Annotated in this window: 52 protein-coding genes, 1 other RNA gene and 1 riboswitch (1 of these 54 running past the window's edge); of the genes, 16 read left to right on the top strand and 37 right to left on the bottom strand. The window is 41.6% G+C overall.

Going from position 1 to position 57,671, the window contains the following annotated elements:
* Nucleotides 1-195, top strand: the 3' end of a protein-coding gene (gene sseA / locus PR761_RS04430) for a 3-mercaptopyruvate sulfurtransferase (RefSeq protein WP_112836409.1). It extends 645 nt beyond the left edge of the window; 195 of the gene's 840 nt are visible here — the last part of the coding sequence; its start codon lies beyond the left edge, outside the window; the stop codon is at nt 193-195.
* 1,052 nt (nt 196-1,247) lie between these two features.
* On the opposite strand, the gene PR761_RS04425 is transcribed toward sseA, so the two are convergent.
* The 3 genes from PR761_RS04425 to rhlE all read right to left on the bottom strand — a co-directional run bounded on the left by PR761_RS04425 (nt 1,248) and on the right by rhlE (nt 3,947).
* Nucleotides 1,248-1,496, bottom strand: coding sequence for a GlsB/YeaQ/YmgE family stress response membrane protein (locus PR761_RS04425; protein ID WP_006812704.1), 249 nt, complete (start codon nt 1,494-1,496; stop codon nt 1,248-1,250).
* A 139-nt stretch (nt 1,497-1,635) separates the two neighbouring features.
* On the bottom strand, nt 1,636-2,595 hold the full coding sequence (dusC, locus tag PR761_RS04420; RefSeq protein WP_006812705.1) for a tRNA dihydrouridine(16) synthase DusC: 960 nt from the start codon (nt 2,593-2,595) through the stop codon (nt 1,636-1,638).
* Nucleotides 2,595-3,947 (bottom strand): ATP-dependent RNA helicase RhlE, encoded by a 1,353-nt coding sequence (gene rhlE, locus PR761_RS04415; protein ID WP_039853984.1) that lies wholly within the window; start codon nt 3,945-3,947, stop codon nt 2,595-2,597. Before rhlE ends, dusC begins: the two co-directional genes overlap by 1 nt.
* A 289-nt stretch (nt 3,948-4,236) precedes the next feature.
* Between rhlE and cecR the strand changes: the two genes are divergently transcribed.
* The 5 genes from cecR (at nt 4,237) to PR761_RS04390 (ending at nt 9,989) form a co-directional block, all read left to right on the top strand.
* The gene (cecR, locus tag PR761_RS04410; RefSeq protein WP_115164092.1) at nt 4,237-4,935 is read left to right on the top strand and encodes a transcriptional regulator CecR; all 699 of its coding nucleotides are present in this window, start codon (nt 4,237-4,239) and stop codon (nt 4,933-4,935) included.
* Nucleotides 4,936-5,001: 66 nt separating this feature from the next.
* A complete protein-coding gene (gene hlyD / locus PR761_RS04405) occupies nt 5,002-5,991 on the top strand; it encodes a secretion protein HlyD (protein WP_006812708.1) in 990 nt (329 codons plus the stop codon).
* A gap of 8 nt (nt 5,992-5,999) precedes the next feature.
* Nucleotides 6,000-7,739, top strand: coding sequence for an ATP-binding cassette domain-containing protein (locus PR761_RS04400; RefSeq protein ID WP_112836403.1), 1,740 nt, complete (start codon nt 6,000-6,002; stop codon nt 7,737-7,739).
* A complete protein-coding gene (locus tag PR761_RS04395) occupies nt 7,736-8,875 on the top strand; it encodes an ABC transporter permease (protein WP_006812710.1) in 1,140 nt (379 codons plus the stop codon). The genes PR761_RS04400 and PR761_RS04395 overlap by 4 nt, the downstream gene beginning before the upstream one ends.
* A 7-nt stretch (nt 8,876-8,882) precedes the next feature.
* Entirely contained in the window at nt 8,883-9,989 is a 1,107-nt protein-coding gene (locus tag PR761_RS04390) for an ABC transporter permease (protein ID WP_039853986.1), read from the top strand.
* 127 nt (nt 9,990-10,116) lie between these two features.
* On the opposite strand, the gene PR761_RS04385 is transcribed toward PR761_RS04390, so the two are convergent.
* The 5 genes from PR761_RS04385 to PR761_RS04365 are packed head-to-tail and all read right to left on the bottom strand — an operon-like array spanning nt 10,117 to nt 14,137.
* A complete protein-coding gene (locus PR761_RS04385; RefSeq protein WP_126459299.1) occupies nt 10,117-10,887 on the bottom strand; it encodes a class I SAM-dependent methyltransferase in 771 nt (256 codons plus the stop codon).
* Between the two features lie 14 nt (nt 10,888-10,901).
* On the bottom strand, nt 10,902-11,252 hold the full coding sequence (locus tag PR761_RS04380; RefSeq protein ID WP_006812713.1) for a cupin domain-containing protein: 351 nt from the start codon (nt 11,250-11,252) through the stop codon (nt 10,902-10,904).
* A gap of 47 nt (nt 11,253-11,299) precedes the next feature.
* Nucleotides 11,300-12,040, bottom strand: a complete 741-nt coding sequence (locus PR761_RS04375; protein WP_154611006.1) for an ABC transporter ATP-binding protein — start codon at nt 12,038-12,040, stop codon at nt 11,300-11,302.
* A complete protein-coding gene (locus tag PR761_RS04370; protein WP_112836401.1) occupies nt 12,037-13,056 on the bottom strand; it encodes a FecCD family ABC transporter permease in 1,020 nt (339 codons plus the stop codon). The genes PR761_RS04375 and PR761_RS04370 overlap by 4 nt, the downstream gene beginning before the upstream one ends.
* On the bottom strand, nt 13,049-14,137 hold the full coding sequence (locus PR761_RS04365) for an ABC transporter substrate-binding protein (RefSeq protein WP_112836399.1): 1,089 nt from the start codon (nt 14,135-14,137) through the stop codon (nt 13,049-13,051). Before PR761_RS04365 ends, PR761_RS04370 begins: the two co-directional genes overlap by 8 nt.
* A gap of 95 nt (nt 14,138-14,232) precedes the next feature.
* On the opposite strand from PR761_RS04365, the gene PR761_RS04360 reads away from it, so the two are divergent.
* Nucleotides 14,233-14,949, top strand: coding sequence for a Crp/Fnr family transcriptional regulator (locus PR761_RS04360; protein ID WP_154611005.1), 717 nt, complete (start codon nt 14,233-14,235; stop codon nt 14,947-14,949).
* A gap of 39 nt (nt 14,950-14,988) precedes the next feature.
* On the opposite strand, the gene PR761_RS04355 is transcribed toward PR761_RS04360, so the two are convergent.
* The 9 genes from PR761_RS04355 to PR761_RS04315 all read right to left on the bottom strand — a co-directional run bounded on the left by PR761_RS04355 (nt 14,989) and on the right by PR761_RS04315 (nt 25,236).
* Nucleotides 14,989-17,037 carry a TonB-dependent receptor family protein gene (locus tag PR761_RS04355; protein ID WP_230083583.1) on the bottom strand — a complete coding sequence of 683 codons (2,049 nt, stop codon included), beginning with the start codon at nt 17,035-17,037 and terminating at the stop codon, nt 14,989-14,991.
* A gap of 285 nt (nt 17,038-17,322) precedes the next feature.
* Complete coding sequence (locus tag PR761_RS04350; protein ID WP_006812719.1) at nt 17,323-18,030, bottom strand: Bax inhibitor-1/YccA family protein; 708 nt, start codon at nt 18,028-18,030, stop codon at nt 17,323-17,325.
* Nucleotides 18,031-18,182: 152 nt separating this feature from the next.
* Entirely contained in the window at nt 18,183-18,635 is a 453-nt protein-coding gene (gene moaE, locus PR761_RS04345) for a molybdopterin synthase catalytic subunit MoaE (protein WP_006812721.1), read from the bottom strand.
* A gap of 2 nt (nt 18,636-18,637) precedes the next feature.
* Nucleotides 18,638-18,883 (bottom strand): molybdopterin synthase sulfur carrier subunit, encoded by a 246-nt coding sequence (moaD, locus tag PR761_RS04340; RefSeq protein WP_006812722.1) that lies wholly within the window; start codon nt 18,881-18,883, stop codon nt 18,638-18,640.
* Nucleotides 18,883-19,359 carry a cyclic pyranopterin monophosphate synthase MoaC gene (gene moaC, locus PR761_RS04335; RefSeq protein ID WP_039853987.1) on the bottom strand — a complete coding sequence of 159 codons (477 nt, stop codon included), beginning with the start codon at nt 19,357-19,359 and terminating at the stop codon, nt 18,883-18,885. Before moaC ends, moaD begins: the two co-directional genes overlap by 1 nt.
* A gap of 26 nt (nt 19,360-19,385) precedes the next feature.
* Nucleotides 19,386-20,366, bottom strand: a complete 981-nt coding sequence (gene moaA / locus PR761_RS04330) for a GTP 3',8-cyclase MoaA (protein WP_006812724.1) — start codon at nt 20,364-20,366, stop codon at nt 19,386-19,388.
* A riboswitch (molybdenum cofactor riboswitch) is annotated at nt 20,356-20,495 on the bottom strand. It overlaps the preceding gene by 11 nt.
* A gap of 517 nt (nt 20,496-21,012) precedes the next feature.
* On the bottom strand, nt 21,013-23,670 hold the full coding sequence (locus tag PR761_RS04325) for a TonB-dependent hemoglobin/transferrin/lactoferrin family receptor (RefSeq protein WP_154611003.1): 2,658 nt from the start codon (nt 23,668-23,670) through the stop codon (nt 21,013-21,015).
* A 124-nt stretch (nt 23,671-23,794) separates the two neighbouring features.
* Entirely contained in the window at nt 23,795-24,739 is a 945-nt protein-coding gene (locus tag PR761_RS04320) for a FecR family protein (protein WP_039853988.1), read from the bottom strand.
* A complete protein-coding gene (locus tag PR761_RS04315; protein ID WP_039853989.1) occupies nt 24,739-25,236 on the bottom strand; it encodes an RNA polymerase sigma factor in 498 nt (165 codons plus the stop codon). Before PR761_RS04315 ends, PR761_RS04320 begins: the two co-directional genes overlap by 1 nt.
* A gap of 234 nt (nt 25,237-25,470) precedes the next feature.
* On the opposite strand from PR761_RS04315, the gene yvcK reads away from it, so the two are divergent.
* A complete protein-coding gene (yvcK, locus tag PR761_RS04310) occupies nt 25,471-26,379 on the top strand; it encodes a uridine diphosphate-N-acetylglucosamine-binding protein YvcK (protein ID WP_006812729.1) in 909 nt (302 codons plus the stop codon).
* A gap of 56 nt (nt 26,380-26,435) precedes the next feature.
* Here the strand turns inward: yvcK and pgtA are convergent, their stop codons facing one another.
* Genes pgtA through PR761_RS04295 form a run of 3 tightly spaced genes read right to left on the bottom strand, consistent with a single transcriptional unit; the run spans nt 26,436 to nt 30,926 of the window.
* On the bottom strand, nt 26,436-27,683 hold the full coding sequence (gene pgtA, locus PR761_RS04305) for a two-component system response regulator PgtA (RefSeq protein ID WP_006812730.1): 1,248 nt from the start codon (nt 27,681-27,683) through the stop codon (nt 26,436-26,438).
* Nucleotides 27,676-29,682, bottom strand: a complete 2,007-nt coding sequence (pgtB, locus tag PR761_RS04300; protein WP_126436497.1) for a two-component system sensor histidine kinase PgtB — start codon at nt 29,680-29,682, stop codon at nt 27,676-27,678. Before pgtB ends, pgtA begins: the two co-directional genes overlap by 8 nt.
* Nucleotides 29,679-30,926 carry an ABC transporter substrate-binding protein gene (locus PR761_RS04295; RefSeq protein WP_039853990.1) on the bottom strand — a complete coding sequence of 416 codons (1,248 nt, stop codon included), beginning with the start codon at nt 30,924-30,926 and terminating at the stop codon, nt 29,679-29,681. The genes pgtB and PR761_RS04295 overlap by 4 nt, the downstream gene beginning before the upstream one ends.
* A 370-nt stretch (nt 30,927-31,296) precedes the next feature.
* On the opposite strand from PR761_RS04295, the gene pgtP reads away from it, so the two are divergent.
* Nucleotides 31,297-32,676 carry a phosphoglycerate transporter PgtP gene (gene pgtP, locus PR761_RS04290; protein WP_126436495.1) on the top strand — a complete coding sequence of 460 codons (1,380 nt, stop codon included), beginning with the start codon at nt 31,297-31,299 and terminating at the stop codon, nt 32,674-32,676.
* A gap of 149 nt (nt 32,677-32,825) precedes the next feature.
* Here pgtP and PR761_RS04285 read toward each other — a convergent pair whose 3' ends face one another.
* The 6 genes from PR761_RS04285 to bioB all read right to left on the bottom strand — a co-directional run bounded on the left by PR761_RS04285 (nt 32,826) and on the right by bioB (nt 40,275).
* Nucleotides 32,826-33,749 carry an Rpn family recombination-promoting nuclease/putative transposase gene (locus PR761_RS04285; protein ID WP_006812734.1) on the bottom strand — a complete coding sequence of 308 codons (924 nt, stop codon included), beginning with the start codon at nt 33,747-33,749 and terminating at the stop codon, nt 32,826-32,828.
* A 222-nt stretch (nt 33,750-33,971) separates the two neighbouring features.
* On the bottom strand, nt 33,972-35,990 hold the full coding sequence (uvrB, locus tag PR761_RS04280) for an excinuclease ABC subunit UvrB (protein WP_006812735.1): 2,019 nt from the start codon (nt 35,988-35,990) through the stop codon (nt 33,972-33,974).
* Nucleotides 35,991-36,602: 612 nt separating this feature from the next.
* Nucleotides 36,603-37,277 (bottom strand): dethiobiotin synthase, encoded by a 675-nt coding sequence (gene bioD / locus PR761_RS04275; RefSeq protein ID WP_272519335.1) that lies wholly within the window; start codon nt 37,275-37,277, stop codon nt 36,603-36,605.
* On the bottom strand, nt 37,270-38,103 hold the full coding sequence (gene bioC, locus PR761_RS04270; protein ID WP_006812737.1) for a malonyl-ACP O-methyltransferase BioC: 834 nt from the start codon (nt 38,101-38,103) through the stop codon (nt 37,270-37,272). The genes bioD and bioC overlap by 8 nt, the downstream gene beginning before the upstream one ends.
* A complete protein-coding gene (bioF, locus tag PR761_RS04265; protein WP_154611001.1) occupies nt 38,081-39,238 on the bottom strand; it encodes an 8-amino-7-oxononanoate synthase in 1,158 nt (385 codons plus the stop codon). The genes bioC and bioF overlap by 23 nt, the downstream gene beginning before the upstream one ends.
* A complete protein-coding gene (gene bioB, locus PR761_RS04260) occupies nt 39,238-40,275 on the bottom strand; it encodes a biotin synthase BioB (protein ID WP_006812739.1) in 1,038 nt (345 codons plus the stop codon). Before bioB ends, bioF begins: the two co-directional genes overlap by 1 nt.
* Nucleotides 40,276-40,368: 93 nt before the next feature.
* Between bioB and bioA the strand changes: the two genes are divergently transcribed.
* Nucleotides 40,369-41,640: an adenosylmethionine--8-amino-7-oxononanoate transaminase gene (gene bioA, locus PR761_RS04255; protein WP_154611000.1), complete on the top strand. Its 1,272-nt coding sequence runs from the start codon at nt 40,369-40,371 to the stop codon at nt 41,638-41,640.
* Between the two features lie 45 nt (nt 41,641-41,685).
* On the opposite strand, the gene pgl is transcribed toward bioA, so the two are convergent.
* Nucleotides 41,686-42,666, bottom strand: a complete 981-nt coding sequence (gene pgl, locus PR761_RS04250) for a 6-phosphogluconolactonase (RefSeq protein WP_154610999.1) — start codon at nt 42,664-42,666, stop codon at nt 41,686-41,688.
* Between the two features lie 176 nt (nt 42,667-42,842).
* Here pgl and PR761_RS04245 point away from each other — a divergent pair, with 176 nt between their 5' ends.
* Nucleotides 42,843-43,661, top strand: a complete 819-nt coding sequence (locus PR761_RS04245; RefSeq protein WP_115164080.1) for a pyridoxal phosphatase — start codon at nt 42,843-42,845, stop codon at nt 43,659-43,661.
* A 139-nt stretch (nt 43,662-43,800) separates the two neighbouring features.
* Here the strand turns inward: PR761_RS04245 and modC are convergent, their stop codons facing one another.
* From modC to PR761_RS04215, 6 genes are all read right to left on the bottom strand, one after another.
* Nucleotides 43,801-44,868, bottom strand: a complete 1,068-nt coding sequence (gene modC, locus PR761_RS04240) for a molybdenum ABC transporter ATP-binding protein ModC (RefSeq protein WP_154610998.1) — start codon at nt 44,866-44,868, stop codon at nt 43,801-43,803.
* A 1-nt stretch (nt 44,869) separates the two neighbouring features.
* Nucleotides 44,870-45,559, bottom strand: a complete 690-nt coding sequence (gene modB / locus PR761_RS04235) for a molybdate ABC transporter permease subunit (protein WP_006812744.1) — start codon at nt 45,557-45,559, stop codon at nt 44,870-44,872.
* Between the two features lie 22 nt (nt 45,560-45,581).
* The gene (gene modA / locus PR761_RS04230) at nt 45,582-46,352 is read right to left on the bottom strand and encodes a molybdate ABC transporter substrate-binding protein (protein ID WP_154610997.1); all 771 of its coding nucleotides are present in this window, start codon (nt 46,350-46,352) and stop codon (nt 45,582-45,584) included.
* A gap of 192 nt (nt 46,353-46,544) precedes the next feature.
* Nucleotides 46,545-47,330, bottom strand: coding sequence for a surface-adhesin E family protein (locus tag PR761_RS04225; RefSeq protein WP_006812746.1), 786 nt, complete (start codon nt 47,328-47,330; stop codon nt 46,545-46,547).
* The gene (locus PR761_RS04220) at nt 47,327-47,935 is read right to left on the bottom strand and encodes a hypothetical protein (RefSeq protein WP_154610996.1); all 609 of its coding nucleotides are present in this window, start codon (nt 47,933-47,935) and stop codon (nt 47,327-47,329) included. The genes PR761_RS04225 and PR761_RS04220 overlap by 4 nt, the downstream gene beginning before the upstream one ends.
* A gap of 276 nt (nt 47,936-48,211) precedes the next feature.
* Nucleotides 48,212-48,364: an AcrZ family multidrug efflux pump-associated protein gene (locus tag PR761_RS04215; RefSeq protein WP_039854347.1), complete on the bottom strand. Its 153-nt coding sequence runs from the start codon at nt 48,362-48,364 to the stop codon at nt 48,212-48,214.
* A gap of 185 nt (nt 48,365-48,549) precedes the next feature.
* On the opposite strand from PR761_RS04215, the gene modE reads away from it, so the two are divergent.
* From modE to PR761_RS04195, 4 genes are all read left to right on the top strand, one after another.
* On the top strand, nt 48,550-49,338 hold the full coding sequence (gene modE / locus PR761_RS04210) for a molybdenum-dependent transcriptional regulator (RefSeq protein WP_115164065.1): 789 nt from the start codon (nt 48,550-48,552) through the stop codon (nt 49,336-49,338).
* A gap of 135 nt (nt 49,339-49,473) precedes the next feature.
* The gene (modF, locus tag PR761_RS04205) at nt 49,474-50,952 is read left to right on the top strand and encodes a molybdate ABC transporter ATP-binding protein ModF (protein WP_006812750.1); all 1,479 of its coding nucleotides are present in this window, start codon (nt 49,474-49,476) and stop codon (nt 50,950-50,952) included.
* Nucleotides 50,953-51,322: 370 nt separating this feature from the next.
* A complete protein-coding gene (gene gpmA / locus PR761_RS04200; RefSeq protein ID WP_006812751.1) occupies nt 51,323-52,075 on the top strand; it encodes a 2,3-diphosphoglycerate-dependent phosphoglycerate mutase in 753 nt (250 codons plus the stop codon).
* Between the two features lie 185 nt (nt 52,076-52,260).
* Nucleotides 52,261-53,001, top strand: a complete 741-nt coding sequence (locus tag PR761_RS04195) for a hypothetical protein (RefSeq protein WP_154610995.1) — start codon at nt 52,261-52,263, stop codon at nt 52,999-53,001.
* Between the two features lie 56 nt (nt 53,002-53,057).
* Here the strand turns inward: PR761_RS04195 and aroG are convergent, their stop codons facing one another.
* The 3 genes from aroG to nadA all read right to left on the bottom strand — a co-directional run bounded on the left by aroG (nt 53,058) and on the right by nadA (nt 56,282).
* On the bottom strand, nt 53,058-54,113 hold the full coding sequence (gene aroG, locus PR761_RS04190) for a 3-deoxy-7-phosphoheptulonate synthase AroG (protein WP_006812753.1): 1,056 nt from the start codon (nt 54,111-54,113) through the stop codon (nt 53,058-53,060).
* Between the two features lie 310 nt (nt 54,114-54,423).
* Nucleotides 54,424-55,146, bottom strand: coding sequence for a nicotinamide riboside transporter PnuC (pnuC, locus tag PR761_RS04185; protein ID WP_006812754.1), 723 nt, complete (start codon nt 55,144-55,146; stop codon nt 54,424-54,426).
* A 95-nt stretch (nt 55,147-55,241) separates the two neighbouring features.
* Nucleotides 55,242-56,282 (bottom strand): quinolinate synthase NadA, encoded by a 1,041-nt coding sequence (gene nadA, locus PR761_RS04180; RefSeq protein ID WP_006812755.1) that lies wholly within the window; start codon nt 56,280-56,282, stop codon nt 55,242-55,244.
* A gap of 251 nt (nt 56,283-56,533) precedes the next feature.
* Between nadA and PR761_RS04175 the strand changes: the two genes are divergently transcribed.
* A complete protein-coding gene (locus PR761_RS04175) occupies nt 56,534-57,409 on the top strand; it encodes an aminoglycoside 6-adenylyltransferase (RefSeq protein WP_006812756.1) in 876 nt (291 codons plus the stop codon).
* Nucleotides 57,410-57,555: 146 nt separating this feature from the next.
* Here the strand turns inward: PR761_RS04175 and PR761_RS04170 are convergent.
* A non-coding RNA gene (locus tag PR761_RS04170) (RtT sRNA) lies at nt 57,556-57,670 on the bottom strand.
* Between the last annotated feature and the right edge of the window lies 1 nt (nt 57,671).

The following is a 57,671-nucleotide window of genomic DNA, read 5'->3' as shown; positions in this document are numbered from 1 at the left end:
CCAGAACAGCTCGCAGCTATTTTTGCTGAACACGGTGTAGATATCCATGCTCCTTCAGTAACAACCTGTGGTTCTGGTATGACAGCCGCTGTCGTATTAATGGCACTAGTTCTGCTCGGTAATCATAATGTACGCCTTTATGATGGGTCTTGGGCTCAATGGGGGCAAGATAACGGTCTCCCAATCGAACCCTAATTATTTGGCTTCCTCATATTAAAAATTATCTATGAGGAAGCTATTTATTACTTATCCACTTTAAAATATTTTTATTATAAATATTTAATAAAATAATTAACGGCTTCAATTTAAATGGAGCACCGTATTCATGAACATACCATGGAATTTATGGGTTATAAACCTAGGTACTTTATCCACTTTTATTGGTACAACAGCAACATTATGGGTTTTATTACAAACAACAAATTTAACAGTTAAATTTAATCAAAAGGCTTCCTTTTATTTTCATAAAGATAAGTTAAACCGATTGCTAAATGATTATTTTACTATGATATCAGAATCTCAATTCAACAATGAAAACTCGCATAAAATAATGTTGCATCGAAAGATATTATCATTACATAATTACATTTCGTTCATCGACACAAAAGATAAAAAATTATCGGCATTAATAAATCAATATATTATTAATACTAAATGTATTTTATCCATAAAAAACTATGATGAAATAACTTACTTTCTTCACTTAAGATATTTAGATGAAGTTACTATATTACTGGATTACATAAATAATACTCTTAGTATTTCGGCAAGAAAGATATGAGGTCATCAAATGGACTATAATGATAATAAGATAATCTGTAATATATTAATGAACAGCTTAAAAAAAGAAATCCTATGGCAACAGACAGTTAATATGCACCTAGTGATATTTAAGAATTCAAATCGATATATTACAAGTTGCTTTAATACAATAAATTTAGAAAATATGACTTTCTATCTATATTCTTATCGAACATTAGAGTTTGACCCAGTATTAGAAAATCATATTAATGTTGGAAAAATGTCTCTTTCCCTTATTGAAAATAACTATATTACTTGGCACTACTCAAAAAATGGGTTTCTTATACAAAAGCTATTTGAACATATGTCACTAAACATTTCATCTATCCAAAAATTCGTATAATCAAGAGATTCCATGCAAAAAAATTAAAGCCACATGTTATTTAGCAAAATTCATAACATGCGGCTTTAATCATTATCTAGTTATTCAGAGAAAATACAGTGCTCTATTTGATAAACATTCCGGCTAAAAATAGCACCACTATTGCGCCAATAACTGCGACAATAAAACTACCAAAATTAAAGCCATCGACCTTACCTTTGCCAAAGAAAGTACTAATGTACCCCCCAACAACCGCACCGACGATCCCTAATACTGTCGTCATGATAAAACCCATCTGATAGGTTCCTGGCATAAGCCATTTCGCTAAAACACCGGCGATTAAACCAAACACGATCCAAGCAATAACTCCCATTTGACGCCTCCGAAATGTAAGTTGCACTAAATAAATGCTTTAGTTGGTTGCATACAGTGATGACCTATTATTCATTTAATCACCGCCATACACTTTATATTAAAGACTGTATCTCAAATTTTGGCAAATTAGTTCTTTTTTAGATGGCTGATATCGAGCCATATTCAACATGATGAGCAATAACTTCAGCAATTTGACTCGCATTTTTTAATGCTCTTACTTGAGAAAATAACGTATCCGCTTGCGGGTACTCTTTACGCAGATAACCTAACCACTGTTTGATACGTGCGGCATGATAGTGTCCAGTATCACCTAGCTTTTCTAACTCGGTGTACTTAAACAATAACTTTCCAACCTGTTCCCAAGGCATTTGAGCAACATTCTGCTTAATCACTCGACTTAAATTTGGAGTATTTAGCGCGCCACGACCAATCATAATAGAATCACATCCAGTAATTTCCATGCATCGTTTGGCACTTTCATAGTCCCAAATTTCCCCATTGGCGATCACTGGAATAGACAATCTTTGGCGAATATCACCAATTGCCTGCCAATTAATACACTCTGCTTTATAGCCATCTTCTTTGGTTCGACCATGAACTGTCAGCTCAGTTACCCCCGCTTGTTGAGCAGCATCCGCAATTTCATGCGAAAATTGGCTACTATCCCAACCAAGACGAACTTTGACAGAAACAGGAAGCTCTTTAGGCACGGCATCACGCATCGCTTTTGCAGCGCGATATATCGACTCTGGTTGCTTCAAGAGCGTCGCACCACCGCCACTTCCATTTACCGTTTTTGATGGGCAACCACAATTGAGATCTACCCCCCATGAACCCAGTTCAATAGCGCGGTTGGCATTTTCAGCCAACCATTCAGGATGCTGCCCTAACAGCTGCACCCTAACTAACGTTCCTGAAGGTGTTCGACTACCATGACGTAGCTCAGGACATAACCGATAGAAAGTTTTTTCCGGCAATAACGTATCTACGACTCGCACAAACTCAGTAATGCACAAATCATAATCATTCACTTCGCTTAATAAACTGCGAACTAAAGAGTCAAGAACCCCCTCCATCGGGGCTAATAACACACGCATTAGCTTTCACTGCGCCCCTGTTTCACTCTTTTTTGTGCGCTTTTCCATGGTGAACCGGAAGAAGCCTCAGATTTACCTTTGCCTGCATTAGCGTTACCGCGACGAGGGCGGTCATTGCCACGGCTTCCTCTATCATTGCCACCACGATTTTCTGAAGGGCGGCGATCATTACGTTGAGACGGTTTTTGAATAGGTTCAGCTTTGATTGAAGGATCTGGCTCATAACCATCAATCGCCATAACTGGAATGGATTTTTTCAGTAACTTTTCAATATCTTTAAGTAACTTAACTTCATCAATACAGACTAATGAAATTGCCTGACCAGTTGCTTCTGCACGCCCAGTACGACCGATGCGATGGACATAATCTTCAGCCACATTCGGTAGCTCAAAGTTAACAACATGTGGAAGTTGTTCAATATCCAAGCCTCGTGCTGCAATATCTGTCGCAACTAATACGCGAATATCCCCTGATTTAAAATCAGCTAAAGCGCGGGTACGTGCTCCTTGGCTTTTATTACCATGAATTGCGGCGGATTTTATTCCATCCTTATTCAAGTGCTCTGCTAAACGGTTAGCACCATGTTTAGTTCGAGTAAACACTAACACTTGCTGCCAATTCTCACGTCCAATCATGAACGAGAGTAATTCAGCTTTACGTTTTTTATCGACCAAGTGAACATACTGAGTCACTTGCTCTGATGCCGAATTACGTGGAGCCACTTCAATAGAAACTGGATTATTAAGCAATTTACTCGCCAGCTGTTTAATATCATCCGAGAAAGTTGCAGAAAACAGTAAATTTTGACGCTTTTTAGGTAATTTAGTGATCACTCGGCGAATATCGTGAATGAATCCCATATCTAACATTCGGTCAGCTTCATCCAACACTAAAATTTCTACCTGTGACAGATCCACTGCATTTTGATGTTCTAAATCCAGTAAACGACCAGGCGTAGCGATTAGTACATCCACGCCACTGCGAAGTTTCATCATTTGAGGGTTAATGCTGACACCACCAAATACGACGAACGAGCGAATATTTAAGTGGCGGCTATATTCTTTAACATTCTCTGCCACTTGAGCCGCTAATTCTCGAGTTGGTGTTAAAATTAATGCTCGAATTGGTCGACGATTATTTCCACTGCGTGGCGCATCAACGAGCTTCTGTAAAATAGGTAAAGTAAAACCTGCGGTTTTACCTGTCCCTGTTTGAGCACTGGCTAATAAGTCATTGCCAGCCAAAACTGCTGGGATAGCTTGTTGTTGAATAGGCGTAGGGCTGTCGTAGCCTAATTCATTAATGGCACGCAAGATTTCCTCGTTTAACGCGAGGTCAGAAAAACTAGTCAAGTTATTTACTCCGGGCTTCACCGCTTCAAATTTTTGGGCAGCTCTAGGGGGAAGGTTTGATATTTAAGAAAAGAAAAAGCGCAAACTGCCATGCGATATGCAAAAATTCTACCATCATTTGACTGTGATAAATATATTAATTTAGATTTATAAGTAAACTAATACAAAATCTGCTTTATATAGTATATATACGTAGACAAAACTGAGATAAATCAGTTTACGAATCTCAAAAATAGTAAGTGCCAATCAAGAGCATACTGAAAATAATTTTATTCTGTATTAAAAAGGAATGTTTATGAACACAAACTCATCGCCAACTTTGCGTGGGGAAAATGCCAAATATCAGCTTCTTCTTGCCGCAGCTGATGTTTATGGAGAACAAGGTATTGATGGCGCAACCACTCGTAAAATAGCACACGCCTCTGGGCAAAACATTGCTGCCATTTCATACTATTTTGGCTCTAAAGAAGGGCTTTACCTCGCTGTAGCGCAAGAAATTGCGAATAATATAAAAGAAAGTTTCTCTGAAACCTTATCTAAGATAGATGATTTTTTGAGCTTATCCGTTAACTCTCAAGAACCCGAAGAGGCATTAGGTCTTCTTAAAACAACCATCATCTCCTATAACTTTTTCCAACTAAAAAAAGAAAATCTCAGCTTTTCACGTATTTTAGCCCGAGAGCAACTCAACCCTACTGAAGCCTATGCCATCATCCATGAACAAGCTCTTGGTCCAATTCATTCGCGTTTAAATCGTTTAATTTCTATCTATATTGGCGCAGACCCCAATAACTTAGCGACGTTGATTCATACCCACGCCATTCTAGGAGAAACACTCTCTTTCCGAATTGCGCGAGAAACGCTGCTTAGGCAAACTGGCTGGAAACATATCAACGAGGATGAATTTAAAATTATTAATCAAGTCCTTATTGAACACATTGACATTCTATTATTGGGATTACGTCAACGCCAACAGACAGAAAAGTGATATGATGCATGGATAAAGTCAAACCCTAGTTTTAAGTTATAAACTTATCCATTATTAAGGTTAGCTATGAACAATAAACGCCGTTCCGTTATTATTCTTATTATTGTCATATTAATCGCAGCTGCAGGTGGCTACTACTACCAATCAATGCAGAGCCCATCATTAGCCCTATATGGTAATGTGGATGTGCGAACCGTTAACCTTAGTTTCCGTGTCGGCGGTAAACTAGCATCTTTAGATGTGGATGAAGGTGCTAAAGTCACCTCAGGGCAGCAATTAGGGAAACTTGATGATGCCCCCTATATCAACGCTCTCAATAAAGCTAAAGGGGTTCGTGATAGTGCAAAAGCCCAATTAGCATTAAAAGAAAGTGGATACCGTACCCAAGAAATTGCGCAAGTAGAAGCGGAAGTGGCTCAACGGCAAGCAGCTTGGCAATACGCAGACAGCTTTTTTAAACGTCAACAAGGGCTAGCAGCTCAACGATTAATTTCAGCAAATGACCTTGATAATGCAAGAAATAATCGCAATCAAACCCTTGCAGCGCTAAAAGCATCCCAAGATAAACTCAATCAATACCAAAGTGGTTTTCGCCAAGAGGAAATTGCGGCCGCACGCGGTGAATGGCTACAAGCGGAAGCCGCTGTAGCACAAGCTGAATTAGATCTTGCAGACACCATTCTTACTGCGCCATCTGATGGCACAATTTTGACGCGAGCTATTGAGCCAGGAACGATCATTGGTGCTGGCAATACTGTATTCAGTGTCACGTTAACAAATCCAGTTTGGGTCCGAGCCTACGTCAGTGAAGCACATTTAGGTGATGCAATTCCCGGTAGCAAAGTTCTCTTGTATACCGATAGCCAGCCCAATACCCCTTATCACGGCACCATTGGGTTTGTTTCCCCTACCGCAGAATTTACCCCTAAAAGTGTACAAACACCGGATCTACGGACCGATTTAGTCTATCGCTTGCGCATCATTGTTGATGACCCCAATGACAAACTACGCCAAGGAATGCCTGTAACTATCCAATTCACTGATGCTCAAAAATAGGGCAGATTATGGTTCAAGATTACAGCATCCACCTACAAGGGGTCGAAAAGACCTTTTTAGGATTAGATTCCCCCGCCGTTGAAAGCTTAACTACGGTTATCCATGGTGGCTCAGTAACAGGGTTAGTGGGTCCAGATGGGGCAGGAAAAACCACCCTAATGCGCATGCTTGCTGGGCTACTCAAACCCGATTCAGGCAACATCAGCATCATGGGATTAGATCCTATTAAAGATAGCATTGAGGTGCGTGCAAACTTGGGTTACATGCCGCAAAAGTTTGGATTGTACGAAGATTTAACGGTACAAGAAAATCTCGATTTATATGCTGATTTGCGCGGTGTGATTGGTGAAGAACGTCAACAAACTTATCAACAATTATTAGCCTTCACCAGCTTAGCACCGTTTACTGCACGTCTGGCAGGAAAGCTGTCAGGAGGAATGAAGCAAAAGCTCGGACTCGCTTGTACCTTACTCGGCAAACCCAAAGTGTTATTGCTCGATGAGCCTGGTGTCGGCGTCGACCCCATCGCTCGACGGGAGCTCTGGCAAATGGTACACACCCTTGCTGATGATGGTATGTTGATCCTCTGGAGTACCTCCTACTTGGATGAAGCACAACAGTGTAAGGAAGTACTTCTGCTAAACAAAGGTAAACTGCTGTATAGCGGAGAACCTGAAAAGTTGACACAACACATGGCTGGACGCTCCTTTTTGTTGGACGTTCCAGCCACTAAAAAACGAACAATTTTACAGGATGCCCTCGTTCTTCCTGAAACCACCGATGGTGTGATCCAAGGACGCTATATCCGTTTAATACTGAAGCCCGATGCATCCCAAGAAAATTTACTCAACGCATTAAATATGGGGCAACAAAAATTACTGCCCGCCGAACCGCGTTTTGAAGATGCATTTATTGATTTGCTCGGCGGTGGGCCATCACATCGTTCAGAATTGGCATCAATCGTTCCCCAAATTCCACCAGCACCCAACGAAACGGTGATTGAAGCCCGTAATCTAACCAAAAAATTTGGGGACTTTGCCGCAACCGATACAGTTAATTTCCAAGTTAAACGCGGGGAAATTTTTGGCTTATTAGGCCCCAATGGCGCGGGAAAATCCACGACATTTAAAATGATGTGCGGCTTAATGAAACCAACAGATGGGCAAGCATTAGTGCTTGGGATGGATTTAAAAACCAGCTCTAATAAAGCCCGCCAGCATCTGGGATATATGGCACAAAAGTTCTCTTTGTATGGCAATCTTAAAGTCGGACAAAACTTAAAATTCTTCTCAGGTGTTTACGGTTTACATCATAAAAAACAAACCAAAAAAATACAGGAGATGGTCGATGCGTTTAACTTTAATCCGATCATTAACCAAATTACCGATTCACTACCATTAGGCTATAAACAGCGTCTTGCCCTTGCCTGTTCTCTAATGCATGAGCCCGATATTCTGTTTTTAGATGAGCCAACATCCGGTGTTGACCCACTCACCCGCCGTGAGTTTTGGCTACATATTAATGGAATGGTTGATAAAGGTGTTACCGTGATGGTGACCACTCACTTTATGGATGAAGCCGAATATTGTGACCGTATAGGTCTGGTTTATCACGGTAAAATTATTGCGGCAGGAACCCCTGACGAACTTAAACAACAAGTAGCGAGCACTGAAAATTCAAATCCTTCCATGGAAGATGCTTTTATCGAACTGATTGCTAACTATGACAAGCAACAGGAGGAAAAATGAGTATTGCCACCTCCCGCTTTTCATGGCGTAGGCTAAAAGCCTTATGCTGGAAAGAGAGTAAACAAATTGTTCGCGATCCAAGCAGCGCGTTAATTGCTATTGTCATCCCCTTGATGCTGCTATTTATTTTCGGCTATGGAATCAATTTAGACTCCAGTAAATTGCGTGTGGGTATTTTAATGGATCAGCAAAGCCAAGAAGCCCGCGAATTGGTTGATACCTTCACGGGATCCCCCTTTATTGATGCGACCATTAGCAACGATCGCCATTTACTGATCAATAAAATGCAAGCCGGTGAAATTCGTGGAATTGTCGTGATCCCAGTGAACTTTTCCGAGCAACTCTTGCGCCCAGATGGACACGCCGCTATTCAGGTGATCACAGATGGTAGCGAACCCAATACCGCCAATTTTGTTCAAGCCTATACCAAAGGTGTTTGGCATACTTGGCTCGTGCAACAGGGGGAGAACAAAGGCTATCCCACTGATCCATTGATTGAATTGAATATGCGTTATTGGTTTAACGAAGCAGCGTTGAGTCAGCACTTTATTATCCCAGGGGCAATTAGCATTATCATGACAGTGGTGGGGGCGATTTTAACCTCGCTAGTGATTGCTCGAGAATGGGAACGTGGGACGATGGAAGCGCTACTCTCCACACAAATAACACGCACTGAATTATTGCTATCAAAATTATTACCTTACCAAGTACTTGGTTCTTTTGTGATGATTTTGTGTATGTTGGTGACAACCTTTGTACTCAATATTCCTTATCGGGGATCTTTATTGGTGTTATTTGTGATCACCAGTTTGTATCTCGCCACGGCCTTAGGGATGGGATTATTAATTTCTACTATTACTCGTAATCAGTTTAATGCAGCCATGGTCGCACTAAATGCGGCATTTTTACCTGCAATCATGTTATCTGGATTTATCTTCGAAATTGATAGCATGCCAGCATTCATTCAAGTAGTGACTTACTTTATCCCTGCTCGTTATTTTGTCAGTAGTCTACAAACCCTATTTTTAGCGGGTGATATTTATTTAGTTTTACTCACTGACTTTTTATTGCTAATCGCATCCGCTATTTTATTTATCGGCTTAACGGCATTAAAAACTCGCCGTCGCTTGGATTGAGGGGCCTATGTTTTATCGCCTTTACACCTTAATAATGAAAGAGCTGCAATCTTTGTTGCAAGAAAAACAGACTCGAATTATTTTGATTATGCCCGTGATTTTTCAAATGATTTTATTCCCTCTTGCGGCAACGTTGGAAGTCACCAATACTACTATCGCGATTTTTGACCAAGATAGTGGAGAGCATTCCATTGAGCTTACTCAGCGTCTCGCTAAAGCCAGTGCGTTTTCCCATGTTTTACTGTTAAAAAATGAGCATGAGATCCGTGAAACTCTTGATAACCGGAAAGCATTATTAGTCGTCAGGTTTAACCAGAACTTTAGTGCGAATATCGCCAGCCACCATACTGCGAATATGATGCTATTGTTGGATGGACGAAATTCAAATAGCTCACAAATTGCGGCCAATTATATCGAGCAAATTGTGATGCAATATCAGCAAGAGCTGAGCAAAACACAAATTCAACCGAATAATAGTGAGCTGATTGTCCGTAACTGGTACAACCCCAATTTAGACTATAAATGGTTTATCGTGCCATCACTGGTCGCCTTGATCACTACGATTGGCGTGTTAATTGTGACCTCACTGTCGATTGCCCGAGAACGGGAGCAAGGGACGCTCGACCAACTATTAGTCTCCCCACTCACCACATGGCAAATTTTTATCGGAAAAGCGGTTCCAGCCTTGGTGGTGGCGACCGCTCAAGCAACTTTGGTGCTAATCATTGGGATTTTTTGCTACCAAATTCCATTCGCCGGTTCTCTGTTACTGTTCTACGGCACAATGGTATTTTACGGATTATCGTTGGTAGGATTTGGATTATTAATTTCTGCGCTCTGCTCTACTCAGCAGCAAGCTTTTATTGGGGTGTTTGTATTTATGATGCCCGCCGTTTTGCTGTCCGGCTATATTTCTCCAGTAGAGAATATGCCTGTATGGCTGCAAGATATTACTTGGATCAACCCTATTCGTCACTTTACGGATATTACTAAACAGATTTACCTCAAAGATGCAGATTTTTCAGTGGTTTTTCACAGTTTATGGCCTTTGCTAATTATTGCATTAGTGACCAGTAATCTTGCCTATTATCTGTTTCGTAAGAAAATTGCTTAATCTTATCGGTTAGAAATTGCCTATTGAAAGCAGTTAATAGTACTCAGATTAACGTTTTAAGCTCTCTGTTCAAAGTACGGAGGCTAGATACAATTTAGCGCTTCCTTGCGCGTATTTTTGGGCTTCCTTATTTCACGCTAGCAACGGCAATATAGTTTAATTTTCCACGATTTTTTCGAAAGTGGCGGAACATCCGTAAGAATTGAGGTCGGTTTTCTTTTTTTAATGCATTTCGAATAATTTTTATCGTACCAAGTAAGCCTTCATCATAAATCAGCCCCTTTGGTGACAATAAGGTCATTGGTCCTGTACTAGACAGTACGCTCTGAAAGCCTGCTTGCTTAAATAAATCAATCCATTGAGCTTGAGGTAACGGTTGTGCTTTTACATGAATAGCTTGATGCATTTCTGCCGCAATATCTTGTGGATCCTGCGCATCTTTAAACGCAATATCATGGGTTAATAAGCAACCTCCGGGTTTTAATACACGATAGTACTCCTGCAATAATTTTGCTTTCGCTTTATCTCCGTACATTGTTAGCATGGCTTCATTGATCACCACATCAAAGCTATTATCAGCAAAGGGTAATTTTGACGCATCAGCCATTTGGAGAGTGATTAAATCCGTTAAACCATGCTGGTCTACATTTTTTTGAGCCTTCTCCAAGGCGTGTTTATCCATGTCTATACCTGTGATATGACAATGATATTGTGAAGCAATTTCAATGGCAGTCGTTCCCATGTTGCATGCAATTTCAAGTACTTGACTATCTTTATTTAAACCAGATTGGCTCAGTAACCACTGAGTAGCAATTTTTCCGCCGGGACGTAAGCGTTTTTTCCCAAGACGGGCTAAAAATTTATGCCCTGCCTCATGCGCAGTAAATGATTGTTCCATAAATAATCTCCAAACTAATGGTTACACTCATGATTCGGTTCACGCAACATCACCAACAGCATTTTGGCGGGCTCAGGCGCATCAACAGCATGAGGAATATTCGCTGGCATTCTGACTATAGTTCCCGGTTTAGCTGTCACCAATTCACCGTTAATCGTCAGCAACAAACTGCCCTCAACAACCATCACAATGGCATCAAAAGGAGCACTATGTTCAGATAATGCCTGACCTTTATCAAAGGCAAATAAAGTCATATTTCCCCCGCCATTTTTAGCTAAAACTCGGCTGGCAATCCCTTGTTCGGTATAGTTAATTAGTGTGCTGATAGTTAAGGCTTCAGCAGGCGTTATTGTGTTATCGCTCATAATTTCACATTCCTTAATGCTATTGATTGTTTATGCTCATTCAAAAATTATCTAAACAGTGGAACAACCCCTTGTATTTCTCTGCTTTGCTCATGAATGGGCATAATTGCCACCGGTAATTGGTAGAGTTGATAAAGGTTTTGTTCCGTTAAAATGTGTTGAGATTCACCAAATAAACAGTGCCCTTCGTTAAACAGTAATAACGAATGGTCAGCAATATGCAGAGCATGCTGTGGATAGTGGCTAGTAAATAAAATGGTCATTTCACGGTGTTGGGCTAAATCACGTAACGTACTAAGAACATTATCTTGATTGGCTAAATCCAATGCAGAGGTAGGCTCATCCAAAATTAAAATTTGAGGTTCGCTGGCAAGTGCCCTGGCTATCATGACCATTTGCTTTTCACCGCCACTCAATCGATTAAATTGTTGGCTGGCAAAACGACGTAGACCTAAATAATCCAAGCATTGCTCAACAATTTGATTATCGCGTTCACTGGGTGAAGCATACCAAGGTAGATGGCGAATACGCCCTAGGCTCACCATAGTACGTACAGAATAATGAAACAAAGAGCCTGTAAGTTGTGGCACATACGCAACGGGAGCATTTAGAGATACCTGACCTTGCATGCCTTTTTGTAACCCCAACAATAACCGCAATAAAGTGGTTTTCCCTCTCCCATTGGGACCCAAAATAGCCCCAATACTCCCTTTAGGCTGATTGAAACTTAAATCAGTGAATAACTGTCGCTGACCTATCGAAAAATTGAGATGTTTTACGTCAATCATAAATCAGCCACCTTTTTATTAAGCGCATGAATTAAAATCGCAAAAATAGGCGCTCCAATTAAAGCCGTGATGACGCTGAGTGGAATTTCTGCATTGGTAATACTCCGAGCAAAGGTATCTACACCAATCATATAAATCCCACCAATCACAGCACTGGCAGGCAACAAAATACGGTGATCATGCCCTACTACAATTCGCGCAATATGGGGAACAATTAACCCTACCCACCCAATAGTGCCAGATACTGCGACTGTAGCGCTGGTGATCAATGTGACACTGAGTAACACTGCCCAACGCGTTCGATTGATTTTCATGCCTAAAGCCTGTGCATTTTCTTCTCCTAGTGACAGCACATTAATACGAAAGCGCAAAGCAAAAATAATCAATATCGAAAACAAAACAACTGGCAGTACAATCATGAGCTTTAGATAAGAAGCGCTAGCAAAGCTCCCCATCAACCAAAAAACAATGGTTTGCAGCGTGTTATTAGGGTCTGCAAAATAGGTAATCAATGAAATGAGTGCAGCAAAAAAGGCATTGATAATGACGCCTGCGAGGATCAACATCAGTAGCGGGCTTCCTTGGCGATTCATACCTAATAAAAAAACCAACATAATCGCCACCAACCCACCAATAAAAGCAAATGAGATAGTTATCAATAGTGAGGAAAACAGTAAAATAGCTAAAGCTCCGCCTAACGCAGCGCCAGAAGAAACACCAATAATTTGCGGCCCGACAAGAGGATTACGGAAGATACCTTGTAAAGCGGCTCCCGCAACGGCAAGACCAGCCCCCGCAATACCGGCAATCAAAACTCGTGGTAATCGAACGCTCAGCACCACATTTTGTTCCGTACGGCTATAATTTCCCCCGCTTTCGTTCCCTAAAATTGCATCATAGAGAATATGAAATACAGAAGAAAATGAGACCGGATAACGCCCAAGACTCAACGCCAACAAAAATATAAAAAGGAAACTCATCCCAAAAGTCATCCAGAGCATATAAGGACTACGCATTTGGCTTACCCATCAGAGAAAGGTAATGCAGGCTATTTTTATTTAGCTCAATCTGTAAAACCCCATCGATTTGATCTTCCGTGACGTGATAACCATAAAGCTGCTGATAACGTTGACGAATTTCTTCGCGTAAAGGAATATTGGTGGTTTCAGGGTGAAACACCATTGATAGCCATTGCCAGTACAATGGGGTTTCTTGGTTTGGTGCATCCCAAATAAACCCGCCAATCGGCAGTTTATAAACTCGTTGATTTTTAACTGCGGTAACGTCACTCAACATTGGGTTACCATATACATCCGCAGGGGATAAACCTTCTTCAAAATTACCGAGTAAAATGATATCGGGATCCCAAAGTAGGATTTGCTCAATATTCAGTGTTCTTGGACCCGTTAAATCCCGATTTAAGCTCACCCCTCCCGCTAATGCAAAATCGGCATTGTTGTGAGATGTTGAACCAAACGTTTGAATACTTTGATTAAAGTGGGACAGATAAAGAACTTTAGGTTGCTCTGATTCAGGAATTTTCGCTGTAGTAGCGGAAAGCGTGTTCACCACTTGTTGGCGCCACAGGATCATTTCATTGGCTTTTTCGTTATGCCCTAAAGTTTGTCCCATTAATCGGATCCACTCTTGGGTATAACTTTCTTGCCCATAACCGAGTGTTGCAACAGTCAGCCCCGCATCTCGCATCGGGGAAATAATATCGTCACCTCTATGCCCCCATTGCCATACTAAATCAGGCTCAACATTGAGCAATGCTTCAATATTCGGTGTGAAATTATTACCAACAACATTCGAATTAACCTGTAACACAGGCGAAAACATCTTTCCAAGCATTCCTTCCTGAGCTGCAACTTTGGCAAAGGGATGCATACCGACTAATTTTTCACTACTTTCATCCATACCCACTAGCATTGACGCCGCAGGAATGGGGATCACAACAATACGTTTTGCAGGGGCAGATAAATGAATTTTATCACCGGACATATCCGTAAAATCAACTGCTTGAGATGCACTCGCATTAACCACTAACCCGAACATAGAAAATGTTACTGCTATTTTAAAAACATTATTTATCATATGGTTATTCAACTCCCTGCCAATAACTTAATTGATAATGTGTATGATTATCATTTATACTCAAGCTATTCTAAGGTGCCTGAAGAGGATGACCTATGACATTTGTCAAAAATGTTTTTCCCTACACTCAATCGATCGAAGCGCTTATAAAATGCCCATTATTTTCCGGTATTGAAGAGCAAAAATTAGCGTTATTACTTGAAAATTGTGGCTATATTCAATTTAAAAGTGGCGAAATTGTGAGCTATGAAGGTGATACCTTTAAGTATTGCCCTTTAATTATCAATGGGCAGATGGAAGTGTATCGACACACTTATTTAGGTGAAGAAAAAATCTTTGGTTTATTTTCAGGTGGGGAAATTGTGGCAATTGCCGCCGTTTTTATGCCACATAACCGTTATCCAATGAGCTTACGCGCAAAAACAGACGGGGACTCACTGCTACTGGATAAACGAGATATTTTGCAGCTCTGTCATGCTTGTCCACAGATTATGGAAAAATTACTTATGCGGTTTAGCACTAAACTGTATGAAAACATTAACCATATTGATTGGCTTACATCGAGCTCAGCAGAACAACGGCTTGCAGCTTACATTCTTGATTTAAAAAATAAGCAATTAACACCGAATATTATTTTACCGTTATCTCGAGGGCAACTAGCAGCAAAATTGGGGATGCGTTATGAAACCTTGAGTCGATTAGTCTCCAGCTGGCGCCAAAAAGGGTTTATTGATATCGAAAAAGATACAGTACGAATTAATAACGAAAATTACCTCACTCAACTGTCTATTTCTGCCCAGCGTCCTTTTTAGTGTTAGCGCATTATATTGAAATAATGCGCTAATTATCTGTTAGAAATTGAAAGTGACACCGCCGTTAACATTAAAACCCATACCAGGGAATAATGTGCTGTCCTTGGCTGTCACGGTTTGATTAGCCACCGATGTCGTTGCATAACGCTCATCCGTTAAGTTATCCATTGATAAGTAAACGGACCATTGTTCCGTTGGCTTATAGCTGCCTTTTAGCCCTAAGACTGCATAATGTTTTCGTTTTTGAATATCGAGGTTGTTTTGGTGATCAACAGCCATATCTGTTGGCGCCCAATGAATATTAGGACCGAAGCTCCAATCACCTAGCTCATATAACACTTCGGCGGCCACTATATTGCGAGGAATACCCGCGATGTAGTTGCCGTTATATTCCCCGCCCATAAAGCAGAAGTCATTGTAAGTCCAAGATGCGCGGTAGTTAATATCCCCAGGACCTGCGCCAATTCGTCCTGTAAGCCCAGCTTCAAATCCTTGATGACGGGTTTTAGCTGCATAATTAAACACACCAACGACAGTACCAGCACTATCATAGGTTGTAATGTATTCATCTTTAATTTGGCTACGATATAGAGCAAGATTCCATTTCAATCCTTCGGTCACCTCTCCTTCACCGCCAATTTCATAAGTAATGGCCTTTTGTGGTGACAGTTTAGTCAATTTGCCATCACTAGAATTAATAATTTCCCAAAAGGTGGCGGGTTCTTCACTCGCACTAATATTAGCAAAATAGCGTTGGCTTTCCGTTGGGCGCCAAACAATGCCTGCTTTTGGGGTCAAAAATGTCCAACTTTGGTCTAATGATATGGAACTTTGACGTTTTTCTACATCACGGCGAGCATGGGTCGCTTTCACATCAAAATTGACGGTCACTGTTGGTGTAACATGTAAATCAACGCCTACGCTGCCATATATGTTTTCAGCATACCCATCATATTTACCTATTTTTTTCTTATCCGCTGGTGTGCCTTTTCGATTTTGCATTAAATCGGTTTGTAGCGTCATTTGATCCCACGCCACAGCTGTACGATAAGTCACTGGCTCAGTTTCTATATTATAAGTGAACTGCAATCCTTCACTGTGACTATGACTAAACCGGTAGTATGCAGGCGTCGTAAAATTGTCATGAGTACGGATGTGCCATACTCCCGCGCCAATTGCTTGGTTGCCGATTTGCCAGTCAGACCGGTTGGCTACTCGAAACTGCTCTACATTACGATGAGGATCTCGCAGCCAAACCATTGGGTAAACATCTGTTGGGTTATTGTTCAGTACCTCTTCAGAAACAGGACCTGCAACATCAAAACGTAAATCCGTCCAATTTAACCATGTGCGGTTTTCAAAATTATCCGTGACATAGCCAAAATTGCTACGTAATGTTTTTCGTTGAGATGAAGAATGTTTACGGTAGCCGTCAAAGTGGTCATAAGTGAAATTCACCCGCGCATCAAGTGATCCATCATCAGAAACACCCCCAAATGCAGTTTGTAGTCCTTCTCGCCCATAAGATCCATACTCATAGCGCAGTCGCCCCTGCTCATTTCGCCCTGTATAGGACAAAACATCCAGCTCGCCACCAAGGCTATTACTTTGTGGATTTAAGCTATTCGCTCCACGACGCACACTCACCATCCTTGCATCACGCATTTCCAATGTACTGATATGGAAGCTACCATCGGCATCTGTTGCAGGTAGGCCATCTTGTAACAATAAAACGCCTCGAGCTAATGGCGCACTTTGTACCCCTGAACCGCGAATATTTAGCCGAGGTTGATCAATACCACCAAAAAAGTTTTGGATCACCAATCCAGGTTGGTAATCTAACGCATCTTGTAATGTGGCAAGACGCGCGTCTTTTTCAATCATGACTAGATTGGTCCCTCCCGCCACTTTCTCAAGTTTTTCTTTTTCCTGTTGCTCTGTGGGTGTTAAACGACTGTGTCCCATTGACGAGTTCACAATCAGCGTATCTTGTTCCGTTGGCGCTGCTATCGAGAAAGTAAACGGGCTCAACCCCAAAATCAGAGCAGTACAATGAGCTAATTTATGCTGCTTTAGTGGATAAGACATATATTCACCCCAATAATAGTAATGGTTATCATTTTCATTTAGAGGCATAAAATAGTAGAAAAGAAACCATTTCCCTATGACATTTGTCAAAAGTGAAAATAATTTGAGTCAAATCCAAAATATAAATATCTGATGAAGATTAGGGCTTGTTAATCTAAAGGGATTTATTTGAAAGTTGATGAAAAAGAAGGGAAATATAAAATAAAAACCCCTCGCTAATAAACGAGGGATTTAGGTAAAAAAGACGGCGTAATACGGATGTATTCAGCCTACTTAACTCAAAGACTAGCGACGGTCACCGAAGATACGCAGTAACATCAGGAACAGGTTGATGAAGTCTAAATACAGAGATAACGCACCCATAATTGAGTATTTACGCATATTCTCTCTGTCATCTTGGTTGATTTGCTCGCCCATTTCTTTCAGCTTTTGAGTATCATACGCAGTCAGAGCAGCAAACAGTAAAACGCCACCGTAAGTAATTACCCAGTACATCATTGAGCTTTGCAGCCAGATATTAACCAGCGAAGCGACAACTAAACCAATCAGCGCCATAAACAGGAAGTTACCCATACCTGTTAAGCTGCGTTTGGTAGTGTAGCCGTAGAAACTTAATGCACCGAACATAACCGCAGTAATAATGAAGGTTCCGACAACTGACTCACCCGTATATACCGCGAGGATCACGGAGATGGTTAAGCCAGTCAGCAACGCGTACAGCATAAACATGCCCGTTGCAATGGCACCGCTCATTTTCGGCAGTAAGAATGACAGACCCATGACTAAACCAAGTTCAGCAATGATCATTCCGAAAAATAGCACTTTGTTAGTTGCGATAGTGACAAATAAACCGCTGCTTAAAGAATACCAAGCAACAAAAGCCGTCAGCAGTAATCCGACTGTCATCCAGCCGTATACTTGCGACATAAATGCCTGAACGCCAGTACTGGCATTCTGGACAAGAGAATCATTACGCTGATCAAATTGACCCATGATGGTTACCCTTCCATTGTAAGAAAAATCGACCCAGCAAAACCACCATTAAAGTAATCCATACTGTGATCGGACAAATTTATCCAAAGTCTATCACAATATTTTGACATTACCATTCGGCTTATTCGCATTTTTCGCCTAACTCCTTGAGACTACCAGCGGTTTGCCGATTCCTCATCACTCTGTTTGGCATCAACCCAACGTTCATTATCCGGTAACGTCTCTTTTTTCCAGAACGGTGCTTTAGTCTTCAAGTAATCCATAATAAATTCAGCGGCTTGAAATGCTGCGTCACGATGGGCACTGGTCACCCCAACAAACACAATTTCGTCGCCTGGCTGTAGTGTTCCCACACGGTGGATCACACTCACCCGCTGTAACGGCCAACGGGATCTAGACTGAGCCACAATATCGGCTAATGCTTTTTCAGTCATTCCCGGATAGTGCTCCAAGGTTAATGCTGCAACGCTGTCACCCAGATTATGATTACGTACTTTTCCGGTAAAGGTGACTACCGCGCCATCACTGTCGCATTCGGCTAACCATTGATATTGCTCACCAACGCTGAAATTCTCAGTCTGTACCGCAATGTGGGTCTGTTCCATGTTTAGCCTCCGGTTACCGGCGGGAAAAATGCCACTTCATCACCCGAGGTCAATGGATGTTCGCCAGAAACAAACGATTGATTCACTGCTGACAATAATTTTCCATCTTCTAAAGCTAATGCCCAGCGGTCACCTTTTTGTGTTAATGCATGACGTAAAGCCTCGACTGTCGGGTACTCCGCTTCCAGTTCTAAACGATCCGTACCAACTAACTCACGTACTTGAGCAAAAAATAATACAGTAATCATTATTCCACCTTAAAATGTCCAGACTTACCGCCAGACTTTTCTAATAGACGTACCGGACCAATGACCATATCTTTTTGGATGGCTTTACACATGTCATAGATAGTTAATGCAGCCACTGATGCCGCCGTTAACGCTTCCATTTCGACACCAGTTTTTCCCGTTAAGCGGCAGCAAGTTTCGATGCGTACACGGTTATGTGCTTGTTCTGCCTCTAACGTCACTTCCACTTTGGTCAATAGCAGTGGATGGCACAACGGGATCAGCTGCCACGTATTTTTGGCGGCTTGGATACCTGCAATACGCGCCGTCGCAAATACATCCCCTTTATGGTGGCTACCATCGACAATCATCGCTAAGGTTTCTGGGTTCATGGTAATGTAAGCTTCTGCACGGGCTTCGCGGATAGTTTCCGCTTTAGCAGAAACATCAACCATATGCGCCTCGCCCGACGCATTAAGGTGAGTCAGTTGGGACATCATATCTCCTGAATATCAAAAAATTATTAGCCGCCGATAACGGATAAATTTGGGGTGATCCCGCTGTCGCCTTGATGAAGAAAATGCGTCTCACGTTTAGAACGCAAACCACTTTGAAGACGGGCTTTCAGTGCTTCGTTTTGATTATCATCGCCCAGTAGATCACGTAGTGGAATGCCATTTTCACCAAACAGACACAAATGTAGATTTCCCAAAGAAGAGACTCTTAATCGGTTACAACTTTGGCAAAAATCTTTTTCATACGGCATGATCAACCCAATTTCACCTTGATAGTCAGGGTGACTAAATACTTGGGCTGGACCATCACTGCGAGAACGAGGAAGCATGTACCAGCCTTCAGCAATCAGGCGGTCACGCACGGTTTCACCAGACACATGGTAACGCTGGAATAGGCTGCTGCCTTCTCCTGTTTCCATGAGCTCAATAAAACGCAATTGAATTGGACGATGCTTGATCCAATTGAGGAAGGATTTTAGGGCAACATCGTTGACATTTTTCATCAAGACTGCATTGACTTTGACTTTTTCAAAGCCAGCCTCGAAGGCCGCATCAATGCCTTGCATAACCTGAAAAAATTTATCTTGCCCAGTGATCGCTGCAAATTGACGAGGATCGAGACTGTCGACGCTGACATTCACCGCATTCAGTCCGGCATCACGCCATGTTTGTATATCACGCGCCATACGGTAGCCATTGGTGGTAACCGCAATTTTCTTAATCGATTGGTTTTCGCGAATAGCCGCAATGATATCACTGAAATCTTTCCGCATTGTCGGCTCACCACCCGTAATACGTACCTTTTCTGTGCCTAAATCGGCAAAAGCACGGCTTACTCGACGGATTTCATCCAGCGTTAAAAATTCGTGGCGGCCACTCGGTTTATAACCATCAGGTAGGCAATATGTGCAACGGAAGTTGCATACATCGGTGATAGATAAACGAAGATAGTAAAATTTTCGGTCAAATTGATCGACAAGTTGCTGCATATTCACACCTTTCCAAATACGGGAGATGCAGACATTTCTATCTTGCACCCTGGCGACTCTGAGGTCACGGCCTGAACATCATATTCAGTGGCTGAACTTAGATGCAAAGGCTAGGAGTTTTACAGGAGCCGGGTAACTAAATTGAATTTAAATGGTTAAAAACATCATAGTCACTAGGTTCACTTATTTTCTGTAAGGATTTTAGCCTATTGCAAAGTAAAAAGCGAACTCGAATACGATATATACCTTATTATACAACGATTTGCGTTTTATAAACCGGAGTCTCAGAAGTCCTTATTATTATAGATAATTTTCTATTATCTTCTCTGGAATGATAGGGAATTAAGTGTCAAATTGCTGTCAAAGCAACGTTAATTCAATGCACAATGTTTGTTGTAGATCACTTTTGTATAGAACCAAATTTCAGTCACATCAATACAATACATTGAGTATCAAAATTCCGATAGACTCCAAAAGTAAGATAAAAAATGAAGTTAAATGACAGTGAGAAAGGTACGGGATGAATTGATTTCCAGCGAGTTCAAAAATAATTAGTACCTGATAACTTTTAATTTAATAAATCATACTCACCAAATTATCATTCCTAAATCGGTATGGAGAAATTCCCCATACCTTGATATCAGCATTAAAAACGATATTCAATGCCAGCGCTAATCGTTCTTCCACGCCCTAACGTATTGGAAAGACTTTCGCCGTAGCTCACAACATAAGCCCTATTGGTTAAGTTTTCGACATTCCCCCGAATAATTAAATCATCGGTTAACGCGTAACTCGCATACAGATCCACCAATGTGTATTTAGGCCAGTCAGCCAAATAGGGCTGATTACTTTGTGCTGAATGGTCTTGGAATCCCGGTGTAAAGCGAATAATCATTCCGCCATCAAGTTTCCGATTAAAGGCGCGACCACCTAATGTGAAGGAACCTCTATCACCCGGTAAATTTGCAGCGCTACTAAACACTGCTGCGCCATCACAATTCACATGATCATTTTGTTGAACATCATCTTCTGCGTACCAATTTCCTGGGCGATTTTCTTTAGTAAATGTCTGAACACCCCCTAACCAAGCACGGCGAGCACAAAATTCATTTTTGCCGATCATATGAGTGAACGTTAAATCTGCGTAAGCAAAGCCCGCATCATAATTAACTTGGTACTCAAAGCCCCTAAAACGGGTCGCTACAAGGTTATTGCTGTACGCCGCATTACCAATACTCGGACTCACCATTCCCGGTTTTGTTCGGTTAATCGCGAGATTGATATAGTTATCAACCCGCGTATCAAAATAGGCAACTTTGGCTAATAATCGGTCCTCTTCAAGCACTAAATTTGGATAGTTAACATTGGCTCCAACCTCCCAAGAATTCGATCTTTCAGGTTTTAGATAAGGATTGGGGAATTGAGTGGATGAGCTGTGCGCACTTCCCGACGTTAATGTTTCGGTGATAGCCGGTGGACGCCAAGAGCGCCCATAGCTTGAATACAGTTCCAACCATTCGACATTAGGCCGAATCGCTAACTTGATGTTGGGTGAAAATTCCCCTTGGGCATCATCCACATCCCAGACGCGATTAACTTCAACACTTTTACAATTACGCAGGCTTGATGCTTTACATGGGTTGTCTTTCGTATAAGGAAAGACTCGATAGCGCATACTGGTCTGCCCTTTTAACTGATAATAATCATAACGCAGCCCACCTTCTAGAGTGAGCCAATCATCATGTTCATAGGTTAATGTGGCAAATAGCGAACTTAAGGAACGCTTACCGTCTGGTGTCACCCCATTTGCAGACACTTTGGTGGAATCACTGCTGGCCTTATCCTGAAAAGCTTCTAATCCATAGTGTGCTTTTAAAACATGGTTATAATTAAATTCAATTTCTGAGTGATTTTCTAACTGTAATCCTAGCGTTTTCACACGGGTATTCATTTGATAACCATTGTTAAAAACTTTACTGGTTGAGTAGGTTTGGGTGTCGTCATTGGTATCAACGAAATACACTTTTCCTTTTAATTCAACACTCCATGGGCTTTCGCTATATTGGCTATAATCCAGCGCGTAATTTTTTGTCGTCACATCACTAAACCCACTACTTTTCCAGCCCAATTTATACGGCCATGTTCCTGATAGATTGGTGAGTGTGCCTGCATTTGGTGTCGCAACTTTGGTTTCAAGGTAATTGAGTTGTAGACGCTGCGAGTCACCAAAATTCCAACCTGCTTTTGCCAAATAGGACGTCATTTGATAATTACTGTCCGTAATACGGCTATGCTTTAGGTCATGAACGAGTTGGTCATAATGCCCAGTTTCATTATTGATCCGAATATCGCCAATATCCCCATGCACACCCGGTTTATAGTCACCTAATCGACGTTCACTAGCAGCAAATAAGAGATCCGCCTGCTCATTTCCCAATGCTAACGCGGTACTGCCAATAAAATGGGTATTATTTGTTCCCGTACTCGCATGGATCTTCCCGCCAAATGTTTTATCTTTAGATAAAAAATCGGATACACTAACCGTGTTGAATGTTGCGACGCCACCTAATGTGCCCCCACTCCCCATTCCGCTGCTATTTCCCTTTTGAATCTCAACCCCAGAAAGAAGTTCTGAATCGATATACATGGTGCCATTACGCTGCCCATGACCACTTTTTTGGAAATTTTGGCGCATCCCATCAATATTCATATTGACCCGTCCATAATCTTGGATCCCACGAATATTGACAGACAGTGAGGGATCTTGCTGACTCACGCTAGAATAGACCCCAGTTGTTAACTCCAGCAAATCAGCGATATGTTTTGGAGGTTTATCTTCAATCTGTTTTTTACTGATCACACTGACGGACGATGGAGTGCTATAAACCCAATCACCTTGTTGATGAGGTGCTGCCGTGACCGTAATTTTATCCAATACAATGACCGAATTATCATCAGCTGCTTTATTAATTCGTTGAATCGAGATTCGGTTTCCATCAATTTGATACAGAATAGGATTAGCGCCAATCAATTGGTTCAGCCCTTTTTGAATTGACATATTGCCCTGTATTTTTTGACTGTTCAGTCCATTAATCTCTTGGCTATCAATAAAAATCTCCATATTAGCTTGTTGGGCAAATTGGAGCAGTGCTGAATCAAGAGGTTGAGCAGGAATAGAAAGTGAAGCTGTCTGGCTCAATTTATCTGCGTGCGCATAGTTAGAAAAAGAGATGGCGGGTAGCGCCATTAATGCAAGGTGAATCCCCAGTACTGCTTTTTTATAATCGAACTTTTTATTTGTCATTTCTCATCCTAAAAATGATAATGGTAATGAAAATCATAATCACTTAGATTAAGACGACAAATAACATAAAACCCGTAAATAAATTTTTAATAATTTGTTATCAAAATAACCAAAACATTTAATATCAATAAACTAGAGTGAAAAAAGGTAATTCAGAGACTGATAACCCTTTCGAACTGGTGACAGTTAATAACGCATTTTCGACAGAATCTATCTGGAAAACGCCACTAATCATGGCTTGGGGTGGATTGCCCAATAAAATTATAGGTTTTTCTCTATACCGGCTCAGTTCATGGATAACATGATCAACACTGCTTTGCTGGAAAATAATCAGCCCTTTTCTCCACGAAACTCCATGCTGAATGTTAGCAGGTACCATTGGTGATATATGCTGCTGATAAGATGCCTGATCCCCCGCTATGACCCGCTGAGTCTCCCCAGACAACAAGGTTATTTGTACCTGATGTTCATAGACAGCAACATTGACCTGCTTCTCTTGGGTGTCAATCTCAAATTCCGTTCCCAAGGCTTGAACTGTTCCATTGTTTGCTTTAACCCGAAAAGGTCGTGGCTCTTGAGTTGAAATAGGTGCCGCTGAAAAGTAGGCTCGACCAGAATGTAAATTAACTTGCCGATAACCCTCATTAAATTCGAGCGTTATCGCAGCTCCACTGTCTAAATCAACTTGGCTACCATCGGGTAATATAATGTGTAAAATTTCACCATTTTTAGCCTGATAATCTACAGACTCTTGGCTTAAAAATGACCAAATCGCGAATGAGAACACACTTAAAATTAAGGCTGATGCCATCGCAATCCAACGGGGAGCAAATTTTATATTGCCTGTTTTTCGGCTTGATCCCTTTTGAACGGATAATGCGATCCCAGAGGTTAATCCCCACAGTTGCCGAGCTTTAAAATAGGCGTTCCGATGTTGTTCTGATGTCGTAACCCATTGTTGAAACTCATGCTCCTCTTGGGAGGTTAAGTTTTTTTGAGTCGTTTTGATAACCCAGAAAGCGGCGACTTCCTCAATTTCAGAAGGTTTATTTGAATATTGACTCTCCATTAATCTCTCCATTTATGGATGAGCATAGCTAACGCATTGGCTAAATGTTTTTCAACGGTACTTAACGAAATATTTAACGTTTCTGCCACTTCATTTTGGGTCATTCCATCTTCGCGGTGTAGCCGGAAAATTTCCTGAGTTCGCAGGGGTAATGTCCCTATAATATTTTGTATTTGCTGAATTTGTTGCTCTCGAATTGTCTGAGCTTCAAGGCTTTTCGTTTTAGAGGGCACGGACTCCCATTGCACCTCACTGATGGCGGTGGCTGAGTGTCGTTTCTGCTGACGAAAATAGTCAATCATCAAGTTTTTAGCGGTTCTATAAAGATAGGCATCCACATCCTGAATGGGGGAATGTTTCATTAACTCCGCCATACGCACAAAGCTTTCCTGCATGATATCCATACTTAAATTATAGTCTTTCAGATAACCATTAAGATAACGACATAGTGAGGAAGAGTGACGAGCAAACAGGCATTGTAACTCTGAATCTGACATATCAAGCCATAACACCAATAATGTAAATGAGAATTATTTACATATTATAGTTATTAACATCAAATGGGAACTAGCAACCTGTATTTTTGGTGCAAACATCTGAAAAATCCAAAAGTTTCTTTTTTATTGTTTTTTATCACGGTAAGTGAACTTCAAATGCGGTTTTATGATAGATTAGCGCCAAATTTGTTTTAGATATAACTCTAGAAACATGATTACTGATATAGGAACACTATGCCGAACAGCAGTCTGACAGGTCTTAGGCATGTTGTCGCTCTTGGGGGCGGACATGGGCTGGGTCGTGTGATGTCTTCACTTTCATCTTTAGGCTCCCGTTTAACTGGAATTGTCACCACTACAGATAATGGTGGTTCAACTGGTCGTATTCGCCGCTCAGAAGGGGGAATTGCTTGGGGTGATATGCGTAACTGCCTCAACCAGTTGATCACAGAACCGTCTATTGCCTCTAAAATGTTTGAGTATCGTTTTGCAGGTACCGGGGAGTTATCCGGGCATAACCTAGGCAACCTGATGTTGAAATCATTGGATCACCTCAGTGTACGTCCTTTGGAAGCCATCAACCTCATCCGCAATATGCTCAAAGTTGATGCTCAATTGATCCCAATGTCTGAATCACCTGTAGATTTAATGGCGATTGATGATATGGGGAACGAAGTTTACGGGGAAGTAAATGTAGATGCCTTGAAGGTATTACCCCAAGAACTGCGTTTGTATCCTCCTGTAAAAGCAACAACAGAAGCCCTTGAAGCTATTCACCGCTCAGACTTAATTTTGATCGGACCCGGCAGCTTTTTTACCAGCTTGATGCCTTTATTATTACTCGATGATATTGCCGATGCCTTGAGAGAAAGTCGCGCGCCTATGGTTTATATCGGTAATCTAGGAAAAGAACTCAGCACTTCCGCAGCCAATCTTTCATTAGCAGAAAAATTGGTAATGATGGAAAAGCATATTGGGCGTAAAAAAATTGATGCACTGATTGTTGGGCCCCGCACAGATGTTAGTCAGCTTCGTCTTGAGCGTAAAATCGTGCAGCGCGTTTTGGAAGCGGACGATGTTCCCTATCGCCATGATAGAAAATTACTTCTACAAGCGATCGAAGATACCATCCCACTGCTTTAATAATTTTATTTTGGTCAGTTACAGCCTTCCTGTAACTGACTCCTTAATACCTGCCTCTAAGTCCGATAATGGTGCTTATCCAAACCATACTTTTTCATCCGTAAATAGAGCTTTTTACGTGGCATTTGCAAGTACTCAGAAACATCATTAATCCGCCCTTGGTGGATGTTTAATGCCTCTGTAATAATTTGTCGCTCATAGTTTTCAATTTGCTGATCCAGTGCCGTTGGAGCCACTGGTGCTAGCAGAGGGTTTGCCGTTTCCCCCATAGGCATAATCCCCACCGCATATAGCTCAGCGGCATTGGCTAATTCAGTTACATTCCCCGGCCAATGGCGGCGGCTGAGCTTTTTCAAAAATGAGTCATCCAGTGAAGGTAATGGCTGATTTAAGCGAGTACACGCTAGCTCAAGATAGTGATGAAACAGTGGGGAAATATCGGCCTTACGCTGAGCCAGTGGTAGGCAAGTGACCTGAGTTAACGAGAAATAATAATACAACTCGGCGATAATCTGTTGCTGCTTAGTCAATGCTATCAATGGATGATCCGAAATGCCAATAAGACGAAATCCCCGATGGTCTTGCTGCAAATGTTGAACTAAATAGCGCTGCTGAGACGTCGGTAATAACTCAATATTCTTGATCACCAAAGTACCCGCTCCCACTTCGTGAACCCACGTTTCGACGGGAACTTCCTGCTCATTTAGTAAGGTTTTTATCACCAATGGCGATTGCTGATTTGTACTAATTTGGTGAAGATAACGGGCTAAATAAGTACGCCCACTCCCTAATTCCCCTTGTAAAAAAACCGCAACCAAGGTTTCAGAAAGCCCTTGCAATTGTGTTCTTACCTGCTGGGACCACTCACTTAATCCAACAAAATTAAGCATTAATTGGTTTTTACCCCAGCGGCGCTGTAACACCCGCTGCTTACGGGCTGCCAAGGCTTTTTCAACTTGAGTCAGTAGGTATTCAGGGTTAATTGGTTTTTGTAAAAAATCCCAAGCCCCCATTTTCACGGCTTCCACCGCCATCGGGACATCCCCATGACCGGTAATTAACACCACGGGTAAATGTTTATCCTTTTCTAAGAAAAGCGCCATCAGCTCAATACCTGAACATTCCGGCATACAAACATCACTTAATACGATGCCACACCAATCTCGATGCACTAATTCTTTAGCTATTAATGGGTTATCGCATTCATATACTCGGTATCCTGCTTGAGTCAGCAATAGACAATAAGCTTCTAATACATCTTTATCATCATCAATGAGGAGTATGTCATAACTGTCATCAAGCATTTTGCGGTACCTTTTTAAAATCTAAAATCACACATCCATGACCTGCAAGCGTGGATGCAATACGCAGTTCACCACCAATTTGCTGCATGATAGATTGGCTAATCGAGAGTCCAACCCCCAACCCAATCTCTTTACTTGTTGTGAATGGCTTCATTAGCGTATCAGCCAAATGCAGTGGCCATCCCTTTCCATTATCACTGATTGTTAATTCGAGAATATTACCGTTTTCACTGTGATCAATGGTAATTTCTGCTTCTGTCGGACTTGCATCTAAAGCATTTGCCAACAAATTCACCAACACTTGCTGAATGCCTATTTCATCCCCAAAAACATTAGGTAGCACCTCTGGATAATGCAGCGCAACCTTGCGAGTTTTATGTTGCAGTAGCAATACATCCCATGCACCTTGAATACACTGTCGCAAGCAAATTGGTTGTAATTGCTCATTATTATCCCGTTTACGGGCAAATTGGCGTAAAGAGCGAACAATACCATCCATGCGCTTCACTAATTTTTCGGATTTATTTAATGCGGTTAAGGCCGTGTCACACTCATGCTCTGGTAGCGCTTTTTTCGCCATAAATAAATGCATGGAAAGTGCATTCAGTGGCTGGTTAATTTCGTGCGCTAACGTGGTCATTGTCTGGCCAACAACCGCTAATTTAGCGGTTTGAATCAACTCATTCTGCATAGTGCGTAAATTTTCTTCTATTGCCTTACGATCCGTGATTTCCTGTTCAAGCTGTCTTTTTTGCTGGTTAATCTGGTCAATACTGCGTTGTAGCAGCATCGCAATTCGTCCTAATTCATCACGCCCTTCTACTGGGATTGTCGTGGTAAGATCACCGATACTGATCCTCGCAACCGCTTGGTTTAATGCCGTAAAACGCTTAACTAGCCTTGGGCGAATAAAGAGTACATTCAATAATAATGCCAACAATAAGGCTAAACCTGCGGTAATGATAATCGTCGTCCCACTCCATGACATAATTTTGGCTAGTCGATGGTTTAAAGTCTGTAATTGCAAATGGCTACTGCCCAGCTGTAAATCGAGTTGGGAACGAAAGTCTGCAAGAATTCGGTCTTTTTCTGCCGTCACGACATTTAATTCAGCTTGCGCTGTTTGATAATTTTGCAATACGCCCAACATCTGGCTATCGGATAACCCGATATCTAATAATTCATCGATAGTTTGACGTAACGTCACCGAACTAGGATATAAATTAAATGCTGGCTCATTCGCCTGTAAATTGGATTTCAAATATTGCAGGTAACGAGCATATCCCCCGACATCCACGGGTTCTTCATGAGCTAGCTCCCCTTGAATATCATTTAAACGCCCGGTAAGAGCATTGGTGATTTGCTCTTCTAGACGCGCCAATGTGTAGATCAATTGCAGCTCCCCTTGCACATTACGCAGGCGGCTTTGTAACCCTTTTGCTTGGCGAGGATCTTGTTCAATCTTATCCAACAATGAACCCTGTTGTAGGCTAATATCTTGAGATAATGAGTTCAATTCAGTATTGAAGTCATCATGCAGCCAATTGATGCGCGAAGAGAGCGTATTCACCTTTTCTCTCGCTAAAAATAGAGCGTATAGCGCCCTATCCAGACGATGCAGTAAATCTTGGCTCTGAGTCACAATCAGGGCGATTTGCTGGTGATCTTGCCCTGTTAACTTCTGATTAAATGTCTCGATCTGCGCTAAATGTGCGGTAATTTGGTTGCGTAATTGCAAGCGGGTTGAGGTATTCGGCGCTTTTAAAAACTCATTCAACTCATTCACTAAGGTGTTTAACTGTCCTTCAATCAGAAATGATGCCTGCATCCTTGGGAAATAATCCCCAAGGGCGTAACGAATTTGTTTATTCTGCTCCTGCCATGCGTATAGGCTGACGCAGCTAACAATTAGAGTCATGATGGTTCCGGCAATAAAAGCCCCGCGTAAAATTGCGGTAATGCTAAAACGACCAATTAAATTGATGAGTGCCGTTTTCATTTGATAGCTTCCAATGCATTAATCGCTTTACGCTGCTGTTCTTGGAAAAAACGTTGCCAACGCATATATTCTTCTTCCGCTTTGCGGTTATCTTCAAAGCGTGAATAATATGCAGGGTCTTCACTCTCTTTCGCACTCACCGGCATTGCCGTGAGTAACCTTCGAACCTCAGGTAATTGACGTTTTAATTTTGCTTCCGCCATATAAACCGCCCGCCATGCATCTTTTGACTCTGTGAGGCGGAATGTAATCGCAGCGTCAAACAACTGCTGGACTAAACGTTGGCGCTTCAATACCAATTGGACATCCAACGGCTTTGGTGAATTTAATAGCTGGCTCTGCTGATCTTTGCGCGGGCTATTTTCCACCAGTGGAGTCACTGGGTATTTTCCTGTACTACTCTCTGCAAAAATTTGCTGCCCCTGTTCACTAAGTAAAAAATCAATAAATTGTCGTGCTTTTTCTGGGGCTAAGCTATATCGAGTGATGGCAATAAACGTTGGGGATGTCGCTGAATCAGGAAGATAGTGAAATTCCAATTCAGGATCCGCGAGTAAAATATTGGCATAGTTATCAATGATTGGTGCTGCTCCACCAAGCCCTGCTTTGATTTTATCTGCTACCCCAAAACTACGAGATGAAACCGTCGCTAAATTTCCCGACATACTCAGTAAAATTCGCCAGCCTTCATCCCAGCCGCGCTGCTGTAATAATGACTCAATCATCAAATGATAAGTATCCGAGCGGGATGGGCTGCTGATCAATAGCATTCCTTGATATTGGCTATCCGTAAGGTCATCCCATGTTTTAGGAATAGCTAACTGACTCTGTTCCATCCACTTACGGTTAGCTAAAATACCATAGCCAGAAAATGCCACCGCAGCGACAGAATCGGTCAATATTGTTGGTGTTAACCGCTGAGAATACTCTGGGATCCCTTCCAGCATCCCTAATCGATTATGTTGCTGTAAATGCCGCATCAGCATAGGTGATGACGTCAGCACTAAATCTACATTCTCCAAAGCTTCGGTATCCAGCAATCGTTCTAATGAAGCACTCGTGCGATTAATCGTACGGATAGGTACCGCATCAGGGCGTGCATTCCAACTATTCACTATTGCCAGTGTCGCTTCTGGAGAAAATGTCGTTGCAATCACTAGCTCATCACTTTTAGCCAAACTCGTCATAGCTGAAAGTGAAATAACGAGCGCCATCAGCGGGCGAAATAGCTTTATTGATCTCATTAGAGTGTTCATCCCACAGGTAGATGTGATTAATATCAAAGAAAGCAACAATAGTTAGATTTTGTGTAAAAGTGCATTTGAGGCAAATCTTACCCTTTTCGCTTTTCTGCCAATATGACTGACGTCACCCGCTTTATTCTCATTGTTGCGTGATTAAATCAACCATTAGTTACTCATTTTTTGAAATCCATCCGACCTCTTTTTCAGATGAGTCAATTTGACCCACACCTATATTAAATTGAGTCAATTTTTACTCAAACCATTAATATTGCGATATTTTTTCAACAAGAACATGATGAGCCTGTCAGAAATAAAACGACAAATATATTGGGCAATTTTCTCTTTTTATCTCTATTTTACAGGTGAATCTATGCTGTCATTTCTACAGCCTGCCATGGCAAAAAAACAAGTTCCAACGGAACAAGTCTCCGCAACCTATAAGCGTTACCGTGTTCAAGCACTACTGAGCGTTTTTTTAGGTTATTTGGCTTACTATATTGTGCGTAATAACTTCACACTATCAACGCCATATCTAAAAGAAAACTTAGATTTAAGCACCACTCAAATTGGTTTATTAACCAGCTGTATGCTAATCGCTTATGGTATTAGTAAAGGGATCATGAGTAGCCTTGCAGATAAGGCAAGTCCAAAAGCATTTATGGCCTTTGGTCTAATTTTATGCGCAGTGGTTAACTTTGGGATGGGCTTCAGTAATGCGTTTTGGCTGTTCGTTGGTTTTGTCGTACTAAACGGTCTGTTCCAAGGTATGGGAGTTGGTCCTTCATTTATTACGATTGCGAACTGGTTCCCACGCCGTGAACGTGGTCGTATCGGCGCATTCTGGAATATATCTCATAACGTGGGCGGCGGTATTGTTGCACCTATCGTTGGGGCGGCATTTGCTGTTCTGGGAACAGAACATTGGCAAAGTGCGAGCTATATGGTTCCTGCTTGTGTTGCGATTTTATTCGCTGGAGTTGTGTTAGTTCTTGGTAAAGGTTCTCCAAAACAAGAAGGTTTGCCTGCACTGGATCAAATGATGCCGGAAGAAAAGGTAATTTTGACTTCAGCTCAGAAAGAACAATCTCCAGAAAATATGACCGCATTCCAAATTTTCTGTACTTATGTACTGAAAAACAAAAATGCTTGGTATATCTCATTTGTTGACGTGTTCGTTTATATGGTGCGCTTTGGTGTTATCAGTTGGCTGCCTATCTATTTATTAACAGAGAAAAACTTCTCTAAAGATCAGATGAGTGTCGCGTTTCTGTTCTTCGAATGGGCAGCAATCCCATCAACGCTATTAGCGGGCTGGTTGACTGATAAATTATTTAAAGGTCGTAGAATGCCATTAGCGATCGTTTGTATGACGCTGATTTTCTTCTGTCTGATCGGTTACTGGCAGAGCCAGTCTCTGGCGATGGTGACCTTCTTCGCCGCTGTTGTCGGTTGTTTAATTTATGTTCCTCAATTCCTAGCATCAGTACAAACCATGGAAATCGTTCCTAGTTTTGCGGTAGGTTCGGCGGTAGGTCTACGTGGATTTATGAGCTATATCCTTGGAGCAACGTTAGGAACAAGTTTGTTTGGCTTCGTTGTTGACCGTATGGGCTGGCATGCAGGTTTCTATCTACTGCTTGGTGGGATTGTTTGCTGCATTATCTTCTGTGTACTGTCTCACTTCGGTGCATTAGAGTTAGAGCGCAATCGCCAAACTGTATTAGCACAAGGTAAGCTAGCTAACGCTTAATTCTGATAAGGTAGTTATCAATTTAATACCTTAGATTACGAAAAGGCTGGGTTTAGTATTTTCGCTAAACTCAGCCTTTTTCATTGTGATGTTGATACGTCATTCCAATTCCACTATTTGTATAAGGGGAAAGACAATGAGTTCGATAACTAGCAAAGTGCTTGAATTTCAGCAAGTGATAACCCTGTTATTTGGCTGATAACATCAATGCTTAAACCTAATTTCAAACTCGTTACCACTTGTTTTTGTAGGTTTAACCTCATTTGTTTCCTTGCAATAATCCGTTCTTCTTCTCTACCTTTTTCTATGCCTTCATTTCTTAAACGCTGCGCAATATTCATTACAATCTCCTGATGTTCACCAGTTTGGTTAACCAACGTTTTTACTATATGAGTATAAGTTGGGGTGTCCATAACGCTAAAGAGGTAATTTATAACTAAAATGACATCATCTTGATGATTTTGATTGTTATTGAATACCTGAGTTAAACGTTCCGATAAAGCTAAAAGGTTATCCCGTTGTGATGAATGTTTTAAAACCAACTCCATCGCCGCAATTTTACGATGATTCACAATCTCATCGTCATTAACGACAGTGATATCCACCAAGGGCAGTGGATTACAATACAAGTCATAGGCTAAATCTGACCATTGGAAACAATCGGTCCAAGACTGAGAATATGGATACGGTGATTGCTTTCCATGATAAAACAGAATAGGCACCACCAGTGGTAACGTCTTATTACCCTGCTGTAAATGCTGATTCATCGCGGAAAATGCATAATGCATTAAACGCCAACCCATTAACTTATCTGGGGTAGATTGGTGTTCAACTAGCAAGTACAAATAGCCTTCCCCTCGCTCAGTTTCAACCGAATAGAGCATATCCGATAAACGCGAACGTAGGGTTTTGTCCACAAACGAAGCACTGGTCAATGATAAGGTATCAAAATAACATAGCCGTTTAATACGACTAGGAAGATAAATATCAAAAAAGTCCCGAGCATTATCCAGCTTGGTCATAAAACCTTTAAATGCTGAATCATGAGGTGTAGAACTGAGATTATTTGCCATATCCTATGTCATCCAAAGCTACCGATGAGCAAGATACTAACCAATATATTTATGGGACTGTGAAAAAGTTAATCCTAATTCACGACAACACCTTGACAATATAACCGATTGTTATAAATAGAATTATTAACTTATCCTATTAATTAAAAAGCCCTTCAATACGCAGTTAAACTGCTAAAGGGCAATTTGGTATATTGATATTTTTTTATGAGCTATCGTATATTACGAATTCGCAATAAATTGATTACGTAGCGTTTGTAATTCATCACGAACTCGAGCCGCGGCTTCGAATTCAAGATCTTGAGCATGCTTGTACATTTGAGCTTCAAGTTGTGAAATACGCTGTTCCAACTCTTTGGTCGACATTGACTGAATATTAAGCGCCAGATCCTCTTTGTTACTCCCTTTGCCGCGCCCTTTACCTTTGCCCCCGACTTTATGACCGATTTGCAGAATATCGCCGACTTTCTTCTTCAGCCCTTGAGGGGTAATACCATGGGCTTCGTTATACTCAATCTGTTTTGCACGGCGGCGCTCTGTTTCCGCAATCGCTTTTGCCATTGAATTGGTAATTCTATCTCCATAGAGAATGGCTTTACCATTCAAGTTACGTGCAGCACGACCAATGGTTTGGATTAATGAACGTTCGGAACGTAAGAACCCTTCTTTATCGGCATCGAGGATCGCAACTAGAGAAACCTCTGGCATATCCAGACCTTCCCTCAGCAAGTTAATTCCCACCAGCACATCGAACTCACCCAAGCGTAAATCACGGATGATCTCCACACGTTCGACGGTATCAATGTCAGAGTGAAGATAACGAACACGTTCTCCATGCTCTTCGAGATATTCCGTTAAATCTTCGGCCATACGTTTAGTCAATGTGGTCACTAAAACACGTTCCTGTTTTTCCACACGAAGACGAATCTCAGACAGTAAATCATCAACTTGTGTTGTTACTGGACGAACTTCAATGATTGGATCAAGTAACCCTGTTGGCCTGACGACTTGCTCAATGACCTCATGACCGGATTTCTCTAATTCATAATTACCCGGTGTCGCTGAGACATAAATAGTTTGTGGCGCAGCAGCTTCGAACTCTTCAAAACGCATTGGGCGGTTATCTAACGCAGAAGGCAAACGGAAACCATATTCAACTAATGTCTCTTTACGAGAGCGATCGCCTTTATACATTGCACCAATTTGTGGGATGGTAACGTGGGATTCATCAACCACTAACAAGCCATCTGCGGGTAAATAATCAAATAACGTTGGTGGTGGCTCGCCCGGTGCTCTGCCCGATAGATAACGAGAGTAGTTTTCAATTCCAGAGCAGTACCCCAATTCATTCATCATTTCTAAATCAAATTGGGTTCGTTGAGCGACGCGCTGCTCTTCAATAAGCTTATTATTTTCCAGCAGTACCCGACGTCTATCCGCTAACTCAATTTTTATCTGCTCCATAGCCTCGAGAATGCGTTCTCGCGGAGTGACATAGTGAGTTTTGGGGTACACCGTAAAGCGAGGAATTCGATGTTGAATAGCGCCAGTGAGGGGATCAAAAAGTGATAAACGCTCAACTTCATCATCAAATAATTCCACTCTCAGCGCATATTCGTCAGATTCAGCGGGGAAAATATCAATGACCTCACCACGCACGCGAAATGTACCGCGAGTAAACGCTTGGTCATTACGAGTATATTGTAGATCGGCAAGGCGGCGCAAAATCGAACGCTGGTCGATAATCATCCCGTCCGTAAGATGCAGCATCATCTTCAAGTAACTGTCAGGGTCACCTAACCCGTAAATAGCTGACACAGAAGCTACTACAATCACATCTCGGCGTTCCAATAGTGCTTTAGTAGCAGACAGACGCATTTGCTCGATATGTTCGTTTATCGAGGCATCCTTTTCAATAAAAGTATCTGAGCTTGGCACATACGCTTCAGGTTGATAGTAATCATAGTAAGAGACAAAATATTCAACCGCGTTGTCAGGGAAGAAACCTTTCATCTCACTGTATAACTGCGCCGCCAATGTTTTGTTATGCGCCATCAGCATGGTTGGGCGGTTTTCTTGTGCTATCACGTTGGCAATGGTGAATGTTTTCCCAGACCCCGTTACCCCTAATAACGTTTGATGAGCAAGTCCATCTTCCAGCCCTTCTATTAGTTTACGAATTGCCTCGGGTTGATCTCCCCCAGGCTGGAAATCAGAATACAGTTTAAAATCCTTGCTCATAATCACCCCTCATCAATAATCTCCTACCTATGATACTGGATAAAAAACCAGCTTCAAGTGCTGATGATAAATTTCCTTTTTCTTAGGTTGAAATCTATTTACGAAAATGTTATCCCCAAATAAAGCTTGACCTTTTTGAAACTAGATATTTTATGCTTTTGCCTTTTTTACCTTTAATGCAAATATAAATGGAACGCTTGATTTTATTTAACTATTTGTATTTAAATAATATTATTCAAAAGTCCAGAATCACATCAAATAAAGGCAAACCCGCTTGTCGCCTAGCATCAGGATAGTTTTAGAATGCTAATTCACAAGGTTATCCACAGAAATAGTGGATAACTCTGTAAGTCCTTTACCCCCATGCTTTCGCGATGAGTGCAATATTTGTTAACAAGGGGCTAAATTTCAAAAATATGACGAAATGATGAAAATGTTTTTACGCTCAATTTTAGACAAAATAGGAATTTTGTGTTTATTTACGGAAACTACGTAGTATTTTCAGAGTGAAACTTGACAAAAAAAGGATCTAATACGTTAAAAAAGATCGCATGAAAAAAGAATCGAGAACCCCCTCTCTATACCCCATGATATAGAGAGTTTTAGCTCATTTTATAGTGCGGAAATGTCTAGATATTTTCCAATATCATTGAAGGAATGATTTTCGATATGCGGAATGATCCCCAAGCAGGGTGCTTCGATCATTCGTTTTAGTGCCGTGAGATATTCTTGCTGATAAATTCCTGCGGGCTCGACCTCATTGGCAATCCATCCCACTAAAGATAAACCTGCGGCCATCACGGCTTGAGCCGTCAATACTGCATGATTAATACAACCCAGCTTAGCCCCAACAACTAAAATGACGGGAAGTTGATGCTCAACCACCCAGTCGGCATACATTTGCTCTGAAGATAATGGCGTATACCAGCCACCAGCGCCTTCTACTAATACCCAATCCGCTTGCTGTTGCAGATTTCTTAACCCGTCGCTCATCACTGAAAATTGGATGGGCTGATTCATTTTCTCGCTCACAATATGGGGTGATGTCGGCGCTTCAAAGATAATCGGATTGATCTGCTCATACGGCACACTGACGCGACTATTCACCTGTAATTGTAATGCATCACTATTACGTAAACCTTGGGGCGTCATTTCACTCCCTGATGCCACTGGTTTATAGCCCACAGTATTAAAACCGTGTAAATTTGCGGCTTGTAATAATGCACAGCTCGACATGGTTTTGCCGATTTCAGTATCGGTTCCCGTTACAAAATAGGTCTTAGTCACGATAAATAATTCCAAACACTGTTTGATAAGTTAATGGCAGCCCTTGGTCGGTATCAGGATAAACCGATATCAATTGCTGCAACCTCTGACGAGTCATCAGCCCCGATTGGCGTCCCGCTGTTAAATGTGTGGCACCAATCCCTTTAACCGAGTTGAGAAGCTCAATCAAATTAGAAAAATAGAGCGTATCCGCTTGTTGAAAAAGCTGATGGCGCCACGGTAAGCAGCTTTTGGTAATCTGCGGGTAGGCTAAAAAACGATTAACATGGGGTGTATCATCCAGCACTTTCCATGCTTGGGATAATTCCCCCAACGAATTTTCCGCCAATGTCGTGAATCCAATCATGCCACCCGGTTTGGTTACCCGATAGAGCTCCCCCAATGCATGTTGAAGGTCATCGCACCACTGAATGGCTAAATTAGAAAATACACCGTCAAAAGAGGCATTGTCGAAAGGAAGTGCATCCATGTCTGCACACACATAATCGTTGGCAGACTGCTTGCTTTTGGCCACATTAAGCATGCCCACAGAAAGATCGAGTGCTGTCACCTGATCCCCACGTTGCTGCATAATTTGGCTAAAAAAACCAGTTCCACATCCCGCATCTAAAATATGATGGCATGTCGATAAACTCGCTGGATTGGCATACTGATCTAATAGCCGTAGTAATTGTGATCCTGTGTTTTGCTGGTAATTAGCCAAAGAGTCATAGCGAGCCGCAGCACGCCCAAAAGCCGACGCTATTTTCTGTTTTTGTCGATTTTTTTGTTTTTGACGACAATGAATATCTTGAGCGCTGCCCTCATGAAACAAACTTAAACTCATGGAGAGCCTCCAATAATTTATCAACATCCTCTTGATGATGGGCTGCGCTCAACGTAATCCGTAATCTCGCGCTATCAGGGGGCACTGTCGGCGGGCGTATTGCTTGAACCCAAATCCCTTTATTCCGCAGAAATTTTGATAGTTGTAGGCTTTTTGCATTATCTCCCACAATCAATGGCTGGATAGCCGTCATGGAGTCCACCAACTGCATATCGGGTAAATCTATATTATTCCTAAAATGGTGAATATTACTCTGAAGCTGTGCTCTTGCCGCATCGGCTTGCTGAATTTGTTGTACGGCAGCGGATAACGCGACAGCCTGTGCAGGTGGCATTGATGTGCTATAAATGAGGTGACGCGCCGCTTGAATCAAGAAATCTGCCGTGGACTCATCACATAATACCGCCGCACCACTAGCCCCGAATGCCTTGCCAAACGTCACCACTAAAATATCAGGCTTGATACCATATTCATCACAGCTACCCCGCCCTTGCCGTCCTCTCACGCCAATTCCATGGGCATCATCCACCATCAGCCAAGCACCATAAGAATGAGCAACTGTATTCAGCTCATCCAGAGGTGCACTGTCCCCATCCATGCTGAACACCCCTTCGGTGATCACCAAGGTTTTAGAGGAGAATGGCTTACTGATCAGTTTTTCCAAAGATGACACACTATTATGGCTAAATCGACGTAACTGCGCTTGAGAATGCATCGCCCCTTCAAGGAGTGATGCATGGCTTAATTTATCCGCCAATATGCGATCTTCGCGGGTCATTAACGCACTGATCAGTGCATGGTTTGCTGCAAATCCCGAGATAAATAATAGCGCTTTAGGGTAACCAAGCCACTCGGCGAGCTGCTGCTCAAGATCTTTGTGAGCGTTGGTATAGCCTGTAATATGTCCCGAACCACCACTCCCGACACCATACTCTTGCGCGCCTTGTTGCCAAGCGGCAATCACCTTTGAATTCTGGCTAAGACCTAAATAATCATTTGAAGAGAAATTAAGGTAATTTTCACCTTCAAAAGTGAGTTCTCTGCCATTACTTTTCTCAATACAGCGACGTTCTCGCCATGCAGAAGCTTGCTTACGCTTCTCCAATTGAGTTTCAATAAAGGATTGCCAGCTCATTAGACTGCCGCATTATAAAACTGTGAGTTATCCGCGGTGAGTACCGCTTCTGCCAGATTTGCGGCTTGCAAATTATCCCCTTCATCAGTTTCAATACGCTCAGGGTTAATATTTAATTTTCGGAACAAGGCAATATCTTTGTTTTCATCTGGATTTGGTGTGGTAAGCAGCTTACAACCATAGAATACCGAGTTAGCACCCGCCATAAAACATAGCGCTTGAGTTTGCTCATTCATGTGCTCACGGCCCGCAGATAAACGCACATAGGAGGTAGGCATCATGATGCGTGCAACTGCAATAGTGCGAATAAAATCAAATGGATCAACATCTTCGTTGTCCGCCATTGGCGTTCCTTCTACTTTCATCAGCATATTAATAGGCACGCTTTCTGGTGGTTTAGGTAAATTCGCCAGCTGGACGAGCAATGCCGCACGGTCACTGACTTTCTCACCCAATCCTAAAATTCCTCCGGAACAAACTTTGATCCCCGCACTACGCACATTATTCAACGTATCTAAACGATCTTGATAAGTGCGTGTCGTAATAATATTTCCATAATATTCAGGGGAGGTATCAAGGTTATGGTTATAGTAATCCAGCCCAGCCTCCGCTAAACGACTTGCCTGAGAATCATCAATCATTCCGAGGGTCATGCAAGTTTCCATTCCGAGGGCTTTGACCTCTTTCACCATCATTTCAAGGTAAGGCATATCGCGCTCTTTCGGGTTACGCCATGCGGCTCCCATACAAAAGCGAGTTGAGCCTGCATGCTTAGCTTTTTTCGCTGATTCAAGAACTTGCTGAACTTCCATCAGGCGCTCAGTTTCTAGTCCAGTTTTATAGCGCGCACTTTGGGCGCAATATTTACAATCTTCGGGGCATGCACCAGTTTTAATCGACAGCAATGTGCTCACTTGAACTTGTTGCGGATCAAAATGCTGGCGATGTACTTGCTGCGCTTGAAATAATAGTTCAAAAAAAGGCATTGAAAACAGTTCATTAGCTTGTTTTATTGTCCACTGTTTTAATTGGCTCACGGAAATACTCCAGTTGAAAAAGTTGTTGCCAGTTTAAATATTGAGATTATCATGTCAACTAAATTGATCTAAAAAAGTTGACGAGTGATTTATATGGACAGTTCCGACATTGCTTTTGATGCCAAGCATATTTGGCATCCTTACACCTCGATGAGCCACCCTATCCCCGCCTATCCTATCGTTGCCGCCGAAGGCGTAGAGCTAATCATGGCAGATGGAAAAAGGCTAGTTGATGGAATGTCTTCTTGGTGGGCAACTCTCCATGGCTATAACCATCCAGTACTTAACCAAGCAGTAACGGAACAACTGGGAAAAATGTCCCATGTGATGTTTGGTGGTATCACCCATCCACCCGCAATCGCACTCTGCAAACAATTGGTAGCCATCACACCAGAACCCCTTGAGTGTGTATTTTTAGCTGATTCAGGTTCCGTTGCTGTCGAAGTTGCTCTCAAGATGGCTCTGCAATATTGGCAAGCTCGTGGAGAGAAACGTCAGCGTATTTTGACGCTACGTCACGGGTATCACGGAGATACTTTTGGGGCGATGGCGGTTTGTGATCCTGATAACTCCATGCACGGGCTGTATAAAGGCTATTTACCACCGCATATTTTTGTGGATGCCCCTCAATGTGGTTTTCATGATGAATGGGATGACGCCGATTTATTACCACTGAAGCAACAACTGGCAGAGGATCATCAAGATGTTGCAGCGATCATCCTTGAACCGATCGTTCAAGGTGCAGGTGGAATGCGTTTTTACCACCCTAACTATTTAAAAGGTGTACGCGAGTTATGTGACCAATATGGTCTGCTTCTCATAGCCGATGAAATTGCCACCGGTTTTGGGCGTACGGGGAAATTATTTGCCTGTCATCATGCTAATATTTCACCTGATATTATGTGCTTAGGAAAAGGTTTAACAGGAGGGTACATGACGCTCTCTGCAACCATCACCACCCGCCATGTGGCTGAAACCATCAGTAACGGAGACGCGGGTTGCTTTATGCACGGTCCTACCTTTATGGGAAACCCTCTGGCGTGTGCGGTAGCAAATGCCAGTCTGAAGTTACTCCTAGAAAGCCCATGGCAAAAAACTGTCGCAAATATCGAACAACAATTAATCACAGAGTTATTACCGTTAGTTCGCTATGACAGCGTTCAGGATGTCCGAGTTCTCGGAACCATTGGTGTGATAGAAATGAAGCAGCCAGTTAACACGGCTGAATTACAGAAGATTTTTGTTGCAGAAGGTGTTTGGGTTCGCCCATTTGGTAAACTGATTTATGTGATGCCGCCGTATATCATTACACCGGAGCAACTCACAAAAATCACCCAAGCCATGGAAAAAGTTCTCACCGCGTAATGGAAAATGTCGCTGAGTTATCCTTTCAGCGACACAGTTATACATCTATCTAAACGTCACCCACATACAACCAGCCGATACTTTATAGCGAGCTAATAGGGTTAATTTCCCTGTAATCGGATCAATCTCAGAGACCGAAATATGATCGGATTTTTGTCCGCTAGAAATCAAAAAACGCCCCGTTCCATCAATATTAAAGCCGCGTGGTTGAGTTTCTGTTGGATAACGCCCAACTAAGCTCAGTTCACGACCGTTATCAGAGACTTGATAGTGGCTCAAATAACTTTCGGAACGTTCACTGGCATACAAATGGTGACCATCCGGCGTGATATGAATATCTGCAGCCCAACGCTGGCTCTGGTTACCCGCAGGGTATAACGCAACATTCTGCATTTCGCGATAGCGGGTAAATTTATGATATACATTAATGGTGGAATCCAACTCATTAAGGCAATAAATCACATTTTCGGTAGGATGTAATGCGAGATGGCGAGGTCCCGCTTTTGCCGCCGTGGTGATTTGCTCTGCGGTGGCTTCGGTTAAATAACCGTTATCCGCTAAATCGAACAGGCGAATATGATCTTCACCGAGGCAAGGTATCCAAAGTTGCTGATTTTGTGCATCCATATGCGAAGAATGAGGATGACGTAGACCTTCAACCACTTGGATCGGCGCTCCCGCAACACCATCATTACCAATAGGTAAAACAGCTAAATTATGCTGATGATACGAGGGTACGAACAGGAATTTACCACTATTATCTAACGATAGATGCACGGGTTTTCCCGGCACGCTAGTTTGTGCTTTAAAACGCAATGTCCCTTGAGCTTCAATTTCATAGGTCACAACGCTCAAGTGAGGTCCCACACCAATATACAGATATTTTTTATCATGGCTGACCACCATCGGCTGTACTTGTCCCGGTGTATTCACGGTTTGTAGCAGAGAAAGTTCACCGACTTGGTTCATTGCCCATACGTGAATTTGTTGGCTTTCTGGGCTGGCAACATAAACAACCTGATCCATCCTGACTCCTTGAGTGATGATAAATTCGAGCGCAATTAGCGAATTAATGATTCTACCTAGAATAATAGAAAATGCCCCTAAAATCCTGCCTCGCACAGTTTGATGTATAAACACTAATCAACTTCAGTTATCATAAGGCTCTAAAATGAATCCGAAAAAATCATATGGAGTCGTTTATGTCATACCGCGTTATTGCCCTCGATCTCGATGGAACATTACTCGATCACCAGAAAAGAATTTTGCCTGAATCTTTAGAAGTCCTGAATGAAGCCCGTCGCCAAGGCGTCAAAGTCATTATTGTGACTGGTCGCCACCATGTGGCTATCCATCCGTTCTATCAGGAATTGGATTTAGATACCCCAGCGATTTGCTGTAACGGGACTTACCTGTATGACTATTTAGGTAAAAAAGTCCTGAAATCCAACCCAATGACCGTCGATTCCGCTGCTTTGCTGATTGATAAACTGCGTGGCTCTGATATTCAACACTTAATGTATGTTGATAATGCGATGCTGTATCACACGAAAACTGAAGGTGTGACGCGCACATTAAATTGGGCGCAATCTTTACCTCAACATCAACGTCCAAACTTCGAATTTATCGAAGATTTCGCCCATGCGCTCAACCAATATGAGTACATTTGGAAATTTGCCGTCACCTCGCCAGACCATCAACGTCTGCACGATATTGTTCGTGAAATTGAGTCAGAATTAGACTTAGATTGCGAATGGTCGTGGGAAGATCAGGTAGATGTAGGCCGCAAAGGTAATAGCAAAGGCCAGCGCCTGAAAGAATGGGTCGAAGCCCAAGGTATGAGCATGAATGATGTAGTTGCTTTCGGCGATAATTTCAATGATTTAAGTATGTTAACCACCGCAGGACTAGGCGTTGCTATGGGTAACGCTGTTGATGAAATCAAGCAGCAAGCGAAGCTTGTCACTCGCATTAATACCGAGCCGGGTATTGCCGAAGTGATCCGTAAATACGTTTTGTAAAACGACTCAATGTAAGGCTCTAAGTCATTGGTGTTGTGACTAGGCCGCAAATGAAGCTATCCCTAGGAGCATACACAAGTATGTGACTAGGGTGAGTTAATGAAGTCAACAACGCTGCGGTGTGAAGAACAACGAGCCTTTAGAATGTTTTAGAAAGAGATGCCGACTTAACCTGCGCAAACACCTTCCGCCCCTTGCGGATCGAAAGTTCATCCCTCGCCCAACGGGTGATCCTCGCCCACAAATAATGCTCATCACCAAGATCTAACTTCACATCCACTTGCTCACCATCCTCAACCCATTCCACCACTTCGGCGGAAATAATATTTCGAATACTGCTTACTAGGGGTTTTTCGAGCACTAACGACACATCTGAAGCATCGATTCTCAGACGTAATTCACTGCTTTTATCCACATCGACACGGGGGATCCACAGTTTTTGTCCACCAACCAAAACCGCGGTCATTTGATAGTCTGGATGCTGACTGTGTACCTCTACATTAAGAACGCTACTGAGCGTTTCTTGTTGTAACCAAGGTCGTAACGCACTACTTGCCCACACTTCTTCGAGAGGCCCAAACGCTTTAACTTTACCTTGCGCCATCACGATGACTTTATCCGCTAAACGTAAGATTTCGTCCAAACTGTGGCTCACATACAGGATTGGGATCTTCACATCTTTTGATAGCTTTTCTAAGTACGGTAATAATTCACGTTTGCGAGGGAGGTCGAGGGAAGCTAATGGCTCATCCATTAGCAAAATTTCAGGTGCGGTGAGTAACGCACGACCAATCGCCACCCGCTGTTTTTCACCACCAGACAGCGTAATCGGGAATCGGTTAAGTAATTTTTCGATACCCAGCAATTCAACAATATCATCGAATCTTTCTTTCATTTCCGGCGCCATACCGTAGCGCAAGTTGCTTTTCACTCGATAATGGGGAAATAACCGTGCATCTTGGAAAACATAGCCAATATGGCGCTTCTCAGGTGGCAGGCAAATTCCTTTTTCAATATCCACCAGTGTGCGCCCATTCAGGACAATCCGGCCTTTATTGGGTTTAGTGAGCCCACCAATCACGTTGATTAATGAAGTTTTTCCAGCTCCCGACAAACCAAATACGGCGGTAATACTTTCTGTGGGTAATTGAGTATTAACTTCTAGCTGTAAGTCGCCCAATTTTTGAGAAAAATTCAGTTCTAACATATTAGGCTACCCCTAAGCGCTTCTTGCCCCAACGGGTCAGCCACTCTGAAATCAACAACGAAATTAACGCTAAAACAATTGCAATAATACACAGACGCGCTGCATCAGTTTCAGCTCCCGGCGTCTCAATCAATGTATACATGGCGAGTGGAATTGTTTGGGTTTCCCCTGGAATGTTGGAAACGAACGTGATTGTCGCACCAAATTCCCCAAGAGATCGTGCAAATGCCAGTACAGTACCGACAATTATACCCGGTAAGGATAATGGGATAGTAATCGTGAAAAAGACGCGTAAAGGCGTCGCTCCAAGTGTACGGGCTGCTTGCTCTAATTTTCTATCCACCGCTTCAAGCGCCAAGCGAATGGCTCGGACCATTAGCGGAAAAGCGACTACCGCAGATGCTAATGCAGCACCGCGCCAACTAAATGTAAAGCTGAAGCCAAACCAGTCATACAGCCATTCGCCAATAAATCCACGTTTTCCCATGCTGATCAACAGTAAATAACCCACAACCACTGGCGGTAGCACCAGTGGCAAGTGGATAATACTATCGAGCAATGTTTTGCCGGGAAAATGGCAACGAACTAATATCCAAGCGACCAAGATCCCCAGCGGTAAACTGAAAACCACAGCCACACTAGAGACCTTTAAACTTAGGTAAATCGCTTCCCATTCATAAGCACTTAACATCTGCAACGATATATTCTCTTCGCTATTTGGTAGTAAAACCGTAACGTTTGAACACTTCTGAAGCCACTGGGGTTTTCAGGTATTCATAATAATCACGGGTCGCTTTATTATCCTGATCTTTAACAATTCCCATTGGATATTCAACAGGTTTATGGGTATCTGCTGGGAAAATACCCACGACTTTGACTTTTTGGCTCGCAACCGCATCAGAGCCGTAAACAATACCTAAAGGTGCTTCTTGGCGTTCAACCAGCGCCATACCACTACGAACATTATTAGTACGAGCCAATAATGGGTTAACTGTTTCCCATGCACCGAGATAAGTTAAAGCCTCTTTAGCATAAATACCAACAGGGACATGGTCTGGATCACCGACAGCTAACCGTCCGCCATCTAGCAATTTTTTCCAATCAGTTTGTTTATTGATTTCGATTTTATCAATTTTAGAATCTTTTGGCGCGATCAAAACCAGTTCATTACCCAGTAAGGTATAACGCGTATCGTTCACCATCAAATTTTTATCAATCGCAAAATCCATCCACTGTTGGTCAGCAGAAATAAACATATTCGCTGGTGCACCTTGCTCAATTTGGCGCGCTAACGTTGAGGATGATGCATATGAAGCAACCACTTCAACATTGGTCTCTTTTTTATATTGTGCTGAAATTTCATTCAGTGCATTGGTCAACGAAGCTGCCGCAAATACCGTAATTTTCTCAGCCGCAAAACTGTTACCCACCATTGAAAGCGTTAATGTGGCGCCAGCGACCAGTGATATCAAACCTTTTTTCATTTTAATCCACCCTTGTATTAATTAACCCGCTATATATATCAAGATATAGCGTTAACTTAAAGTTAAACAATGCATAAAGGTGTGCTAGCTCAACAAATGGAAGATTTACAAGCGCTCAATAATAATATCGACAGGAGGATAGACAACGTTAATGTTTTCGTCGCCTATCCCATAGAGATGCAGAAAGAAAAACTACTGGACAATAGATTGGCATTTCTGGTCATTAATCTCGATAGTAGACTCGAGTGAATTACCATTGTAATACTCTAAAACAACGGCTTTAGGTTTACTCAAACCTAAACCATTTTCAAATATATCGCATATCTTATTAAGCTGCTTTTCCTTGATTTCACTATTCAATTTTCGATGAAAATCGGCTTTTGGCATGTCATCTGCTCGATATGAAATATGAATAATTCCCTCTGCTTTTTGAGCACCTATCAACGTTAACCAATCATTAAGTTTGATTGGCGCTCGCTGATTTAGGTTATTCACAAAATCATCCGATGTCTTTTGTGAGCCATTTTTCAACTCACACAATTTTTGCCAAAAAATAGCATTGAAATTATTTTCGGCTGCAATTTCCCAGCGACTACTTACGTCTGGATATGGAATAGTAGGCTTACCCGTTGCATATTTATTGGCGAAAAATCCTATTGGTCGCTCAGTATATTTATTAGTTTTTCGACAGTCATAGATATGTGTCGCTTTTATCGAATTAAATTTAATTCCTTTTAAATCATTCTCTTCTTTTAATGACGTCACCACATTAATTTGAATTAAATCAGTGTTACCTTGGTAATAATCGGTTTCTGGCTTAGCCATATACATGGTTGCCGATTTAGTTTCCATCCATTTTATATATCCAGCAGGTAACTCTGAAGATTTTAGCGTATTTTTCTCTTGAAGCTTTTGGGAACTTTGACAGCCCATCACAGAAATACAGATGGAAGATAATATTATCAATTTAAGTTTCATTTGATGATTCCTACTTCACGTAAATCTTGAGGTTCTAAATTCCCTTGTATAGAACAAAATAGCGTGACCGTTTTATCACTACTCTCTTCGATGATAAATAATTTTTCTGCCGATTCTTCGTCAGGTGCAATATCCCCTACTGGAGAACTATTTTTCAGCCATTTATCAGATAGAGAATTACGATATACAGGGTTATATACATACGAATTATCTGCAATTTTTACTAATTTTATTTCTTTAGATAATATGCGAGCAACCTCATCTAGTGGTTGGCTAGACTCAAAACCCCAATAATAATATTCACCTGTTGGTGCATTTGGAACAACGTCTTTATATTTATTAAAATCTGAATACTTCACTACCAATTTATCGAGTTTTAATGAACCTTCATTAACACTTATTGGTTTTATAAAATCTTCACCATCTATAATTTTTTGTTGATAAAACTCATTAATTATAGGTTTTATTTGATTATTTTGACTGGCATCTTTAAAAAACTCAGCATTACAATTTGATAATGATTTTATCAGCGTTGATGCCGTGGCTGTATTACTAAAAGACATTATTAACAATTGAAATACGATTAAAATACGAAATATCATCATAAACCATCCTTTGAATAACATTTGGTGTTTAAATATTTATAAAAATAATAATATCAAAATTATAACACTAAGAATTTAGAATGGTCATGGTGATTGTTCAGCAAATAGAGTTAATTAAGACAATTCAATAGAAATAACGTTATTTACTGTTGAGTGATGAAAGATAGTAAAAAATCACAAAACTAACTATTTCACCGAGTAAAAATGACTTGCCCCCCAACTATCGAGTAGCCAGAGGGCAATAATTAGCGAGAAAACTAAATGGTCTACAGGTGACTATTTGTTTTCATTGTGATGATGGTGCGGTACGTGAGCTTTAGACAGCAAGTTAAAGAAAGCCCCTAAACCATAGATAAGCCCCATGATCAGCGCCATCACAACTGGAACCATTAAAAGAGCAAAGCCCAAACTTTTTATGAGTTCTAACATTAAAACCTCTTCAGTGATACTGTGCTCACCAGCCTTCTGATACGCTGACGAGGAAAAATCAACTATAACTAAAATAATAACGCACAATAGCATTATATTGCATACTATTTTAGACAAATTATTATACTAGCGACATACTAAACGTGCTTTTTATCTATACCGCCAAAAACCTAGGGGAGAGAGCTATGCAGGCTGAAATTCTACTCACATTAAAATTACAAGGAAGTTTATTTGCCGATCCTCGCCGCATCGCGCTTCTCAAACAGATAAAAGCGACAGGGTCAATTAGCCAAGGCGCTAAGTTAGCAGGTATTAGCTATAAAAGTGCTTGGGATGCGATCAACGAAATGAACCAACTCACCGATGACATTTTAGTTGATAGAGCCACTGGAGGCAAAGGTGGTGGCGGAACGACATTAACTCATTATGGGGAAAGATTAATCCAGCTATATGATTTACTAGGACAAATTCAGCAAAAAGCATTCGATGTCCTCAAAGAAGATAGCCTCCCTCTTGACAGCTTACTCGCTGCTATCTCACGATTTTCACTACAAACGAGTGCCCGTAATCAGTTTTTCGGTACGCTGATTGCCCGGGATCACAACCAAGTTTTACAACACGTTCAAGTAAAATTAGCCGATCAGAAAACCGTGATTAATGCAGCCCTCACGGAATCCAGTGCTAATCGTCTTAGCTTAATCGAAGGCAAAGAGGTGCTCGCACTAATTAAAGCACCATGGGTAAAACTGACCAAACAACCCAATCAAAGCCACTACGATAATCAACTCGCGGGAACTGTTTCTACCTTAGAACGTGGTTCTGAAAATAGTGAAATTTTAGTCACTTTAGCGGGTGGTGAAACCCTGTGCTCGACCTTAACGAATCAAGAAGTTGATACGTTAAAATTGGCGATTGGCGACTCAATTACAGCGCTATTCAATGCCGAGCAAGTAATTATCGCTACCCTTTGCTAAATTTTTAGTTATTTATTTTATTTACGGCAAATAACCCTGCGGTTTTTTTTAGCTTATCCTAACGCCTACTTATTGACTTTGTCTGCGAACCTGATTATCTGTGGTACAAGACATGGTCAATGATAAGGATGCTAGATGGGCTCAATAATAATACAAAATGGGTGCTTTAAGCTTAGTGATACACACACACTGGATATTCAACAACTTGAAATTCATTCTGGTGATAGCTGGGCATTTATTGGCGCAAATGGAAGCGGCAAATCATCACTAGCACGTGTTTTTTCCGGTGAATTACAGCGACTTTCTGGCATAAACCAAAACAGTTTTAAGTCCCCTGTTCGCCTCTCCTTTGAGCAGCTACAAAAAATAATCGCCGAGGAGTGGCAGCGTAATAATACCGATTTGCTCAGTGACGATGAAGAAGACACTGGATATAGTGCCGCCGAAATCATACAACTCCACCATAAAGACAATGAATATTGTTTAGCGCTGGCTGCTAAATTCGGTATCAGTGATCTGCTTTCTCGTCGCTTCAAATATCTTTCGACAGGGGAAACCCGTAAAGTTTTATTGTGCCAAACATTAATGGGAAATCCGGATTTATTAATTCTCGATGAACCCTTTGATGGGTTGGACGTATACTCTCGCAACAGTTTAAGTGAGCTATTACTTGATTTACATGAGCAAGGGCTCACTTTGGTGCTGGTCTTAAATCGTTTTGATTTAATCCCTGAGTTTGTCACAAATATTGGCATCGTCGCCGACTGTAAACTCACGCTTTCCGGTGATAGAAAGTCAGTACTTGCTGACACTCTAATTAGTCAGCTACAACACAGTGAAAAAATAAAACAGCTGACAATACCCGAACAAGAAGACCCAACTACGGATGAGAGTTTAGATCCTGAGACTCCGCGTATCATCTTAAAAAATGGAATTGTGAGCTACAATGATAAACCCATTTTACATGGGTTGAATTGGCAAGTTGACCCTCATCAACATTGGCAAATTATTGGTGAAAATGGTGCAGGTAAGTCCACATTACTAAGCCTGATTACAGGGGATCACCCTCAAGGTTATAGTAATGACCTCACACTATTTGGATGCCGTCGAGGCAGTGGCGAAACCATTTGGGATATTAAGCGTCATATTGGTTACGTCAGCAACAGTATTCATCAGGAATATCGCGTTGCCACTAGCGTACTCAATGTGATTATCTCAGGCTTCCATGACTCAATCGGGTTATACCAAACCCCATCAGATCGCCAAGTTCAATTAGCCTATGAGTGGTTGGCACTACTTGGCTTCGCTCCTCAAACCGCTCAACAACCTTTTCATAGCCTTTCATGGGGTCAACAACGGTTAATATTGATTGCCCGAGCATTAGTTAAACACCCTGCCATGTTGATTCTTGATGAACCTCTGCAAGGGCTTGATGGGCTCAACCGCCTGTTAGTACTCCGCTTTATTGATATTATGCTTAGTCGCGGTAATACCCAATTACTGTTTGTTTCTCATCACCAAGAAGATGCTCCTTCCTGTATTACCCATCGATTAAAATTTGTTCCTGATGGTGATAAATACCGTTATGACATCGAAATCGTTGAGCCAGAATAGCCATCCAATGGCTGGTGAGTATTTACTTACTAGCCATTTTCGCATTAATTGATTGAATCTTTGTATTACTTAATCCAACGCATATTATTATTGAATTTTTCTCTTGCTGTATCGATTCACTTGAGGTTAAATCTAGTCCATACCTATGATTTACTAAGCAAGTGAAGCAAGCTGAAAATCGTCCAATAAACTAAATCGTTTCATCCCATCTTAAGTTAAATATTTATTGCTAAGATCTCGATGTTGTTGATTTTTTTAGTTTGGCATTGATAAAACGCAAGTTGTCACTAGCGTTCGGGACGACTATCCCTATAATGTAGGTCAGCAATAATTCATTTCTAATTTGAATGTACTGATAGGAGTTTTAGCTATGGCTGTAACTAAACTGGTTTTAGTAAGACACGGTGAGAGTGAGTGGAACAAAGAAAACCGCTTTACCGGTTGGACTGATGTAGAACTGTCAGAAAAAGGTCGCGAAGAAGCGAAAAATGCAGGCCAACTGCTAAAAGATGAAGGCTTTGTTTTTGATTTCGCTTACACCTCTGTTCTGAAACGTGCTATCCACACCTTATGGAACATTCTTGATCAAGTTGAACAGCAATGGTTGCCAGTAGAAAAAAGCTGGAAACTGAACGAACGTCACTACGGTGCTCTGCAAGGTCTGGACAAATCAGAAACCGCAGCAAAATATGGTGATGAGCAAGTTAAATTATGGCGTCGTGGTTTTGCTATCACGCCTCCAGACCTGACTAAAGATGACGAACGCTATCCTGGTCACGACCCACGTTATGCGAACTTAAAACCGTCTGAGCTACCTGTTACTGAAAGCCTGGCAACAACGATTGACCGTGTTGTTCCTTACTGGGAAGAAGTGATCAAGCCTCGCGTAGCTAGCGGTGAGAAAGTCATTATCGCCGCTCACGGTAACTCACTGCGTGCGTTAGTTAAGTACTTAGATAACATGGGTGAAGAAGAAATTCTGAACCTGAATATCCCTACAGCAGTGCCACTGGTTTATGAGTTTGATGAAAACATGAAACCAATCAAACGCTACTATTTGGGTAATCAAGACGAAATCGCCGCTAAACAAGCAGCAGTTGCTAACCAAGGTAAAGCAAAGTAATCACTTACTTTTTTGATACCTAGCAAATTACATTAAGGGTTGAGCTGATGGCTTAGCCCTTTTTTATTGTCATTAATTCCTTCTTCATTCACTTTCATTATAAAATGATGCCGCGTTGAGTGTCGGAATAGCCCATAACCGACTATCATAGGGAAAACTAACTGAAAGGTTTATAAAACAAGATAATGAATAAATTTAATCTTTATGTCTGGGTGGGGTTGATCCTCAGCGCCAGTATTTTAGGTGCGTTGCTGTATATGCTACAAACGGGTGAAATGACACTTGAAGGACCAGCTGGGAGTTCTAATCCAGAATTAATGAAGACTCTGATGATCATTGCCTGTGTGAGTTTTCCAGTCCAAATCGTCAGCATGATGGTACTCAACTATAAGCCTACACTGGCGATTATTATCGCTATCATCAGCAGCGTTGCATTAATGCCAATTACTATTGTATTTGTAATGGGAATGATTTTCTCCGCTATACGCTGGCGCTACCATCAACTAACACCATTCGATACGACCATTAACGTAGATTTTGATATTCGCCTAACCATGGATAAACGCCGTAATACGATGACCGTGATCCCTCTGGCTATTTTGGGTATTGCATTGATTGTATTGAGCCAAAGTATGGGAATGTTCTTATTTGTACTGGCAGCCTTTTTAGGTTATTTCGGTAAAAAAGCCTGTACCACCACCTATTTAGCGGTTAAAGGTGACCATTTTTATATTCGCCCTAATATCTTCGCCTTTTGCTACCGTATCCCACTCAAGGATGTGACCTATCTAAAAACAGAGAAAGGGAAACTATTTTTCACTGCTAAAGTTGAAGAATCAGAAATTCCATTGTCTGCCACCCCAATCAGTACAACCGCAGACGATCAGGCTAATATAGAAAAATTACTCAGCCGAATTAAAAAATAAGCAAACAAAAGCCAGTTCCTAAAATAGCGAACTGGCTTTTTTCTTTAAATTTTAGTTTATTTATTACGACGGGCAATTACCGCATCTGACAGCTGGCGTAATACTTTTTCTGTATCATCCCAGCCAATACACGCATCCGTGACGCTTTTACCATAAACTAAAGGCTCACTAGATTCTAAATCTTGGTTCCCTTCAACTAAATGACTTTCAATCATCACACCCGTGATTGAACGGTCACCTTGACTGATTTGAGCGCTAACATCCGTAGCGACTTCCATCTGTTTTTCAAATTTCTTACAGCTGTTGGCGTGGCTAAAATCAATCATAATACTTGGCACTAAACCGGCTTTTTCCAAACCTTCACGCACTTCTTTAACGTGTTTAGCGCTATAGTTTGGCTCTTTACCACCACGTAAGATAATGTGGCAATCTGGGTTTCCGCTGGTATTCACAATTGCAGAATGCCCCCATTTCGTCACTGATAAGAAACAGTGTGCCGAACGTGCCGAATTAATCGCATCTATCGCAATTTTAATGGTGCCATCAGTCCCATTTTTAAAGCCAACTGGACATGATAAGCCAGACGCTAATTCACGGTGAATTTGTGATTCCGTCGTACGCGCACCAATAGCTCCCCAGCTCATCAAATCTGCCACATATTGCGGGCTGATGACATCGAGGAATTCTCCAGCAGTCGGTAAACCTTGGTCATTGATCGTTAAGAGCAACTCACGGGCAATTCGTAAACCATCATTGATATTGAAACTATGATCCATATGAGGATCATTAATTAACCCTTTCCAACCTACTGTTGTACGCGGTTTTTCAAAATAGACACGCATAACAATTTCAAGGGTATCTTTTAACTCAGCACGTAATTCATTCAAACGCTGAGCATATTCCAACGCGGCTTTTGTATCATGAATCGAGCAAGGGCCAATGACAACAACAAGACGGTCATCTTTTCCCACAAGGATATTATGAATAGCGTGGCGAGCTTCATGAACGGTAAACGCAGCTTTATCGGTTGCTGGAAATTTTTCAAGCAGAGCAATAGGAGGTAATAATTCTTTTATCTGTTTTATTCTGACGTCATCGTTCTGATAGTTCATACCGGTATATCCACTGTTTATTATTTTTTACTGAAGTTGAGTTACATACCTTTTAAATCTCAATAGCTAACAAATAACTTGAAATGCGACAGGTATCGAATTTTTAATCTAACCGTTCCCCGAGCATCTGTAAACAACCAAACAGACCAGAAAATCATCATTAAATTGTGGTTTGATTATAAAATGAGGTCAAATACTGATATCTAGCACAATTACTAGATTTTAGATGAGTTTTATAGCGTAAAAACATATAGAAACGGCTAAACAACGAGGATGTTACTTTAGCCGTTTTTTTTGTATTTTTTCTTATCTAGCCACGAGACATTGGCTCAGAGCCATTTTCTTTCGCAGATTTCATCCATAGACGAGAACCATTTAGAGCAATACCGAGTAGCAGTAGGTATTCCAACGACATGGCGTAAACACCTTGGATAAAGAAAACCACAATGCTAATGACATTAATTACTACCCATAACAGCCAATTTTCCACATATTTGCGAGTCATTAGGATCATTGCCACAACCGACAATACGGTCATCGTCGAGTCCCAGAACGGGAAAGCATCGGGTTCAAGCACTGGCATCACTAAATTAGCACCAAACAGATTTAATACCGCCACAGCCCAGTTGGCTAATACACCAAAGACAGCATCAATATTAAACGTCAGAACAATAATCGCGAGGACAGAAATAATTAATGTGGTTAATGCGCTTGGTAAACTTAGCCAACGAATTTTTAATTCTGCCTCTTGAGAGCTGGACATTCGGCTCCAAGCATACCAGCCATAAATATTGGCACCAAAGAAAAAGAGTTGTAAAAGCAGGTTTGCGTATAATTGAATTTGGAAAAAAATCACCGCAAATAGAGTGACGTTGATTAGACCAAATAGGTAATTAATCGTTTTTTCAAAACTCGCTAATAAAATGCACAGTAAGCCGGCAATAGTGCCTACTGCCTCAATATACGACAAATCGTAAACACTTCCCCATACTGGAATCTGAACTAATGTATTGGCGGTGCTAAAGAACTCCATCTCAACATCCTATTTATCATTAATGGTTAAAATAGCATTGCTCATCAATATCACAGACGATTCTGAATTTAAATTAAACCGTCAAATCACAACTGTTATTTTAGACTTTCAGCAAACTTTAGCATTTTATTCAATGGCTGCATGGCTTTTTCACGTAACTGCTCACTGACATGAATTTGGTGCGTGACATCATCTCCTTCTAGAGCCGCTGCAATCGCTTGTAAGCCATTCATTGCCATCCAAGGGCAATGAGCACATGTCCGGCACGTTGCGCCTTCTCCCGCCGTTGGTGCGATATAGAGAGCCTTATCAGGACAGGCTTGCTGCATCTTATAAAAAATCCCTTTATCTGTTGCAACAATCATTGATGGATTCGGTAAATTTTGTGCGGCTTTAATCAGTTGACTGGTTGAGCCGACGGCATCCGCTAAATCCACTATCGCCTGCGGAGATTCTGGATGAACCAATACCGCCGCGTCAGGGTACATGGCTTTCATTTTTTCTAATGACTGAGTTTTGAATTCGTCGTGAACAATGCAAGCCCCCTGCCAACACAGAATATCCGCCCCAGTTTGTTGCTGAACATAACGACCTAAATGCTTATCGGGTGCCCAAATAATTTTCTCACCTAGGCTATCAAGGTGCTCAATCAGCTCAACCGCAATACTGGATGTAACGACCCAATCGGCTCGAGCTTTAACGGCCGCAGACGTATTGGCATAGACCACCACGGTACGGTCAGGATGAGCATCACAAAAACGAGCAAATTCTTCGTCTGGGCAACCAATGTCTAATGAACATTGGGCATCCAACGTTGGCATTAAGACATTTTTTTCTGGGCTGAGGATTTTGGCTGTTTCCCCCATAAATCTCACCCCAGCAACTAATAAGGTTGAGGCGTGATGACGAGCACCAAATCGAGCCATTTCTAACGAATCAGCGACACATCCCCCAGTTTCTTCCGCTAAGGCTTGAATTTCAGGATCGGTATAATAGTGCGCGACAATGACTGCATTTTTTTCAACAAGTAACGCTTTGATTCGCTCGCGATAAAATGCTTTTTGATCTGCATCTAAGGACGCTGGTTTTGGTGGAAACGGATAAACGGCCTGGTCAAAATCGATAAACACGCTCATTGATTGCCTCTGTTTAGTAGAAAGTGGTTTTATAGCTGAAATTTTTCATAAAACCCCTAAATTGTCATATTTTTGTTTTATATACTAAACACGATACTCCAGTTCGCCTAAGAAGTCTCCAACCTTTTCTCGATCAAAATCCCATATATCCTCTACCTTAAATTTCATCGACAGTTTTTCTGATTTGTCTTTCGCTTTTCTACCCATTTATCGGTATCTTAGCCACTCCTGTTAATTTCAATAGGTTAGTTATGGAATCACCTGCAACTTTATTAAATAAAATAATATCTATTTCATTACTCGAACCGAGAATCGAAGCAGTTGTACTGACTGGCTCTCGTGGGAGAGAAAAGGATATTGATGCTTATTCAGACATTGATATCGAACTTATCGGCCATGGCGTAACCGACCTTTTTAACGACAAAAATTGGGTTAGCCTAATTGCCAATCCGCTTATTGCCTTGCATTTGCAAAATGGTGGAGAAAATGAACCAGAATTTCCCACGTGTTTAGTCATCTACGAGGAAGGGCGTAAAGTTGATTTTACGTTTGCAGAGCCTATAAGGCTCAAAAAAATGCAACAAGGATTAGATACGATTTATACCCGAGGCTTTACTGTTTTGTTGGATAAAACAGGGTTAACTGACCAGCTACCTGAAGCCGCCAATATCCGTGTTCTACAGCCCCCATTATTAAGACAAAGTCAATTTGATGAGCTAGTCACTGATTTTTGGTTTGAAGCCCATCAGGTGGCTATCGCACTGACCCGAAATGAATTATGGAGTGCTTGGTCAAGAAGCACGGATATGAAACAATTTTTTCTCAGTTTGCTTGAGTTGAATGCATCACATTCCAATGAATTTAAAGATGTTTGGTACAACGGCAAGCACTACCAACAATGGATGCCGGAGCGCTTTATCAAAGCAACAGAAATAATTTTTGACTGTGGAACTGCACATAAGGCCGCTTTATCCCTGCATTGCTTGATGGCAAGCTTTCTCGAGGTTAGCGCTGAGTCTATGAGTCTATTCAACTATCAAGAGAAGCAATCTGTGGGCTTAAAAATGCAGGACATTGTTATCGGGATATTAAAGGATAACGGGCTAATAGCCGAAAAGATGAAATAAATAATGCAGAACTAGCAAGGGAATGCTGTTTTTTGTTTTTTTAGAATTGAAAATGGTTATTGGTGTTCATTGTTCTTTGACTGAGTTCGAAACCGTGGATGTTCAGGAGGAGACTAATGGAATTTTATGTGAAGAAATTTTTAAGATGATGGGTCGTGCAGGATTTAAGTCCTTCGGGTCGTTGCAGCAAGCGCAACGCTGTCTCGCTTCGCTCGGCTCGAACCTGAACGCAGCTTCTCACCTACACTCAACGTGCAATATG

This window comes from Providencia sp. PROV210, assembly GCF_028479445.1.
Taxonomy (GTDB): domain Bacteria; phylum Pseudomonadota; class Gammaproteobacteria; order Enterobacterales; family Enterobacteriaceae; genus Providencia; species Providencia rustigianii.
This window is presented reverse-complemented; position numbering and strand designations above follow the sequence as displayed.

Bases quoted from the DNA above. Each gene is read 5' to 3' on its own strand.
- PR761_RS04425 (WP_006812704.1), bottom strand. From the start codon at position 1,496: ATGGGAGTTATTGCTTGGATCGTGTTTGGTTTAATCGCCGGTGTTTTA.
- dusC (WP_006812705.1), bottom strand. From the start codon at position 2,595: ATGCGTGTGTTATTAGCCCCGATGGAGGGGGTTCTTGACTCTTTAGTT.
- cecR (WP_115164092.1), top strand. From the start codon at position 4,237: ATGTTTATGAACACAAACTCATCGCCAACTTTGCGTGGGGAAAATGCC.
- hlyD (WP_006812708.1), top strand. From the start codon at position 5,002: ATGAACAATAAACGCCGTTCCGTTATTATTCTTATTATTGTCATATTA.
- PR761_RS04400 (WP_112836403.1), top strand. From the start codon at position 6,000: ATGGTTCAAGATTACAGCATCCACCTACAAGGGGTCGAAAAGACCTTT.
- PR761_RS04395 (WP_006812710.1), top strand. From the start codon at position 7,736: ATGAGTATTGCCACCTCCCGCTTTTCATGGCGTAGGCTAAAAGCCTTA.
- PR761_RS04390 (WP_039853986.1), top strand. From the start codon at position 8,883: ATGTTTTATCGCCTTTACACCTTAATAATGAAAGAGCTGCAATCTTTG.
- PR761_RS04385 (WP_126459299.1), bottom strand. From the start codon at position 10,887: ATGGAACAATCATTTACTGCGCATGAGGCAGGGCATAAATTTTTAGCC.
- PR761_RS04380 (WP_006812713.1), bottom strand. From the start codon at position 11,252: ATGAGCGATAACACAATAACGCCTGCTGAAGCCTTAACTATCAGCACA.
- PR761_RS04375 (WP_154611006.1), bottom strand. From the start codon at position 12,040: ATGATTGACGTAAAACATCTCAATTTTTCGATAGGTCAGCGACAGTTA.
- PR761_RS04370 (WP_112836401.1), bottom strand. From the start codon at position 13,056: ATGCGTAGTCCTTATATGCTCTGGATGACTTTTGGGATGAGTTTCCTT.
- PR761_RS04365 (WP_112836399.1), bottom strand. From the start codon at position 14,137: ATGATAAATAATGTTTTTAAAATAGCAGTAACATTTTCTATGTTCGGG.
- PR761_RS04360 (WP_154611005.1), top strand. From the start codon at position 14,233: ATGACATTTGTCAAAAATGTTTTTCCCTACACTCAATCGATCGAAGCG.
- PR761_RS04355 (WP_230083583.1), bottom strand. From the start codon at position 17,037: ATGTCTTATCCACTAAAGCAGCATAAATTAGCTCATTGTACTGCTCTG.
- PR761_RS04350 (WP_006812719.1), bottom strand. From the start codon at position 18,030: ATGGGTCAATTTGATCAGCGTAATGATTCTCTTGTCCAGAATGCCAGT.
- moaE (WP_006812721.1), bottom strand. From the start codon at position 18,635: ATGGAACAGACCCACATTGCGGTACAGACTGAGAATTTCAGCGTTGGT.
- moaD (WP_006812722.1), bottom strand. From the start codon at position 18,883: ATGATTACTGTATTATTTTTTGCTCAAGTACGTGAGTTAGTTGGTACG.
- moaC (WP_039853987.1), bottom strand. From the start codon at position 19,359: ATGTCCCAACTGACTCACCTTAATGCGTCGGGCGAGGCGCATATGGTT.
- moaA (WP_006812724.1), bottom strand. From the start codon at position 20,366: ATGCAGCAACTTGTCGATCAATTTGACCGAAAATTTTACTATCTTCGT.
- PR761_RS04325 (WP_154611003.1), bottom strand. From the start codon at position 23,670: ATGACAAATAAAAAGTTCGATTATAAAAAAGCAGTACTGGGGATTCAC.
- PR761_RS04320 (WP_039853988.1), bottom strand. From the start codon at position 24,739: ATGGAGAGTCAATATTCAAATAAACCTTCTGAAATTGAGGAAGTCGCC.
- PR761_RS04315 (WP_039853989.1), bottom strand. From the start codon at position 25,236: ATGTCAGATTCAGAGTTACAATGCCTGTTTGCTCGTCACTCTTCCTCA.
- yvcK (WP_006812729.1), top strand. From the start codon at position 25,471: ATGCCGAACAGCAGTCTGACAGGTCTTAGGCATGTTGTCGCTCTTGGG.
- pgtA (WP_006812730.1), bottom strand. From the start codon at position 27,683: ATGCTTGATGACAGTTATGACATACTCCTCATTGATGATGATAAAGAT.
- pgtB (WP_126436497.1), bottom strand. From the start codon at position 29,682: ATGAAAACGGCACTCATCAATTTAATTGGTCGTTTTAGCATTACCGCA.
- PR761_RS04295 (WP_039853990.1), bottom strand. From the start codon at position 30,926: ATGAGATCAATAAAGCTATTTCGCCCGCTGATGGCGCTCGTTATTTCA.
- pgtP (WP_126436495.1), top strand. From the start codon at position 31,297: ATGCTGTCATTTCTACAGCCTGCCATGGCAAAAAAACAAGTTCCAACG.
- PR761_RS04285 (WP_006812734.1), bottom strand. From the start codon at position 33,749: ATGGCAAATAATCTCAGTTCTACACCTCATGATTCAGCATTTAAAGGT.
- uvrB (WP_006812735.1), bottom strand. From the start codon at position 35,990: ATGAGCAAGGATTTTAAACTGTATTCTGATTTCCAGCCTGGGGGAGAT.
- bioC (WP_006812737.1), bottom strand. From the start codon at position 38,103: ATGAGTTTAAGTTTGTTTCATGAGGGCAGCGCTCAAGATATTCATTGT.
- bioF (WP_154611001.1), bottom strand. From the start codon at position 39,238: ATGAGCTGGCAATCCTTTATTGAAACTCAATTGGAGAAGCGTAAGCAA.
- bioA (WP_154611000.1), top strand. From the start codon at position 40,369: ATGGACAGTTCCGACATTGCTTTTGATGCCAAGCATATTTGGCATCCT.
- pgl (WP_154610999.1), bottom strand. From the start codon at position 42,666: ATGGATCAGGTTGTTTATGTTGCCAGCCCAGAAAGCCAACAAATTCAC.
- PR761_RS04245 (WP_115164080.1), top strand. From the start codon at position 42,843: ATGTCATACCGCGTTATTGCCCTCGATCTCGATGGAACATTACTCGAT.
- modC (WP_154610998.1), bottom strand. From the start codon at position 44,868: ATGTTAGAACTGAATTTTTCTCAAAAATTGGGCGACTTACAGCTAGAA.
- modB (WP_006812744.1), bottom strand. From the start codon at position 45,559: ATGTTAAGTGCTTATGAATGGGAAGCGATTTACCTAAGTTTAAAGGTC.
- modA (WP_154610997.1), bottom strand. From the start codon at position 46,352: ATGAAAAAAGGTTTGATATCACTGGTCGCTGGCGCCACATTAACGCTT.
- PR761_RS04225 (WP_006812746.1), bottom strand. From the start codon at position 47,330: ATGAAACTTAAATTGATAATATTATCTTCCATCTGTATTTCTGTGATG.
- PR761_RS04220 (WP_154610996.1), bottom strand. From the start codon at position 47,935: ATGATGATATTTCGTATTTTAATCGTATTTCAATTGTTAATAATGTCT.
- PR761_RS04215 (WP_039854347.1), bottom strand. From the start codon at position 48,364: ATGTTAGAACTCATAAAAAGTTTGGGCTTTGCTCTTTTAATGGTTCCA.
- modE (WP_115164065.1), top strand. From the start codon at position 48,550: ATGCAGGCTGAAATTCTACTCACATTAAAATTACAAGGAAGTTTATTT.
- modF (WP_006812750.1), top strand. From the start codon at position 49,474: ATGGGCTCAATAATAATACAAAATGGGTGCTTTAAGCTTAGTGATACA.
- gpmA (WP_006812751.1), top strand. From the start codon at position 51,323: ATGGCTGTAACTAAACTGGTTTTAGTAAGACACGGTGAGAGTGAGTGG.
- PR761_RS04195 (WP_154610995.1), top strand. From the start codon at position 52,261: ATGAATAAATTTAATCTTTATGTCTGGGTGGGGTTGATCCTCAGCGCC.
- aroG (WP_006812753.1), bottom strand. From the start codon at position 54,113: ATGAACTATCAGAACGATGACGTCAGAATAAAACAGATAAAAGAATTA.
- pnuC (WP_006812754.1), bottom strand. From the start codon at position 55,146: ATGGAGTTCTTTAGCACCGCCAATACATTAGTTCAGATTCCAGTATGG.
- nadA (WP_006812755.1), bottom strand. From the start codon at position 56,282: ATGAGCGTGTTTATCGATTTTGACCAGGCCGTTTATCCGTTTCCACCA.
- PR761_RS04175 (WP_006812756.1), top strand. From the start codon at position 56,534: ATGGAATCACCTGCAACTTTATTAAATAAAATAATATCTATTTCATTA.